45 protein-coding genes and 3 tRNA genes (2 of these 48 cut by a window edge) are annotated in these 57671 nt (G+C 72.6%); 29 read left to right on the top strand and 19 right to left on the bottom strand.

The window, feature by feature from the left end; genetic code table 11:
* From leuA to KM842_RS06385, 3 genes are all read left to right on the top strand, one after another.
* On the top strand, nt 1-655 hold the 3' end of the coding sequence (leuA, locus tag KM842_RS06395; RefSeq protein WP_216261629.1) for a 2-isopropylmalate synthase. Its footprint begins 1115 nt before the window's first position; the window shows 655 of its 1770 coding nt (coding positions 1116-1770); the start codon falls outside the window, past its left edge; it ends in the stop codon at nt 653-655.
* 493 nt (nt 656-1148) lie between these two features.
* Complete coding sequence (recO, locus tag KM842_RS06390; protein ID WP_216261628.1) at nt 1149-1985, top strand: DNA repair protein RecO; 837 nt, start codon at nt 1149-1151, stop codon at nt 1983-1985.
* Entirely contained in the window at nt 1982-2836 is an 855-nt protein-coding gene (locus KM842_RS06385) for an isoprenyl transferase (RefSeq protein ID WP_216261627.1), read from the top strand. The genes recO and KM842_RS06385 overlap by 4 nt, the downstream gene beginning before the upstream one ends.
* A gap of 103 nt (nt 2837-2939) precedes the next feature.
* Here the strand turns inward: KM842_RS06385 and KM842_RS06380 are convergent, their stop codons facing one another.
* Nucleotides 2940-3968, bottom strand: a complete 1029-nt coding sequence (locus KM842_RS06380) for a LysR family transcriptional regulator (protein WP_216261626.1) — start codon at nt 3966-3968, stop codon at nt 2940-2942.
* A 71-nt stretch (nt 3969-4039) separates the two neighbouring features.
* On the opposite strand from KM842_RS06380, the gene KM842_RS06375 reads away from it, so the two are divergent.
* The 3 genes from KM842_RS06375 (at nt 4040) to KM842_RS06365 (ending at nt 7403) form a co-directional block, all read left to right on the top strand.
* Nucleotides 4040-5095, top strand: coding sequence for an aminotransferase class V-fold PLP-dependent enzyme (locus tag KM842_RS06375; protein ID WP_216261625.1), 1056 nt, complete (start codon nt 4040-4042; stop codon nt 5093-5095).
* Between the two features lie 98 nt (nt 5096-5193).
* Nucleotides 5194-6579, top strand: a complete 1386-nt coding sequence (locus tag KM842_RS06370; protein WP_216261624.1) for a glycine--tRNA ligase — start codon at nt 5194-5196, stop codon at nt 6577-6579.
* A 104-nt stretch (nt 6580-6683) separates the two neighbouring features.
* The gene (locus KM842_RS06365; protein WP_216261623.1) at nt 6684-7403 is read left to right on the top strand and encodes a DsbA family oxidoreductase; all 720 of its coding nucleotides are present in this window, start codon (nt 6684-6686) and stop codon (nt 7401-7403) included.
* 309 nt (nt 7404-7712) lie between these two features.
* Here KM842_RS06365 and KM842_RS06360 read toward each other — a convergent pair whose 3' ends face one another.
* Nucleotides 7713-8201, bottom strand: a complete 489-nt coding sequence (locus tag KM842_RS06360; RefSeq protein WP_216261622.1) for an aminoacyl-tRNA deacylase — start codon at nt 8199-8201, stop codon at nt 7713-7715.
* 47 nt (nt 8202-8248) lie between these two features.
* Here KM842_RS06360 and dusB point away from each other — a divergent pair, with 47 nt between their 5' ends.
* The 11 genes from dusB (at nt 8249) to KM842_RS06305 (ending at nt 21399) form a co-directional block, all read left to right on the top strand.
* Nucleotides 8249-9403: a tRNA dihydrouridine synthase DusB gene (gene dusB / locus KM842_RS06355; protein WP_216261621.1), complete on the top strand. Its 1155-nt coding sequence runs from the start codon at nt 8249-8251 to the stop codon at nt 9401-9403.
* Entirely contained in the window at nt 9400-10680 is a 1281-nt protein-coding gene (locus KM842_RS06350; RefSeq protein ID WP_216261620.1) for a deoxyguanosinetriphosphate triphosphohydrolase, read from the top strand. Before dusB ends, KM842_RS06350 begins: the two co-directional genes overlap by 4 nt.
* 67 nt (nt 10681-10747) lie before the next feature.
* Entirely contained in the window at nt 10748-12682 is a 1935-nt protein-coding gene (gene dnaG, locus KM842_RS06345; protein WP_216261619.1) for a DNA primase, read from the top strand.
* A 303-nt stretch (nt 12683-12985) separates the two neighbouring features.
* Nucleotides 12986-14605: an ABC transporter substrate-binding protein gene (locus tag KM842_RS06340; RefSeq protein WP_216261618.1), complete on the top strand. Its 1620-nt coding sequence runs from the start codon at nt 12986-12988 to the stop codon at nt 14603-14605.
* A gap of 50 nt (nt 14606-14655) precedes the next feature.
* Nucleotides 14656-15771 carry an ABC transporter permease gene (locus KM842_RS06335; protein WP_216261617.1) on the top strand — a complete coding sequence of 372 codons (1116 nt, stop codon included), beginning with the start codon at nt 14656-14658 and terminating at the stop codon, nt 15769-15771.
* Between the two features lie 2 nt (nt 15772-15773).
* Nucleotides 15774-16772: an ABC transporter permease gene (locus tag KM842_RS06330; RefSeq protein WP_216261616.1), complete on the top strand. Its 999-nt coding sequence runs from the start codon at nt 15774-15776 to the stop codon at nt 16770-16772.
* Nucleotides 16769-18475, top strand: coding sequence for an ABC transporter ATP-binding protein (locus KM842_RS06325; RefSeq protein WP_216261615.1), 1707 nt, complete (start codon nt 16769-16771; stop codon nt 18473-18475). The genes KM842_RS06330 and KM842_RS06325 overlap by 4 nt, the downstream gene beginning before the upstream one ends.
* 139 nt (nt 18476-18614) lie before the next feature.
* On the top strand, nt 18615-19490 hold the full coding sequence (locus tag KM842_RS06320) for an ATP-binding cassette domain-containing protein (protein WP_216261614.1): 876 nt from the start codon (nt 18615-18617) through the stop codon (nt 19488-19490).
* The gene (locus tag KM842_RS06315) at nt 19487-20500 is read left to right on the top strand and encodes a D-isomer specific 2-hydroxyacid dehydrogenase family protein (protein WP_216261613.1); all 1014 of its coding nucleotides are present in this window, start codon (nt 19487-19489) and stop codon (nt 20498-20500) included. The genes KM842_RS06320 and KM842_RS06315 overlap by 4 nt, the downstream gene beginning before the upstream one ends.
* A 112-nt stretch (nt 20501-20612) precedes the next feature.
* Nucleotides 20613-20685: transfer RNA gene (locus KM842_RS06310), tRNA-Asn, on the top strand.
* A gap of 198 nt (nt 20686-20883) precedes the next feature.
* Entirely contained in the window at nt 20884-21399 is a 516-nt protein-coding gene (locus KM842_RS06305) for a hypothetical protein (RefSeq protein WP_216261612.1), read from the top strand.
* 187 nt (nt 21400-21586) lie between these two features.
* Here KM842_RS06305 and def read toward each other — a convergent pair whose 3' ends face one another.
* A complete protein-coding gene (gene def / locus KM842_RS06300; RefSeq protein ID WP_216261611.1) occupies nt 21587-22162 on the bottom strand; it encodes a peptide deformylase in 576 nt (191 codons plus the stop codon).
* A 39-nt stretch (nt 22163-22201) separates the two neighbouring features.
* On the opposite strand from def, the gene KM842_RS06295 reads away from it, so the two are divergent.
* From KM842_RS06295 to KM842_RS06275, 5 genes are all read left to right on the top strand, one after another.
* Entirely contained in the window at nt 22202-23116 is a 915-nt protein-coding gene (locus KM842_RS06295; RefSeq protein ID WP_216261610.1) for a multidrug DMT transporter permease, read from the top strand.
* A 261-nt stretch (nt 23117-23377) separates the two neighbouring features.
* On the top strand, nt 23378-24610 hold the full coding sequence (locus KM842_RS06290) for a glycosyltransferase (protein ID WP_216261609.1): 1233 nt from the start codon (nt 23378-23380) through the stop codon (nt 24608-24610).
* A tRNA-Ile gene (locus KM842_RS06285) sits at nt 24601-24675 on the top strand. Before KM842_RS06290 ends, KM842_RS06285 begins: the two co-directional genes overlap by 10 nt.
* Before the next feature lie 61 nt (nt 24676-24736).
* Nucleotides 24737-25810, top strand: a complete 1074-nt coding sequence (locus tag KM842_RS06280; RefSeq protein WP_253206277.1) for an AI-2E family transporter — start codon at nt 24737-24739, stop codon at nt 25808-25810.
* Nucleotides 25811-25996: 186 nt separating this feature from the next.
* Complete coding sequence (locus KM842_RS06275) at nt 25997-26530, top strand: DUF3145 domain-containing protein (RefSeq protein WP_216261608.1); 534 nt, start codon at nt 25997-25999, stop codon at nt 26528-26530.
* Between the two features lie 967 nt (nt 26531-27497).
* Here KM842_RS06275 and KM842_RS06270 read toward each other — a convergent pair.
* The 6 genes from KM842_RS06270 to aceE all read right to left on the bottom strand — a co-directional run bounded on the left by KM842_RS06270 (nt 27498) and on the right by aceE (nt 35241).
* Complete coding sequence (locus KM842_RS06270; RefSeq protein ID WP_216261607.1) at nt 27498-28742, bottom strand: beta-ketoacyl-[acyl-carrier-protein] synthase family protein; 1245 nt, start codon at nt 28740-28742, stop codon at nt 27498-27500.
* 87 nt (nt 28743-28829) lie between these two features.
* Nucleotides 28830-29078 carry an acyl carrier protein gene (locus KM842_RS06265; protein ID WP_058741348.1) on the bottom strand — a complete coding sequence of 83 codons (249 nt, stop codon included), beginning with the start codon at nt 29076-29078 and terminating at the stop codon, nt 28830-28832.
* An 83-nt stretch (nt 29079-29161) separates the two neighbouring features.
* The gene (locus tag KM842_RS06260; RefSeq protein ID WP_253206276.1) at nt 29162-30223 is read right to left on the bottom strand and encodes a beta-ketoacyl-ACP synthase III; all 1062 of its coding nucleotides are present in this window, start codon (nt 30221-30223) and stop codon (nt 29162-29164) included.
* Nucleotides 30220-31164, bottom strand: coding sequence for an ACP S-malonyltransferase (locus KM842_RS06255; RefSeq protein ID WP_216261606.1), 945 nt, complete (start codon nt 31162-31164; stop codon nt 30220-30222). Before KM842_RS06255 ends, KM842_RS06260 begins: the two co-directional genes overlap by 4 nt.
* A gap of 101 nt (nt 31165-31265) precedes the next feature.
* Nucleotides 31266-32489 carry a PucR family transcriptional regulator gene (locus KM842_RS06250; protein WP_216261605.1) on the bottom strand — a complete coding sequence of 408 codons (1224 nt, stop codon included), beginning with the start codon at nt 32487-32489 and terminating at the stop codon, nt 31266-31268.
* 7 nt (nt 32490-32496) lie between these two features.
* Nucleotides 32497-35241, bottom strand: a complete 2745-nt coding sequence (gene aceE, locus KM842_RS06245; RefSeq protein WP_216261604.1) for a pyruvate dehydrogenase (acetyl-transferring), homodimeric type — start codon at nt 35239-35241, stop codon at nt 32497-32499.
* Nucleotides 35242-35483: 242 nt separating this feature from the next.
* On the opposite strand from aceE, the gene KM842_RS06240 reads away from it, so the two are divergent.
* Both KM842_RS06240 and KM842_RS06235 read left to right on the top strand, forming a co-directional pair.
* Nucleotides 35484-35972: a peroxiredoxin gene (locus tag KM842_RS06240; protein WP_216261603.1), complete on the top strand. Its 489-nt coding sequence runs from the start codon at nt 35484-35486 to the stop codon at nt 35970-35972.
* A gap of 154 nt (nt 35973-36126) precedes the next feature.
* Nucleotides 36127-37056: an alpha/beta fold hydrolase gene (locus KM842_RS06235; protein ID WP_216261602.1), complete on the top strand. Its 930-nt coding sequence runs from the start codon at nt 36127-36129 to the stop codon at nt 37054-37056.
* On the opposite strand, the gene KM842_RS06230 is transcribed toward KM842_RS06235, so the two are convergent.
* Together KM842_RS06230 and KM842_RS06225 are read right to left on the bottom strand one after the other, a co-directional pair.
* Complete coding sequence (locus KM842_RS06230) at nt 37049-38008, bottom strand: L,D-transpeptidase family protein (protein ID WP_216261601.1); 960 nt, start codon at nt 38006-38008, stop codon at nt 37049-37051. The two genes, KM842_RS06235 and KM842_RS06230, sit on opposite strands and share 8 nt — an antisense overlap.
* A 108-nt stretch (nt 38009-38116) precedes the next feature.
* The gene (locus KM842_RS06225) at nt 38117-38680 is read right to left on the bottom strand and encodes a hypothetical protein (RefSeq protein WP_216261600.1); all 564 of its coding nucleotides are present in this window, start codon (nt 38678-38680) and stop codon (nt 38117-38119) included.
* A gap of 163 nt (nt 38681-38843) precedes the next feature.
* Here KM842_RS06225 and KM842_RS06220 point away from each other — a divergent pair, with 163 nt between their 5' ends.
* Together KM842_RS06220 and KM842_RS06215 are read left to right on the top strand one after the other, a co-directional pair.
* Nucleotides 38844-39080, top strand: coding sequence for a hypothetical protein (locus KM842_RS06220; protein WP_216261599.1), 237 nt, complete (start codon nt 38844-38846; stop codon nt 39078-39080).
* 71 nt (nt 39081-39151) lie between these two features.
* Nucleotides 39152-39224: transfer RNA gene (locus KM842_RS06215), tRNA-Val, on the top strand.
* Between the two features lie 408 nt (nt 39225-39632).
* On the opposite strand, the gene KM842_RS06210 is transcribed toward KM842_RS06215, so the two are convergent.
* From KM842_RS06210 to KM842_RS06200, 3 genes are all read right to left on the bottom strand, one after another.
* The gene (locus KM842_RS06210) at nt 39633-41300 is read right to left on the bottom strand and encodes a long-chain-fatty-acid--CoA ligase (protein ID WP_216261598.1); all 1668 of its coding nucleotides are present in this window, start codon (nt 41298-41300) and stop codon (nt 39633-39635) included.
* Nucleotides 41301-41376: 76 nt separating this feature from the next.
* Nucleotides 41377-42486, bottom strand: a complete 1110-nt coding sequence (locus KM842_RS06205) for a fatty acid desaturase family protein (protein WP_216261597.1) — start codon at nt 42484-42486, stop codon at nt 41377-41379.
* 208 nt (nt 42487-42694) lie between these two features.
* On the bottom strand, nt 42695-48226 hold the full coding sequence (locus KM842_RS06200) for a discoidin domain-containing protein (RefSeq protein WP_216261596.1): 5532 nt from the start codon (nt 48224-48226) through the stop codon (nt 42695-42697).
* Nucleotides 48227-48402: 176 nt separating this feature from the next.
* Here KM842_RS06200 and KM842_RS06195 point away from each other — a divergent pair, with 176 nt between their 5' ends.
* The gene (locus KM842_RS06195) at nt 48403-49584 is read left to right on the top strand and encodes a low temperature requirement protein A (RefSeq protein WP_253206275.1); all 1182 of its coding nucleotides are present in this window, start codon (nt 48403-48405) and stop codon (nt 49582-49584) included.
* Nucleotides 49585-49647: 63 nt separating this feature from the next.
* Here KM842_RS06195 and KM842_RS06190 read toward each other — a convergent pair whose 3' ends face one another.
* From KM842_RS06190 to KM842_RS06180, 3 genes are all read right to left on the bottom strand, one after another.
* On the bottom strand, nt 49648-50910 hold the full coding sequence (locus tag KM842_RS06190; RefSeq protein ID WP_253206274.1) for an APC family permease: 1263 nt from the start codon (nt 50908-50910) through the stop codon (nt 49648-49650).
* A 151-nt stretch (nt 50911-51061) separates the two neighbouring features.
* Nucleotides 51062-51523, bottom strand: coding sequence for a BLUF domain-containing protein (locus KM842_RS06185; RefSeq protein WP_216261595.1), 462 nt, complete (start codon nt 51521-51523; stop codon nt 51062-51064).
* Between the two features lie 96 nt (nt 51524-51619).
* A complete protein-coding gene (locus KM842_RS06180) occupies nt 51620-52774 on the bottom strand; it encodes an AI-2E family transporter (RefSeq protein WP_216261594.1) in 1155 nt (384 codons plus the stop codon).
* 185 nt (nt 52775-52959) lie between these two features.
* Here KM842_RS06180 and KM842_RS06175 point away from each other — a divergent pair, with 185 nt between their 5' ends.
* Nucleotides 52960-55029, top strand: a complete 2070-nt coding sequence (locus KM842_RS06175) for an acyltransferase family protein (RefSeq protein ID WP_216261593.1) — start codon at nt 52960-52962, stop codon at nt 55027-55029.
* 57 nt (nt 55030-55086) lie between these two features.
* On the top strand, nt 55087-56049 hold the full coding sequence (locus KM842_RS06170) for an SDR family NAD(P)-dependent oxidoreductase (RefSeq protein WP_216261592.1): 963 nt from the start codon (nt 55087-55089) through the stop codon (nt 56047-56049).
* Between the two features lie 125 nt (nt 56050-56174).
* Here the strand turns inward: KM842_RS06170 and KM842_RS06165 are convergent, their stop codons facing one another.
* Both KM842_RS06165 and KM842_RS06160 read right to left on the bottom strand, forming a co-directional pair.
* Entirely contained in the window at nt 56175-57608 is a 1434-nt protein-coding gene (locus KM842_RS06165; RefSeq protein ID WP_216261591.1) for a phytoene desaturase family protein, read from the bottom strand.
* Nucleotides 57605-57671: the 3' portion of a UbiA family prenyltransferase gene (locus KM842_RS06160; RefSeq protein ID WP_216261590.1), read on the bottom strand. The gene runs 830 nt beyond the window's last position; only the last 67 of its 897 coding nucleotides appear in the window; its start codon lies beyond the right edge, outside the window — the gene reads right to left on this strand; it ends in the stop codon at nt 57605-57607. The genes KM842_RS06165 and KM842_RS06160 overlap by 4 nt, the downstream gene beginning before the upstream one ends.

The following is a 57671-nucleotide window of genomic DNA, read 5'->3' as shown; positions in this document are numbered from 1 at the left end:
CGTCGTCTGGGCGGTGCCGTACCTGCCGGTCGACCCGAAGGACATCGGTCGCTCGTACGAGGCCGTCATCCGCGTGAACTCGCAGTCCGGCAAGGGCGGCGTTGCCTACCTGCTCAAGACCGACCACGCGCTCGACCTGCCCCGCAAGCTGCAGATCGAGTTCTCCGGGGTCGTCCAGCAGCGCACCGACGCCGAGGGTGGTGAGTTCACCTCGGAGCGGATCTGGGACCTGTTCCACGACGAGTACCTGCCCGCCCACGTCGACGACGACAAGTGGGGTCGGTACGAGATCACGAAGACCGCCACCTCGAGCGACTTCGACGGCACCACGAAGCTGTCGGTCGCCATGCGCGTCGACGAGGGCGCCGTCACCGCCGAGGCCGTCGGCACCGGTCCGATCGACGCGTTCCTCACGGTGATGCGCGAGCAGGGCGTCGACGTCACGCTGTACGACTACTCCGAGCACACGATGAGCGCCTCGGGCGACGCGCAGGCTGCCTCCTACGTCGAGCTCGACGTGGACGGGGTGCGGCTGTGGGGCGTCGGCATCGACGCCGACATCGCGACGGCGTCGCTCAAGGCGATCGTGTCGGCGGTGAACCGCGCGGTGCGCGCGGGGGCCGCGTCGGGCGCGTCGGAGCTCGTTCCGGCCTGAGCCGGTCACGGGCGGGAGGTGCGGGGCGGGCCGGCTGCGCGCCTCCCGGCCGTCCTGTCCGTCGTCGAGGTCGCATCTTCTGCCGCCGGTCGGGCGTCGGTCCGGCAGTTCCTGCGACCTGGGCGATCGGCCTGCGGCGGGTCGTGCGACCTCGGCGGGCCGCGTCGGGCGCGGCGTAGGCCGTCCCAGCCCGAGCTGTTCGCGGACGGGAGGCGCGGGGCGGGGACACCCGCGTGTCTCCCGTCCGCCCCGTCCGTCGTCGAGGTCGCGTCTTCTGCCGTCCGGGGGGCGCCGTTCCGGCAGTTCCTGCGACCTGGCGGATCGGCCTGCGGCGGGTCGTGCGACCTCGGCGGGCGGCGCGGCTCGGCTCGACCGGGCGCGGCTCCGCTCGGCGCGGCTCGGCCCGTCCCGGCCCGGCCCGGCCCGGCGCGGCGCGGCGCGGCCCGGCGCTGGCGGGGCAGGAGGCGTCGGCGGGGCGGGGGATACTGGGCACATGCCGCTGTACCGGGACGAGTGCGTCGTGTTGCGCACCCACAAGCTCGGTGAGGCCGACCGTATCGTCACGATGCTCAGCCGGCAGCACGGCAAGATCCGGGCCGTCGCGAAGGGTGTCCGGCGCACCGCCTCGAAGTTCGGCTCGCGGCTCGAACCGTTCATGGTCGTGGACGCCCAGTTCTACGAGGGCCGGTCGCTTGACATCGTCACGCAGGCGGAGTCCCTCGGTGCGTACGGTGCCCGCATCGTGGCCGACTACGGCGCGTACACGGCAGCCAGCGCGATGGTCGAGACGGCCGACCGACTGAGTGAGGCGGACGCAGGCCTCCAGCAGTACCTGCTGCTCGTCGGTGCGCTGCGCTCGCTGTCCCGCGGCGAGCACCAGCCGAGCGCGACGCTCGACTCCTACCTGCTGCGGGCGATGAGCATCGCGGGATGGGCGCCGTCGTTCAGCGACTGCGCGGTCACCGGGGAGCCCGGGCCGCACTCGGCGTTCGTCGTGCAGCTCGGTGGGGTGGTGGCGGACTCGGCCGCGCCTCCCGGCACGCCACGGCTGGACCCGGCGACGCTCGACGTCCTCGGGTCGCTGCTGGCGGGGGACTGGGGGACGGTCGACGCGACCGACGAGCGGACGAGATCACGGGCCTCCGGCGTGGTCGCGGCCTACGCACAGTGGCACCTGGAACGATCACTGCGGTCGCTGCCGCACGTCGACCGCACCGAGCACCCCTCACCCGTGGCCCCGAGCCCCGGCGGCGTGCCGGCGGCCGTCACGGCGGTCCCCGCTCCTCCCGTGCCCGCTGCAGGGCCCGACCCCGAAGGACCCCGCGCATGAGCCCTCGCCGTCCCGCCGCCGAGCCCCGGGAGTTCCTGCCGGTCGACTGGACGGGCGAGCACCCGCCGGCGATCCCGAAGCGGTTCGTCCCCGGGCACGTGGCGATCGTCATGGACGGCAACGGCCGCTGGGCCAACCAGCGTGGTCTCACGCGGATCGAGGGGCACAAGGCGGGCGAGGCCTCGCTGCTCGACGTCGTCGCGGGCGCGATCCAGATCGGCGTCACGCACGTGTCGGCGTACGCGTTCTCGACCGAGAACTGGAAACGCTCCCCGGAGGAGGTGCGCTTCCTGATGGGCTTCAACCGCGACGTCATCCGCCGCCGCCGGGACCAGCTGCACGAGTGGGGCGTCCGTGTCCGGTGGGCCGGGCGCACCCCGCGGCTCTGGCGGAGCGTCATCGACGAGCTGCAGACCGCCGAGGCGATGACGGCCGACAACGACGTCCTGACGCTGACGATGTGCGTGAACTACGGCGGTCGGAACGAGATCGCCGACGCGGTCCGGTCCATCGCCGACGACGTCGCCGCGGGCCGGTTGAAGCCGAGCCAGGTGACCGAGAAGACCCTCGCGAAGCGGCTGTACGTGCCGGAGCTGCCCGACGTGGACCTGTTCCTCCGGAGCTCGGGCGAGCAGCGGACGTCGAACTTCATGCTGTGGCAGTCCGCCTACGCCGAGATGGTGTTCCTCGACCGGCTGTGGCCCGACTTCCGGCGCACCGACCTGTGGGGCGCGATCGAGGAGTACGCCAGCCGCGACCGGCGCTACGGCGGCGCGGTGGACACGCCCACGGCCGAGGAGGCGCCCGCGGCCGAAGGCGCGCCTGCGACCGAGGGCGCGCCCGGAGCCTGAGCCGGGAGCGGCCGGGCAGCGTCCCGTCCAGCGAGGAACTGGCCGGGCGGCGCCCGTCGAGCGGGCGCGGCCGGCAACGCCCCGCCGAGCGGGTAGCACAGCGTCACCCGGGGAGCGGCCCGTCGAGCAGGTGCGCCGCCGCCCGGACGGCCTCGAGCGTCGCCCGCACGCTCGGCACACGTTCGGCGCCCCGGGCCACGACGACCTCCACCCGTCGCGCCAGGTCGTCGTCGGCCGGCGCGACCTCGACCTGAGGCGGGAGCACCGTCGTCACGAGTGCCAGCCGGGGGAGCAGCGCCACCCCGAGTCCCGCGGCGACGAGTCCGACCACGGCCGCGGCGTTGTCGGTCTCGAGGACGATGTCCGGCGTGAAGCCCGAGGCGGCGCACGACGCGAGCAGGTGGCCCCGGCAGCGCGGGCACCCGCCGATCCAGCGCGCGTGGCGGAGCGCCGCCAGGTCGACCGGGCCCGCCGTGGCAGACGTCGGCGCACCGGTCGGCCCGGCGCCACTCGCCGGCCCGGCACCGCGCGCCGCGCCGGGTCCACTCGCCGCCTCGGCTCCGCTCGCCGTCCGCGCGCCGCTCGCCGCCCCGGTCCGCGGGGTGACCAGTGCGAGCGGGTCCCGTCCGAGCGGTCGGGAGAGCAGCGCCGCATCGACGCCCGTGTCGTCCCCGACGTGCGTGAAGGTCAGGGCGACGTCGACCTCGCCGCTCCGCACCAGGTCGAGGGCCTCGGGCGGTTCGACCTCGACGTACGAGGTCGCCACGCTCGGCGCGGTCGACGCCAGCCGGGCCAGGACCGCCGGCACGAGGGTGGACGACGCGCTCGGGAAGCCCGCGAGCCGGACCCGGCCGCGAGTGAGACCGCCGACCGCGTCGAGGTCCTCGCGCGCCGCCGTCAGCGCCGCCTGCACGTGCAGGGCGTGGTCCGCGAGCACCTGACCGGCGTGGGTGAGCGTCGCCCCACGTCCGCCGCGGAGGACGAGCGCGTGCCCGAGACGCTGCTCGGCCCGGGTGAGCAGTTGGCTGACCGCCGGCTGGCTCGACCCGAGCGCAGTCGCTGCCCGGGTGATCGACCCGCCGTCGGCGACCGCGCGCAGGACCCGGAGCAGCTGCGGATCGATGTCGTCCATCACACGATGTTACCGACGGCACAACCAAACGCCCCTGGTGTGATGCCCCCGCGCGGAGGAACCTGTCCGGCATGGACTCCTTCCCCGACGGTCACGGTTACCTGGCGGCGTGCACGGCCGGGCTGCCCACGCTCGGCACCCTCGCCGCGCAGCGCGCCGACCTCGACGCGTGGTCGCGTGCCGAGACCTCGCCGGCACGGTACGGCGCCCTCGTCGAGGAGGGGCGCGCCCTGTTCGCCGACCTCGTCGGGGTTCCGGCAGCGCGGGTCGCGACGGGCTCGCAGACCTCGGTGATGGCCGCCGTCGTCGCCGCCGCCCTGCCCGACGGGGCCGAGGTCGTTGTCCCCGACGCGGACTTCAGCTCGGTCGTGTTCCCCTTCACCGTGCAGGCGCACCGCGGGGTGCGGGTCCGGAGTGTCCCCCTCGACCGCCTCGCCGCCTCCGTCGGCCCGGACACCGCCCTCGTCGTCTGGTCCGCCGTCCAGTCCGCCACCGGAACCGTCACCGACCCCGAGCCGGTCCTCGCCGCCGCCCGTCAGGTCGGCGCGCTCACGCTCTGCGACCTCACCCAGGCGGCCGGCGTGCTCCCCGTCTCGGCGGCACCCTTCGACGTCACCATCACCCACGCCTACAAGTGGCTCTGCGCACCGCGCGGCGTCGTCTTCACGACGTTCTCCGACGCCGCGCTCGAGCGGCTCCGCCCCGTCCACGCCGGGTGGTACGCGGGCGAGGACGTCTGGTCCTCCTGCTACGGACCGATCATGCACCTGGCCGCCGACGCCCGCCGCTTCGACGTGTCCCCGGCGTGGCAGGCGTGGCCCGGCGCCGTCGCCGCCCTCCGGCACGCGGTCGCGCTGGCTCCGGGATCGGCCTGGAGGCACGCCACCGGTCTCGCGGACCGGCTGTGCGACGCGCTCGGCTCGCCCCGGCAAGGGGACGGACAGGCGATCGTCACCTTCCCCGACGCCGACGGGGCGGCACTCCGGGCCCTCACCGCGGCGGGGCTGACCGCCTCGGGGCGGGCCGGGCGGCTCCGCATCGCGTTCCACCACTGGAACGACGAGCGGGACGTGCGCGACGTGGCGGCGGCGTTGGCGGGGGTGGACGCGACCGCGTCGGCACGGTGAGCGTGGTCGACGGAGCCGAGCCGGGCCTCCCGGGCCGCTAGCATTGCCGGGTCCGCCCGCACACCGAGCACCCAGCTCGGCGAACACAGGAGCCCCTCTTGGCACAGCCCTCCCGTCTCGACAGCGTCATCGCCCTGGCCAAGCGCCGTGGCTTCGTCTTCCAGTCGGGGGAGATCTACGGCGGATCCCGCTCCGCGTGGGACTACGGGCCCCTCGGCGTCGAGCTCAAGGAGAACATCAAGCGCCAGTGGTGGCAGCGGTTCGTCCGCGGCCGCGGCGACATGGTCGGCCTGGACTCGGCCGTCATCCTGCCCCGCAAGGTGTGGGAGGCCTCGGGGCACGTCGCGACCTTCACCGACCCGCTCGTCGAGTGCCTGCACTGCCACCACCGCTTCCGCGAGGACCACCTGCTCGAGGCGTTCACGGCGAAGAAGGGCCGCGCTCCCGAGGGCGGCATGGCGGAGGTCGCGTGCCCGAACTGCGGCACCCGCGGCGAGTGGACCGAGCCCCGCGAGTTCTCCGGCATGCTCAAGACCTACCTCGGCCCGGTCGAGTCCGAGGAGGGGCTGAACTTCCTCCGTCCCGAGACCGCGCAGGGCATCTTCGTCGACTTCGCCCAGGTCGTCACGACCAGCCGCATGAAGCCTCCGTTCGGCATCGGTCAGGTCGGCAAGGCGTTCCGCAACGAGATCACGCCGGGCAACTTCATCTTCCGCACGCGTGAGTTCGAGCAGATGGAGATCGAGTACTTCGTGCCGCCGGCCTCGGCCGAGGAGCACTACGAGCAGTGGATCGCCGACGCCGTCGCGTTCTACACCGACCTCGGCATCGACCCGGAGAACCTGCGTCGCTTCGACGTGCCGGACGGCGAGCGGGCGCACTACTCGGACGCCACCGCCGACATCGAGTACCGCTTCGGGTTCGCGGGCACCGAGTGGGGCGAGCTCATGGGTGTCGCGAACCGCACGGACTTCGACCTCAAGAACCACATCGAGGCGTCCGGGCAGGACCTCCGGTACTTCGACCAGGCCGCGAACGAGAAGTACGTCCCGTACGTCATCGAGCCGTCGTTCGGTCTGACCCGCGCCCTCATGGCGTTCCTGCTCGACTCGTACCACGAGGACGAGGCCCCGAACGCGAAGGGCGGCGTCGACAAGCGCACGGTGCTACGCCTCGACCCGCGTCTGGCACCGGTCAAGGCCGCGGTCCTCCCGCTGTCGCGCAACGAGCAGCTCTCCCCGGTCGCCCGCGGCCTGGCCGACGACCTGCGCCGCAACTGGAACGTCGACTTCGACGACGCCGGTGCGATCGGTCGGCGCTACCGTCGCCACGACGAGATCGGCACCCCGTTCTGCATCACGGTCGACTTCGACACGCTCGACGACAAGGCCGTCACGGTGCGCGAGCGCGACACGATGGGCCAGGAGCGCGTGTCGCTCGACCGTCTGCAGGGGTACCTGGCCGAGCGACTGCTCGGCGCGTAGCGTCGGCCGGTGCCGGTGCCGGTGCCGGTGCCGGTGCCGGTGCCGCGGACGCCTCGCGCCCGCGGCACCGGGAATGCCCGCACCGCACGGGCGTTGGGACCAGCATGAACGACTCCGTGAAGGTCGATGTCTGGTCGGACATCGCCTGCCCCTGGTGCTACATCGGCAAGCGCAAGTTCGAGGCGGGCGTCTCCGCGTTCGGCGGCCCGGTCGAGGTCGAGTACCACTCCTTCGAGCTGAGCCCGGACACCCCCGTCGACTTCGAGGGCACCGAGGCCGAGTTCCTCTCGCAGCACAAGGGCCTCCCGGTGGCGCAGGCGCAGCAGATGATCGACCAGGTCGCCGGCATCGCCGCCCAGGTCGACCTGCACTACGACTACGACGCCCTCCGGCACACGAACACCGTCAAGGCGCACCAGGTGATCCACGTCGCCAAGCAGCACGGCAAGCAGCGCGAGATGGTCGAGCGGCTCTTCACCGCCTACTTCGAGCGGGGCGAGCACGTCGGGCAGGACGAGTCGCTCGCCGACCTCGCCGCCGAGGTCGGACTCGACCGCGACGAGGTCCTCACCACTCTCCGCGACGACAGCCAGCTCCCGGCGGTCCGCGCCGACCAGGCCCAGGCGCAGGCGTACGGCATCAACGGCGTCCCGTTCTTCGTCATCGACGGCAAGTACGGCGTCTCGGGTGCGCAGGACCCGGCCGCGTTCGAGCAGGTCCTCCGCCAGGTGGTCGCACTCCGCGACGCCACCCCCGAGGACGTGGCCGCGTCGGCGCAGCGCGCCGCCGAGGACGCGGCAGCGGATGCGGGCGTGACCCGGTGACGGGCGCGACGGCTTCCGTGGTCGGTGGGACGGGCCTCCCGGCCGGTCCGGAGGCGCGACCGGCCCTCCTGACGCTCGTCACCCCCGGCGGTGCCCCCGTCTGCGAGGGCGACTCGTGCTTCGTGCCGGGCGCCGAGGGGGACTGGTCCGAGGTCCCCGACTGACGGCGCCCGCGGCGTCGCGCCCCGGTTCGCACTCGGCGTTTGCGGCGTCACGCCCGTTTCCGCACATCGCGCCCTGTTCCGACGGGGCGCGACGTGCGGAGCGGGGCGCGACCGGCGCGACGTGCGCGACGGGGCGCGACGCTCCTTAGGGGCGGGCCGGCTCCTCGTCGGTGATGTCGGCGACGGTCGCGCCGTACGCCGCGACGAGCGCGTCGGCCTCGACGAAGGCGCTCGCGCCGTGCCGGCCGGCTCCGAGGGCGACCCGACGCCCGAGCACCCGCTCGTCGGCGTACACCGGCAGATCACCCGTCGCGCCGATCGGGGTGATGGTGCCGCGTTCGTATCCGCTGGCCTCGAGCGCGGTGGCCGCGTCGGGCATCGACAGCTTGTTGACGCCGACGACGGTCCGGAGCTTCTTCCACGCGATGCTCCGGCCGCCGGGGACGAGTGCCAGCAGGAACCCGCCGTCGTGCCGCTTCACGACGAGTGTCTTCACGACGTCACCGCGGTCGATGCCGAGCAGGGCCGCGGCGCCCTCGAGCGAGTCGGCGGCGGGACGTTCGACCACCTGCACGTCGAGTCCCCGTGCAGCGGCGTCGGCGTCGAAGCGGGAGACGGCATCCGGATCGGTCATGTGGAGAACGCTACCCGCGGGCGACGACGTGGGAGGATGAGGACGGTATGACGATGACACAAGCTGCAGCAGCACCACTGCGCATCGGCCCGATCCAGGTCGATGCGCCCGTCGTGCTCGCCCCGATGGCCGGCATCACGAACATGGCGTACCGCCGGCTCTGCCGTGAGTACGGCGCCGGCCTGTACGTGTGCGAGATGATCACCTCCCGGGCCCTGGTGGAGCGCACGCCGGAGTCCATGCGGCTCATCCGGCACCACGAGTCCGAGACCCCGCGGTCGATCCAGCTGTACGGCGTCGAGCCGAACACCGTCGCCGAGGCCGCCACGATCCTGGTGGGTGAGGACCGCGCCGACCACATCGACCTCAACTTCGGGTGCCCGGTGCCCAAGGTCACCCGGAAGGGCGGCGGCGCGGCCCTGCCCTGGAAGCTCGACCTGTTCCGCGACCTCGTCACGAAGACCGTCGCGGCCGCCGGCGACGTCCCGGTCACCGTCAAGATGCGCAAGGGCATCGACGGCGACCACCTGACGTACCTCGACGCGGCGAAGATCGCCCGGGACGCCGGCGTCGCGAGCGTCGCACTGCACGCCCGCACCGCGAACGAGCACTACTCGGGCCAGGCGGACTGGTCGGCGATCGCGACGCTCAAGGAGACCGTCACCGACATCCCGGTCCTCGGCAACGGCGACATCTGGTCCGCCGCCGACGCCCTGCGCATGGTCGACGAGACCGGCTGCGACGGGGTCGTCGTCGGGCGCGGCTGCCTCGGTCGGCCGTGGCTCTTCGGCGACCTGGCCGCGGCGTTCCGGGGCGAGGACCTCCGCGCTGCCCCGAGCCTCGGCGACGTCGCGGTGGCGTTCCGTCGGCATGCCGAACTGCTCGTCGAGTTCTTCGAGTCCGAGGAGCACGGCTGCCGGGACGTCCGGAAGCACGTGGCCTGGTACTTCAAGGGGTACCCGATCGGTGGCGAGGTCCGGTCCGGGCTCGCGATGGCGTCCAGCCTGCAGGAGATCGACGACCTGCTCGGCAAGCTCGACTGGAGCGCACCGTACCCGGGCGCCGACGTCGAGGGCCCCCGTGGTCGTGCCGGACACGCGAAGCGCACCGCCCTGCCCGACCGCTGGCTCGAGAGTCGCGACGTCGACGCCGAGTTCCGCAAGGTCCTGGCGGCCGCCGAGATGCACCACAGCGGCGGATGAGCGCCACCTCGTCGTACGGGCCGGCCGACGCCGACCGGTGGTTCCCCGAGCAGCACGGCAACCGGCGCAGCGACTTCGCCCGTGACCGCGCCCGACTGCTGCACTCGAGCGCGCTGCGACGCCTGGCCGCCAAGACCCAGGTCCTCAGCCCGACGACGGGGCTCGACTTCGCCCGGAACCGGCTGACGCACTCGCTCGAGGTCGCGCAGGTCGGCCGCGAGCTCGCCGACAGCCTGGGCCTCGACCCGGACGTCGTCGACACCGCGTGCCTGGCGCACGACATCGGGCACCCGCCGTTCGGCCACAACGGCGAGACCGCGGTCAACGCCTGGGCCGCGGGCATCGGCGGGTTCGAGGGCAACGCGCAGACCCTCCGACTGCTCACCCGCCTCGAGCCGAAGGTGTACGGCGACGACGGCCGGGCGTACGGGCTCAACCTGACCCGCGCCTCCCTCGACGCCAGCTGCAAGTACCCGTGGCCGGCGTCGCAGGGCGTGGGCGAGGCGTCGTCCGGGCGCACGAAGTTCGGCTTCTACGACGACGACCACGAGGCCTTCGCCTGGCTCCGCGCCGGCGCTCCCCGTCGGCAGCGCTGCATCGAGGCGCAGGTCATGGACCTGTCCGACGACATCGCGTACTCGGTGCACGACTTCGAGGACGCCGTCGTCGCGGGCTTCATCGACGTCGCCGCCCTGGGGGACCGCGTCGGCGAGAACGACATCGTCTCCGCCATGCACGCCTGGGTCGGCGACGACCTGAGCCGTGACGAGCTGCTGGACGCGTTCGACCGCCTGCGTGGGATGTCGCTCTGGATGACCTCGTACGACGGCTCCCGGCAGGACCAGGCACGCCTGAAGAACCTGACGAGCCAGCTCATCGGCCGGTTCGCCCGTACCGCGACGACCGCGACACGCGAGTCGTACGCTTCGGGCTCCCTCGTCCGGTTCGCCGCGAGCGTCGTGACCCCGCCCGAGATCATCGGCGAGATCGCGGTCCTCAAGGGCATCGTCGCCGCCTTCGTCATGACGCAGGGCGACCGGCAGCCCGTCTACGAGGACCAGCGCCGCGTGCTGACCGAGCTGCTCGACACGCTGGCCGCCCGCGAGGACTCGGCGCTCGAGCCCGGTTTCGCCGCCGACTGGCGCGCCGCGACCGACGACCAGGGACGCCTGCGTGCCGTGGTCGACCAGGTCGCGAGCCTCACCGACCAGGGCGCGATCGCCTGGCACAAGCGGCTGGTCGTCGGGGAGCGCGAACCCGTCCACGTCGCCGTCTGACCGCTCCGACGGGTCGGCTCGTCCACACCGGTCGATCGGCGTCGGCCCGCCGAACTAGAATCGTCGGGTGGCAGGCCTGATCGCGCGGAACGACATCGACGAGGTCCGCGCGCGCGTGAACATCGCCGACGTGGTCGGCGACTACGTCACCCTGAAGTCGGCCGGCGTCGGGTCGCTCAAGGGCCTCTGCCCCTTCCACGACGAGCGCACCCCGTCGTTCCACGTCCGCCCCCAGGTCGGTCGGTACCACTGCTTCGGCTGCGGCGAGGACGGCGACGTCTTCAGCTTCCTCATGTCGCAGGACCACACGACCTTCCAGGAAGCCGTCGAGCGGATGGCCGCGAAGATCGGCTTCACGCTCCACTACGAGGAGGGCGACGGGCCGCGCACCGACTACAACGCCCGCGCCCGGCTCATCGCCGCGAACGAGGCGGCGCAGTCGTTCTTCACGGCGCAGCTCACCACGGCTGCCGCCGAGCCAGCGCGCCGGTTCCTGGGGGAGCGGGGCTTCGACCCGGCCGCGGCCCAGCACTTCGGCGTCGGCTTCGCCCCGAAGTCGTTCGACGCCCTCAAGGACCACCTGCGGGGCCGCGGCTTCAGCGTCGACGAGATCGTCGCAGCCGGGCTCGTCAGCCAGGGTGACCGGTCCCCGTACGACCGGTTCCGCGGACGACTCATGTGGCCCATCCGCGACGTCACCGGGGCGACGATCGGGTTCGGTGCCCGCCGCCTGCTCGAGGACGACAAGGGCCCGAAGTACCTGAACACCCCCGAGACGCCCATCTACCACAAGAGCCAGGTGCTCTACGGGATCGACCTCGCCCGCAAGGAGATCGCCAAGGGCAAGCAGGTCGTCATCGTCGAGGGCTACACCGACGTCATGGCGTGCCACCTCGCCGGCATCACGACTGCGGTGGCCACGTGCGGCACGTCCTTCGGTGTCGACCACATCAAGGTCCTGCGTCCGATGCTCGGCGACTCGGCCGCGCAGCACGTGTCCCAGCTCGGCCAGATCGTCTTCACCTTCGACCCCGACGAAGCCGGGCAGCGGGCCGCCTCCCGTGCCTTCACCGAGGAGCAGCGCTTCGCCTCCCAGACCTACGTCGCGGTCGCGCCGGGCGGACTCGACCCGTGCGACCTGCGCCTGGCCCGTGGTGACGACGCGATCCGGCGCCTGGTCGAGAACCGGCGCCCGATGTTCGAGTTCATGATCCGTCGGCGGCTCGACGGGCACGACCTCGACACCGTGGAGGGCCGCGTCGCCGGGCTGCGCGAGTCCGCACCGGTCATCTCGGAGATCCGCGACCGCGCACTCGCCGACGGGTACATCCGCAACACGGCGGGCTGGCTCGGCATGGACATCGAGGACGTCCGTCGCGCGGTCGCCGCAGCGCGTCGGCGTTCCACGGACGCCGGGCACGACGGTCGGTCCGGAGGCTCGTCCAGCGGTGGCCACGCCGGTCCCGGTGGCGGGCACACCGGCCAGGGCGACGGGCCGAGCGTGCCCGAGGAGCCGCAGGCGAGCCTCCGCTCGCTGCCCGACGACCCGATCGCCCGGATGGAGCGCGACGCCGTGATGGCGATGGTCCAGCAGCCGCAGTCGGTCGGCGTGCCGCTGCTCGGCCTCGCCGCGTCGGCGACGTTCTCGGCGCGGATGCTGTCGGTCGTGCGGGACGCCGTCGTGGCGAACATCGACGCGGTCGGCGACCGGGCGTGGCTCGACAAGCTGCTCGGCGACGTCCCCGCGCCGTTCCGGTCCCTCGTGCAGGAGCTCGCGCTGGCACCGATCCCGGCCCGTTCCGACGAGGACCTCGCGATCTACTGCCGCGGCATCGTCGTGGCCCTGGTCGAGCGCGACCTGCTCGCCCGCAAGGCGTCCCTCCTCGGGCAGCTGCAGCGCACCGACCCGTCCGACCAGGAGCGCCGGGCAGATGTGCAGCGGCAGCTGGTCGACCTCGACGGGCAGCGGATGCGCCTCCGCGCGGACACCCCCGGCGCCTGACGACCGACCCGCCACCGGCGCTCGACGCCGGTGCTCCAGCCTGCCGGGATGCCCCGTACGACGCGGAGTTGCCGCACGCAACATCCCGCCGCGGGCGCAACGAAGCTGCGCGCCGCGCCGGGCACACTGCCCCCGATGCTGCCCCGTGCGACGCGATCGTGCGTTACAGCGGTGTAAACAATCCGCTCCCGGAGCCGTCCGTTGTCTGGCAGGGTGTGACCATTGAACGTCCCTGCGACCGGTCACAGCCCGTTCCACCTCGGTCCCAGGACTCCTGCAACCACATCAGAGAGGCAATCGGACATGGCATCCGTTCCCACATGGGGCAAGCGCACCCTCGCGCTGGGCGCCGGCGCGGCAGTGACCGCGCTCGTGCTCACCGGCTGCGCAGGCGGCACCAGCGGCGGCTCCGGCGACCTGGACGGCCTGATCATCGGCACGACCGACAAGATCACGTCGCTGGACCCGGCCGGCTCGTACGACAACGGCTCGTTCGCCGTGCAGAACCAGGTCTTCCCGTTCCTCATGAACACCCCGACGGGCAGCCCGGACGTCGAGCCGGACATCGCCACGAAGGGCGAGTTCACGGACCCGACCACGTACGAGGTGACGCTCAAGAAGGGCCTCGAGTTCGCGAACGGCAACGCGCTGACCTCGAGCGACGTCAAGTTCTCGTTCGAGCGTGACCTGAAGATCAAGAACGACAACGGCCCGTGGTCGCTGCTCGCGAACCTCAAGAGCATCGACACCCCGGACGACACCACCGTCGTGTTCCACCTCGACCACGCCGACCAGACCTGGCCGCAGGTGCTCTCGAGCCCCGCCGGTCCGATCGTCGACGAGGACGTCTTCTCGGCCACCGAGCTCACCAGCGCCGACGACATCGTCAAGGGCAAGGCGTTCGCCGGCCAGTACACGATCACCTCCTACAAGGAGAACGACCTCATCGCCTACCAGGCGAACTCGAAGTACGACGGCGTCCTCGAGAAGGCGAAGACCAAGGACGTCACCGCCCAGTACTTCACCAAGGAGACCGACCTCAAGCTCGCGGTGCAGCAGGGCGACGTCGACGTGGCGTACCGCTCGCTGACCCCGACCGACATCTCGTCGCTCCGCAAGGACGACAAGCTGCAGGTCATCGACGGCCCCGGTGGTGAAATCCGCTACGTGGTCTTCAACTTCAAGACGCAGCCCTTCGGCACCGGCCAGGACGACGCCGACGAGGCCAAGGCCCTCGCCGTGCGCCAGGCCGTCGCGGACGTCGTCGACCGCGACGAGCTCGCCAAGGAGGTCTACAACGACACCTACACGCCGGTCTACTCGATGGTGCCGGACGGCCTGACGGGTGCCGCGACGCCGTTCAAGTCGCTCTACGGTGACGGCAACGGCGCCCCGGACGTCGACAAGGCGAAGAAGACCCTGGCCGACGCCGGTGTCTCGGGCAAGATCGAGCTCGACATCCAGTACTCGCCGGACCACTACGGCTCGGCCTCGGACGACGAGTACGCCACCCTGAAGACGCAGCTCGAGGACTCGGGCCTGTTCACCGTCAACATCCAGTCGACGGTCTACACGACCTACGCGGTCGAGCGCACCAAGGACGCCTACCCGCTGTACCAGCTCGGTTGGTTCCCGGACTTCTCGGACGCCGACAACTACCTCTCGCCGTTCTTCACGAAGGACAACTTCGTGCAGAACCACTACGACGACCCGACCATCCAGGGTCTGATCGCCGACGAGCAGGAGGAGTCGGACGCCGACAAGCGCGCCGAGATCATCGAGAAGGCCCAGCAGCGTGAGGCCGAGCAGATCTCGACCCTCCCGCTCCTGCAGGGCAAGTCGGTGGCCGTCGCCGGCAAGGACGTCAAGGGTGTCACCCTCGACGCCTCGTTCAAGTTCCGCTACGGGACCATCACCAAGTAACCAGACGGACGACCGGGGGTGCTCCCACCAGGGGCACCCCCGGTCGCGTCATGCGAAAGGCACCCACCCCCGTGACCCTCACGAACCCAGAGGCGATCGACACGGAGCCCACGAAGCCACAGGCACAGCGACGTGCCAGTGGCGGCGGCGGACTCGGTCGGTACGTCCTCGTCCGCTTCCTCCTCATCTTCCCGACGGTGTTCATCCTGGTGACGCTCGTCTTCTTCCTGATGCGCGTCGTCGGGAACCCGATTACCGCCTCGGTCGGCGGCCGGCTCACCCCGACGCAGCTGCAGGAACGCCTGCACGCCGCCGGGTACGACCGGCCGGTCATCGTGCAGTACCTCGAGTACCTCGGCCAGATCGTCCGCGGGGACTTCGGCACGACGTCGACCGACAACCGGCCCGTCACCGAGATCATCCTGCAGTACGGCGGCGCCACCGCTGAGCTCGTCTTCTACGCGCTCATCGTCGCCCTCGTGCTCGGCATCCCGCTCGGCATGCTCGCCGCCTACCTGCGCGACAAGTGGCCCGACGTGCTCCTCCGCGCGCTCGCGATCCTGACCTACGCGACCCCGGTGTTCTTCGGCGGTCTGCTCCTCAAGCTCGTGTTCTCCGTCTGGCTCGGCTGGCTGCCCCTCGGCGACCGCGCGTCGACCCGTGCGCAGCTCATCCTCGACCGCATCGAGAACCCCACCGGCATCTACCTCATCGACGCGATCCGGACCGGCAACGGGCAGATCATCAGCGACGTGCTCCAGCACGCCGTGCTCCCGGCGCTGACGCTCGGCCTGCTCACCGCGGGCATCTTCCTCCGCCTGGTCCGCGCGAACATGATCGGCTCGCTCGGCTCCGAGTACGTCGACGCGGCACGCTCCCGCGGCGTGCGCGAGTCCCGCCTGGTCCGGACGCACGCGTTCCGGCCGGCGCTGGTCCCGATCATCACCGTCATGGGGCTGCAGATCGCGATGCTGCTCGGCGGCTCGGTGCTCACCGAGACGACGTTCGGCTGGCGCGGCCTGGGCTTCGAGCTCAACCAGTACCTGTCCGCCCGTGACTTCGTCGCGGTGCAGGGCATCGTCGCGATGCTGGCGGTGATCGTCGCCGTCACGAACTTCGTCGTCGACGTCATCGCGGCGCTCATCGACCCGAGAGTGAGGTTCTGACGATGTCCGACATCACCCTCGTCGACCGCCACGAGCCACTGTGGAAGCGGTTGCCCGTCGTCGTCCAGCTCCGTCGCAGCACGGGCTGGCAGCGCGCCATGCTCATCGTGGGCGTGGTCATCTGCGCCCTGTTCCTGCTCGTCGCGGTGTTCGCCCCGCTCCTCGCCCCGTACGGCTTCGGCCAGCAGCAGGGCGCCGACGGCACGAACTTCCCCCGCACCGCGGCACCGAGCGCCGAGCACATCTGGGGCACGACCGTCGGTGGGCTCGACGTGTTCAGCCGCGTGCTCTTCGGGACCCGGACCGCCGTGCTCGTCGTCATCGTCGCGGTCATCGTGTCGATCACGATCGGCGTCCTGCTCGGCATGGTCTCCGGCTACGTCGGCGGCTGGCTCGACCGGATCCTCGTCGTGATCGCGGACGCGATCTACGCGTTCCCCTCGCTCCTGCTCGCGATCGTCGTCTCGATCGTCGTCTCCGGTGGTCGATCGACCTACTGGGGCGGCATCATCGCGGCGGCCATCTCGATCACGGTCGTCTACATCCCGCAGTACTTCCGCGTGGTCCGCGCCGAGGCCGTGCGGCTGAAGAACGACGCGTTCGTCGAGTCCGCGCGGGTCATCGGCACGAACCCGTGGCGCATCATGACCCGGCACGTGCTCCGGAACTCCACCCGGTCGCTGCCGCTCATCCTCACGCTCAACGCCAGCGATGCCGTCCTGACCCTGGCCGGCCTCGGCTTCCTCGGGTTCGGAATCGGCCCGACCCAGGGTGCGGAGTGGGGCTACGACCTGAGCCGCGCGCTGTCCGACGTCGCGAGCGGCGTCTGGTGGACGGGCGTCTTCCCGGGCGTCGCGATCGTGCTGCTCGTCCTCGGCGTGACGTTCATCGGCGAGAGCCTCAACGACATCTCCGACCCGCGTCTCCGTGCGCGTCGTCGGCTGAAGCAGCTGGTCTCCACGCGGCGCGCGGCGGCCACGACGGAAGGAGCGGGCTCATGAGCGGCGTCCCCTCGGGCCTCCAGTCCGGCACCGGCCGCACGGCGGCCGACCCGGTGGTCGTCGTCGACGACCTGACCGTCACCTTCGCGACCGACGGCGGCGCCGTCGACGCGGTGAAGGGCGTCAGCCTCGACGTCCGCCCGGGCGAGGTGCTCGCCCTGGTCGGCGAGTCCGGGTCCGGCAAGTCCGTGACGGCGCGGAGCATGCTCCGGCTCATGCCGGAGACCGCGACCCTCGGCGGCGCGGTGCTGCTCGACGGCACCGACGTCGTGTCGGTGGGCTCGCAGAAGCTCCGTGACCTGCGGGGCACGGCCGGCGCGATGGTCTTCCAGGAGCCGTCGACGGCCCTCAACCCGGTCTTCACGGTGGGGTGGCAGATCGCCGAGGGCCTCCGGGCGCACGGCGGCATGTCGAAGAAGGAGGCGCGCGCCAAGGCGATCGACTACCTCGGCCGCGTCGGCATCCCCGCCCCCGAGACCCGCGTCGACCACTACCCGCACCAGTTCTCCGGCGGGCAGAAGCAGCGCGTCGTCATCGCGAGCGCGCTGGCCCTCGAGCCGAGCGTCATCATCGCGGACGAGCCGACCACCGCGCTCGACGTCACCGTGCAGGCCGAGATCCTCGACCTGCTCCGCCGGTGCCGCGACGAGTTCGGTGCGGCGATCGTCGTCATCACGCACAACATGGGCGTCGTGGCCGACCTCGCCGACCGGGTCGCGGTGATGTACCAGGGCGAGATCGTCGAGGAAGCGCCGGTGCACCAGCTCTTCGCGGCGCCGCAGGCCGACTACACGAAGCGGCTGCTCGCCGCGGTGCCCCGACTCGAGGCGTCGACCGGTGACGCCCGACGCGCGGCCATCACACAGGACGTCGCGCCCGTCGTCGAGGCCCGCGGCCTCGAGATCGAGTACCCGGGACGCCTCGGCTCGCCCGCCTTCCGTGCGGTGAAGGGCGTCGACCTGGCGATCCGGCCGGGCGAGGTCCTCGGCCTGGTGGGGGAGTCCGGCTCCGGCAAGACCACCATCGGTCGCGCGATCGCCGGCCTGACGAAGATCACCGGCGGATCGCTGAACGTGCTCGGCACCGAGATGCTCGGCTACAAGGAGCGTGACTTCAAGCGGCTCCGGAAGGACATCGGGTTCGTCTTCCAGGACCCGGCGACCTCGTTCAACCCGCTGCTGACCATCGCCGAGTGCGTCGCTGAGCCGCTCGTCGTGCACGGGGTGGCCTCGTCGCCGCGAGCGGCCCGCAAGCAGGTGGACGAGCTCATGGAGGCCGTGCAGCTCCCCGCCGCCTACGGCGACCGCTACCCGCACGAGCTCTCCGGCGGGCAGCGGCAGCGTGCCTCGCTCGCCCGGTCGCTCGCGCTCCGGCCGAAGCTGCTCATCGCGGACGAGCCGACCAGTGCGCTCGACGTGTCGGTGCAGGCCCGCGTGCTGGAGCTCTTCCTCGAGCTGCAGCAGGACTTCGGCTTCGCGTCGCTGTTCATCAGCCACGACCTGGCCGTCGTCGGTGCGCTGTCCGACCGGATCGCGGTGCTGTACCGCGGCGACCTGGTCGAGACCGGCACCACCGCGCAGGTCCTCGGGGCGCCGCAGCACCCGTACACGCAGCGGCTGCTGGCCTCGCTGCCGGTGCCCGACCCGGAGGAGCAGGCCGAGCGACGGCGTACGCTGGAGCGACTGGAGCAGGCCGGGTCCTGACCCGACGGTCACGACCGTCGGCAGGCCCGACCAGCCAGGAGGCCCGGCCCCCGTCCGCGACGCACGTCGCGCGGACGAGGTGGCCGGGCCTCCTTCCAGGTGACCGCGGCAGGGCGCACGCGGCAGGAGAAGGGGTTCCATGACCGGGGAGAACGGTCCGGCCGTCGTCGCGGACGACGTCAGCATCGAGTACCGGGGCGGCGCCGTCAGCAGCCCCGTCCGCGCCGTCGACGGCGTGAGCCTGACGCTCGGCTGGGGGGAGATCCTCGCCGTGCTCGGTGAGTCCGGCTCCGGCAAGTCGACGTTCGCGGCCGCGATCGCCGGGCAGCTCGGCACCCACGGCGAGGGCGAGGGTGCGCACCGTCGCCGCATCGTCGGCGGCGAGCTCACCGTGCTCGGCCAACCGGTCCGTCGCATCCGACCGTCCTCGCGGCGGTACGCGCGGCTCACCGGCCAGATCGGGTACCTGCCGCAGGACGGGGCCGACCGCCTCCGACCCGACCTGCTCGTCGGCGAGGCCATCGCCGAACCCATCTACGCGCGCGACCGCCGGTTCGACCGCAAGGAGGCCGGGCTGATCGTCGCGCGCCTCGTCGACGCGGTGCACCTGCCCCTCGGCATCCTCCGGCTGAACACGTGGGAGCTCTCGAGCGGGCAGCGGCAGCGCGTCGCACTGGCCCGGGCGCTCGTCCTCGAGCCGCGCCTGCTCGTGGCCGACGAACCGGCGCGCGGCGTCGACGTGCTCGTCCGACAGTCCGTGCTCGAGGCCCTGGCCGGACTGCAGCGGCACCGGCAGTTCTCGGCCGTCGTCGTCTCCAGCGACCTGCGCGAGGCACGCGCCCTGGCGGACCGCGTCGCCGTGATGAGCGAGGGACGGCTCGTCGGCCTCGGGACGTTCGACGAGGTGCTCGACAACCCGGTCGACCCGTACGTCCGGACCCTCGCGGCGACGGCGTCGCGCCCGGTGAAGCGCAAGCCGGTGGCCGCCGGCCGAGGAGGAGTGCGACAAGCATGACCACGAACGACCAGCAGCAGCCCCGCGGACACCGAGCGGTCGTCACCGACGCGGGCCGACCCCTGCCCGTCGACGCCCCGGCTGCCGGCGCGGTGACGATCCTGCCGACGCCCACCGCCCTGCACGAGGACGCGGTCCGCTCGGCCGGGGGGACCCTCGCCCCGCTCGGCGAGGACACGCGTGGCATCGTCTGGCTCGACGCGAGCGACCCGGACGGCCTGCAGGAGGCGCTGCGGACGGCCCCGACGGTGAGCTGGGTGCAGCTGCCGTTCGCCGGCGTCGACGCGTTCGCCCACCTCATCGCCGAGCACGGGGACCGGGTGCTGTTCACCTCGGCGAAGGGCGCCTACGCCGAACCCGTCGCCGAGCACGCGCTCGCCCTCACCCTGGCGACCCTCCGCGTGCTGCAGAAGCGAGCTCGCACCACGACGTGGTCCCGCGAGCCGGAGGGCGTGTCGCTCTACGGGCGGCACATCGTCCTCATCGGTGCGGGCGGCATCGCCCTCGAGTACCTGCGGCTCGTCGCCCCGTTCGACGTCCGGGTGACCGTCGTGCGCCGGTCCGCCGAGGCCGTCACGGGAGCCGAGCGCACCGTCACGACCGACCGGCTCGACGAGGTCCTGGCGGACGCGGACGTCGTCGTCGTGGCCGCGGCCATGACCACGGGGACGTCGGGGCTGCTCGGCGCCCGTCAGTTCGCGATCATGCCCGACCACGCCCGGCTCGTGAACATCGCCCGCGGGGGGCTCGTCGACACGGGCGCGCTGCTCGAGGCGCTGCGCTCCGGGGCGATCGCCGCGGCGGGGCTCGACGTTACCGACCCCGAGCCGCTGCCGGACGGGCACCCGCTGTGGGACGAGCCGGGCGTGCTCGTCACGCCGCACCAGGCCGACACCCCCGAGATGGTCGCGCCGCTGCTGGCGGAGCGGGTGGGCGCGAACGTGCGGGCCTTCCTGCGCGGCAACGGCACCGGCTTCGTCGGGGTCGTCGACCCGGCGGCGGGGTACTGATTCACGCCTGCGGGGTGGTGCCCGAGGGCGGCACGCCCGGGATGCACGGCCGATGTCCGGCAGTCGTGCAGGGGTCTGCTACAGTTTCACCTGCTGTTCAAGCGGACAGTGATCCTCGATAGCTCAATTGGCAGAGCAGCCGGCTGTTAACCGGCAGGTTGTTGGTTCGAGTCCAACTCGGGGAGCGACAGGCCCTCACCCTTCGGGGTGGGGGCCTCTTGCGTTGTGGGGCAGCTCGGGTCGTGGGCCAGCTCGGGCCGGGCAGGCTCGCGTCGTGGGGCCCCGCGCCACGCGGTGCACGGCGACGCGCGTCGCTGCGGTTCGTGGGCTCCGTGGTGCGCTTCCACAGGCGGGGACCCGCCGGAAGCTGTTAACGTCCACAGGTGCCTCGTCGTCCCCGCCGCTCCGCGACCATCGTCGCCGCGCTGGCGTCCGCGGTGGCCCTGACCGTGCTCACCGGCTGCTCGTCCTTCGCGGACCCGGCCGACCGTGCCGAGGCGGACGAGCCCACAGGGGGCGCAGGCGTCTCCGAGTCGTCGGGGCCGTCCGGGTCGTCGCCCGTCGTCTTCACCTTCACCTGCTCGGTCGGCGACGGGTCCGCGACCGAGACGTACACGACCTCCGCCGCGGTGTGGGAGGACGGCCGCACCTCGTGCACGGCGGCGCCCATCACCGGCACGCAGCCGTCACGGCAGCAGCAGTCCGCCCTCGACGCCGCCGCCGGCGACGCGACCCTCGCGGAACTGGCGGAGGGGTGCGCCGTCAGCGGGACCGCACCGTGGACGACGCCGGTGCGGAGCCGGGAGCAGGCGAACGTCGCCGCCGGGCTCGAGCGGTACTGCCCGGGACACCCGGAGATCGACCGGCTCCGCGACGCGTTGACGGTCTACCGGCGCTGACCAGCGACTCGCGCTCGTCCGTACGCTGCGCACCCGCTGGCGCGCAGCAGCAGCCCTCCGGCGCGCAGCAGCAGCCCTCCGGCGCGCAGCAGCCACCCGGGGGGGGTGGGCGCTAGCCACCACGGGGTGGGTCGGCGCCAGCCACCACGGGATGGGCGGGCGCCAGCCACCACGGGATGGGCGGGCGTCAGCCCTCGGGGTGGTCGCGGCCCGGCAGCCAGGACTTGCCCGGTCCGCCCCAGCTGTTCTTCCGCACGGCCTTGAGCGCCTGCTTCGCGTAGGGGTGCACGAGCCGGTCGACGTAGAGCAACCCGTCCAGGTGGTCGTACTCGTGCTGGAAGACCCGGGCGAGCCAGCCGTGCGCCTCGATCTCGAACGGCTCGCCGTGCTCGTCCACCGCGCGGAGCAGGACGCCCTCGGAGCGACGGAGCGGGTAGCGCTCGCCCGGCACGGAGAGGCAGCCCTCGGACTCGTCGTCCTCGTCGAGCTCCTCGACGGACTCGGGCAGTGGGGGAGTGGCCCAGAGCACCGGGTTGACCGCGACACCTCGCCACAGGACGTCGTCGTCGTCCGTCCACGAGTAGACGAACAGGCGCTTGTCGACGCCGACCTGCGGACCCGCGAGGCCGACCCCGGGAGCGAGGTCCATCGTCTCGTACATGTCGGCGACGAGCGAGCGGAGGGCGTCGTCGAAGACGGTCACCTCGGTCGCGGGGGTGTGCAGGACGGGTTCACCGGTGATCCGGATCGGCAGGACGGGCATGTTCCCAGGGTATCCGCGCGGGTCGGATAGCCTCGACGCGTGACACCGGACCTGCCGATCCCCGACGCGGTGCAGAACCTGACCCCGTTCGCGGCGCTGATGATCCCCGTGGCCCTCATCGGCGCGGTGTTCCTCTCGCTCGGTGCGCAGTTCCAGAGCCGGGGGGTCCAGCGCGTCGAGGCCCGACTCGGACAGCAGTCGACCGGCCTGTCCGTGCGGCACGTCCTCGCCCTGCTCGGCAGCGGCAACTGGGTGCTCGGCACGCTCATGCTCGGCGCCGCGATCGTCCTGCAGCTGGTCAGCATCACCTACGCGCCGCTCATCGTCGTCCAGCCCCTCGGCGCCGTCGCCCTCGTCGTCACGACGTGGTTCTCGTCGCGGAGCAGCGGCGTCCCGCTCGGCGCCCAGGCCAGACGGGCGGTCTGGACGTGCATCGGCGGTGTCGGCCTCTTCGTCCTCATCGCCGCGCTGTACGGGCGCGAGAGCGCGATCGGCCGCGGACAGCTCATCACCGTCCTGGTCGTGCTCGCGGTCGTCCTGGCGCTCGTCGCGGTGTCGTTCCGGATCGTCGCGAAGCACCGGAACGCCCTGTACTACATCATCGGCGCCGGCGTGCTCTACGGGTTCGTCGCGACGCTCGCGAAGGTCACGCTCAACCGGATCGTGAACGGCACCTTCGACTGGGTGACGGTGTTCGCCATCGTCGGCGTCGTCGTCGCGTCGGCCGTCGGCGCGTACTTCGTGCAGAACGCCTACTCGAGCGGGTCCGCCGACCTGGTCATCGCGGGTCTCACCGTCGTCGACCCGATCGTCGCGGTCGGCATCGGCGTGGTCGTCCTCGACGAGGCTGCCGGGGCGCCCGTCGGCGCCGGCGTCGGCTTCCTCGTCGCCGGCGCGATCGCCGTGACCGGCGTCTTCCTGCTCGCGAAGCACCACCCCGACACGCGACGCTGACGACGGACGGGAGGCGCGCCTCCCGTCCGGCACGTCGCGAACGTCCGTCCACACGGGGAGGCGACCGGTGCGGCCCGGCGCCGCCGATCCTGCCGATCCCGCCGATCCCGCCGGTCATGCCGGGCCGTCCCACAGGATGACCGGGGTCCGCCGCGCGGCGGAGGCGGGCGGCCGGAGGGGTGCGGTAGCGTTCCGAACCGACCAGGCCGACGCGCGACGCGTGCGCGTGCCGGCCACCACGACGAGAGGACGACACCCGCCGTGTCAGCAGACGCCACGACCGAGACGACCGACACCACGGCCGCCACCGGAGGGCGACGGCCGCTGCGGGTGCTCATCGCCGCCGACACCTTCGCCCCCGACGTCAACGGAGCCGCGACCTTCACCGAGGAGCTCGCGGTCGGGCTCGCCGAGCGCGGGCACGAGGTCCACGTCATCGCACCGTCCTGGAACCGGACGCACCACGGGTCCTTCGACGAGGAGTACCGGGGCGTCACCCTCACGGTGCACCGCCTGGCCTCGTACCGCTGGCCGGCGCACGCCTGGTACCGGTTCGCGTGGCCGTGGACCGTCCGCAAGCACACCGCGCCCGTCATCGACGCGCTGCAGCCCGACGTGGTGCACATCCAGTCGCACATCGTCGTCGGTCGCGGCGTCGCCCGCGAGGCGCACGACCGTGGCATCCGGATCATCGGTACGAACCACTTCATGCCCGAGAACCTGCTCGAGTACACACCCTTCGGCAAGCGCACGACGCCCATTGCGCTCAAGGTCGCCTGGCGGGACGCGGCGAAGACCTACCGGCTCGCCGAGGCGATCACCACGCCGACCGAGCTCGCTGCCGACTACCTCCGCGACGCGATCGCCGGGCAGCCCGTGCTCGCGATCTCGTGCGGCGTCGACGCCTCCCGCTACACGGCGGCGAGCGGTCGTCCGACCGGCAACGAGATCGTCTTCGTCGGCCGGGTCGCGCCCGAGAAGAACCTCGACGTCGTCATCCGGGCGCTGCCGCTCCTACCGGCCTCGCTCGACGCCCGCTTCACGGTGGTCGGCGACGGCGACATGATCCCGAAGCTCACCGCGCTCGCCCAGGAACTCGGGGTCGAGGACCGGGTGCGCTTCCTCGGGTTCGTGTCCGACGAGGTCAAGCTGCGCACGCTCACCGAGGGCACCGTCTTCGTGATGCCGTCGACCGCCGAACTGCAGAGCATCTCCTCGCTCGAGGCGATGGCATCCGGTCTGCCCGTCGTCGCCGCCGACGCGATGGCGTTGCCGCACCTGATCGACGGCAACGGGGCACTGTTCACGCCCGGGAACGAGCACGATCTCGCGGCCAAGCTGACCACGGTGCTCACCGCCCCGGACGACGAGTACATGGCGATGCGGGAGCGCAGCCTGACGATGATCGAGGCACACGACATCAACCGCACGCTCTCCACGTTCGAGGCGTTGTATCGTGGGGAACCGGTGGCCGCTGGCCCCGAGGGGCGGTAGCCAAGCTGGTCAAGGCAGTCGGCTCATAACCGAACGATTCGCGGGTTCAAGTCCCGCCCGCCCTACGTGCACCTGCCGTCGAAGAAGCGCCCTCCCGAGCACCACAGCCCCGGGCCGACCCCGAACGTGACGTTCGAGGTCAGCCGAGCGGGCACCGGGGTGCGCGTCAACGCGTTCCGCCTCGGGTTCATGGGCGCGATCGGAGTGCTCGTCGCACTGCTCGCCGGTTCGCTCGTCCGCGAACTGAGCACGGTCCTCGTCTACATCGGCGTCGCCCTGTTCATCGCGCTGGGCCTCGACCCGCTCGTGAACCTGCTCGAGCGCTACATCCCGCGGTGGTCGGCCATCCTGATCGTCGTCGTGGCCGTGCTCGGGGCGTTCGTCGGTGTCGTGTTCGCGATCGTGCCGATCCTGGTCGAGCAGGCGACGAACCTGGTGCAGAACTTCCCGGAGATCGTCGGTGACATCTCCCGGCAGAGGTGGGTGCAGGACCTCTCGCGTCAGTTCGAGGGGTCGTTCGACGTCGACCACGCGCTCGAGTCGGTGCAGACCTTCGTCGAGAACCCGGGCAACCTGCTTTCGCTCGGGGGCGGGATCCTGGCGGTCGGCAGCGGCATCCTGTCCGGCCTGACCGGGGCGCTCATCGTCATCATCCTGATGCTGTACTTCCTCGCGTCGATGCGTGGGCTGAAGACCATGGCGTACCGGTTCGTGCCGGCGTCCCGTCGCGAGAACTTCGTCGAGGTCAGCGAACAGGTCACCTCCTCGGTCGGCCGGTACGTCGTCGGGCAGATCACCCAGGCCGGCATCAACGGCGTGCTCAGCATTATCTGGCTGCTCGTCATCGGCGCGCCGCTGCCCGTGCTGCTCGCGTCGTTCGCGTTCCTCGGGTCGCTCATCCCGCTCGTCGGCACGCTCGGCGCCGCGGTCCTGATCTCGCTGCTCTGCCTGTTCGCCTCGCCGGCGACCGCCCTCGCCGCGGCCGTCTACTACCTCGTGTACATGCAGGTCGAGGCGTACGTCATCTCGCCCCGCATCATGTCGCGTGCCGTGCAGGTGCCCGGTGCCCTCGTGGTGATCGCCGCAGTCGCGGGTGCGACGATCGGCGGAGTGCTCGGTGCGCTCGTGGCCGTGCCGGCAGCGGCATCGGTCATCATCATCGTGCAGAAGGTGATCTACCCGCGCCAGGAGCTCGCGTAGTCGACGGCGCGCCTGGGTGCCTGGAGGTCGGGGCCTCCGGCCTCTGGCTGCTGGTACTCCGCTCCGTGCGCGAGTCGCTGCGGGGTGCTTGCCGTTCCCAGTGCGCACTGGCATGATGGGCCTGTCCTGCGGGACATCACAATCGCATACCGATGACCCGGAACGGGTCCTCCGCTGTACAGGTCGATGGGGAAGTCGCACCTGACGATCGGAGGAATCGTGACTGGGACAACGTCAGGAGTGCTCTACGTGCACTCCTCACCACGCGCGCTCTGCCCGCACGTCGAATGGGCGGCAGGTCGCGCGATGAGTCGTGCCGTGAACTTCTCGTGGCTCGACCAGCCCGCGCTGGACGGATCGCGGCGCACCGAGTTCACGTGGTCCGGGCCCGTCGGCTCCGGGGCGGCGATCGCCTCCGCGCTGCGTGGGTGGGAGCACCTCCGCTTCGAGGTCACCGAGGACGCCACCGGCGAGTCCGATGGCGGCCGGTGGATGCACACGCCCGACCTCGGCGTCTTCTACGCGCAGACCGACGTCACGGGCAACATGGTCGTGCCCGAGGACCGCATCCGCTACGCCATGGAGCTCGCGGGCAGCAACGCGCTCGAACTGCACCGCGAACTGCGTCTCGCGCTCGGGCAGGCGTGGGACGACGAGCTCGAGCCCTTCCGTCAGGCGGCCGAGGGCAACCCGGTCGTCTGGCTCCACCGCGTGGGCTGACGCTCCCGACACTCCGATCCGCACGAAGCGCCGTCCTCCGGGGCGGCGCTTCGTCGTGCGTGCGGCGTGCGCGCGCGCGGGTGTGGGTCGGCGCACCCGGCGGGGTCGCCGCGCCCAGCGGGGCTCGCCGAGGTCGCACGTCCTGCCGGGCCCGGGCCTCCTGGGCCACAGTTCGTGTCACGTCGGCGGACGCGAGCGGCGGGTCGTGGGACCTATGCGCCTCCGATCCGGGCCGCACGCCCCGCGTGCCCGGGAGACGGAGCGCCCGGGATACGACGGCGAGGTCGCGCGTTCTGTCGGGTGCGGGCCTCCCGGGCGGCGGTTTCTGTGAGGTCGGCGGACGGGAGCGGCGGGTCGTGCGACCTCGGCGCCTCCGGTCCGACCCGAACGCCGCGGGCGCCCAGCCGCCGACGCGCCCGCGCTCGATCCGCGAGGTCGCACGTCCTGCCGCGGCCGGGCCCCCGGGCGGCGGTTTCTGTCACGTCTGCGGACGGGAGCGGCAAGTCGTGCGACCTCGGCGCCTCCGGTCCGGGCGGTACGCCCCGCGCACCCGGGAGACGGAGCGCCCGGGATACGACGGCGAGGTCGCGCGTTCGGTCTGGTGCGGGCTTCCCGGGCGGCGGTTTCTGTCACGTCGGCGGACGGGAGCGGCAAGTCGTGCGACCTCGGCGCCTGCGGTCCGGGCGGTACGCCCCGAGCGCCCGGGAGACGGAGCGCCCGGGATACGACGGCGAGGTCGCGCGTTCGGTCGGGTGCCGGCGTCCTGGGCGGCCGTTCGTGTCACCTCGGCGGACGTGAGCGGCAGATTGTGCGACCTCGGCTTTGCTCTCGGCACGCCAACCGTCGCCCGCCCGCCAACCGTCGCCCGCCCGCCAGCCGCCGCCCGCCCGGCGGCCAGCGGGACGAGCCCCAGACGGAACGGAGGCCCGCCCCGCGACGCGGGACGGGCCTCCGGACGGAGCGTGGATCAGACCGAGCGGAACGCCACCACGGCGTTGTGCCCGCCGAAGCCGAACGAGTTGCTCACCGCGAGCAGGTCGCCCTGCGGCAGGTCGCGGGGCGCCGTCGCGACGTCCATGACGATCTCCGGGTCCTGCTCGGTGAGGTTGATCGTCGGCGGAGCGACGCGGTTCTCGAGCGCGAGGACGGTGAAGACCGCCTCGATCGCGCCGGCGCCGCCGAGCAGGTGCCCGGTGGACGCCTTGGTGGCCGAGACGACCACCGAGTCGAGGTGGTCGCCGAAGACGCGGCGCATGGCGTGGTACTCGGCCACGTCGCCGACCGGCGTCGAGGTCGCGTGGGCGTTGACGTGGGCGACGTCCTCGCGGCTGGCGTCCGCGTGCTCGAGCGCCATGATGACGGCACGGGCAGCAGCGGAGCCCTCCGGGTCCGGAGCGGTGATGTGGAACGCGTCCGAGGTGATGCCGGAGCCTGCGACCTCGGCGTAGATGTGCGCTCCGCGGGCCTCGGCGTGCTCCTTGGTCTCGAGGATCAGCGCGGCGGCACCGTCGGCGAGCACGAAGCCGTCGCGGGTGACGTCGTACGGACGCGAGGCTGTCTCGGGGGAGTCGTTGCGGCGCGACAGGGCCTGCATCGCGGCGAAGGACGCGAGGGGCAGCGGGTGCAGTGCGGCCTCGGCGCCACCGGCGATGACGATGTCGGCGTCGCCGAACGCGACGTGCCGGTACGCCTCGGCCAGGGACTCGGTCGAGGAGGCGCAGGCGGAGAGGTAGGTGCGGGCGCCACCGCGGGCGCCGAACTCCATCTCGATGGCGGCGGCGGGGCCGTTCGCCATGAGCATCGGGACCGTCATCGGCATGACGCGACGCGGGCCTTTCTCGCGCAGGGTGTCCCAGGCGTCGAGGAGGGTGTTCACGCCGCCGATGCCGGTCGCCCAGTCGACGATGAGGCGCTCGGGCACGACGGACTCGGCGTCGATGCCGGCGTCGGCCCAGGCCTCTCGGGCCGCGATGAGCGACAGCTGCGAGGAGGGGTCGAGCCGCTTCGACTCGGGGCGGGTGAGCTGGTCGGTGACGAAGCGACGGGCCTGACCGGCGAACTCGACGGGGAGCTCGAGGTCGGCGTAGCGCGGGTCCTCGATGCGGCTGATGCCGGACTCACCGGCGAGCAGGGCCGCCCAGGATTCCTTGGCGGTCGCAGCGAGGGGACTGATCGCACCGATACCGGTGACGACGACGGTTCTCTTGGTCATGAACGACGTTCTTTCTGCGAGGGACAAGACGAGCGCCGCGGGCCACGACTCGAGGGTCAGCGGCCCGCGGCGCTCAGGAAGCTCGACTCAGGCCTGGGCCTTGACGATGAAGTCGACGGCGTCGCCGACGGTCTTGAGGTTCTTGACCTCTTCGTCGGGGATCTTGACGTCGAACTTCTCTTCGGCGTTCACGACGATGGTCATCATCGAGATGGAGTCGATGTCGAGGTCGTCGGTGAACGACTTGTCGGCGGCGACGGTGTCGGTCGCGATGCCGGTCTCGTCGTTGATCAGCTCGGCCAGGCCGGCGAGGACTTCTTCGTTGGACAGGGCCATGGGGGTTCTCCTTGAGGGGGGTGTCGTTTGACCGTGGGACAGCCTAGGGCACGGGCACCGCCCGCGCCCGGAGGCGCGAGGGACTAGGGGAGGACGACGACCTGCGCGCCGAAGACGAGTCCGGCGCCGAACCCGATCTGCAGTGCGAGACCGCCGGACAGCTCGGGCTGCTCGGTGAGCAGGCGGTGCGTGGCGAGCGGGATGCTCGCCGCGGAGGTGTTGCCGGTCGTGGTGATGTCGCGGGCGATGGCGACCGTGTCCGGGATGCCGAGCTGCTTCGCGAACTCGTCGATGATCCGGATGTTCGCCTGGTGCGGCACGAACGCGGCGAGCTGGTCGGCGCGGACGCCGGCGGCCTCGAGTGCCTCGCGCGCGACCTTGACCATCTCCCAGACCGCCCAGCGGAAGACCGTCTGGCCGGCCTGGCGCATGGTCGGCCGGGGTGCGCCGGCCTCCCACTCGTTGTAGGTCGCGGTCATGCCGATCGCGTCCCACTTCGAGCCGTCGGACCCCCAGATGCTCGGCCCGATGCCGGCGAAGTCGCTCGGGCCGACGACGGCTGCGCCCGCTCCGTCACCGAGGAGGAACGAGATCGACCGGTCGGTCGGGTCGACGACGTCGCTGAGCTTCTCGGCCCCGATCACGAGGACGTGCTCGGCGATGCCGGACTTGATGAACGAGTCCGCCTGGGCGATCCCGTACGCGTACCCGGCACAGGCGGCGCTGATGTCGTAGGCGGCGGCGGGCGTGGCGCCGATGCGCTCCGCGAGCAGCGAGGCCATCGACGGCGTCGCCACCGTGTGCGTGACGGTCGCGACGAGGACGACACCGATCTGCTCGGGTACGATGCCCGCCTTTTCGATCGCTTCGCGAGCGGCCGCCTCGGCGAGGTCGACGGCCTCGACGTCGCGCCCGGCACGCTTGCGCGTGACGATGCCGGTGCGCTGACGGATCCACTCGTCCGACGAGTCGATCGGACCGACCAGGTCGTCGTTCGGCACGACGTTCTCGCCGCGGGCGGCACCGAAGGCGAGGATGCGGGTGAACTCGTGGCCGCGTCGCTGGGACAGCAGCGGGCGGGCGCCGGCCTGGAGGCCCGTGGCCGCGTCCGGCGCGTCGGTGGCGGGGGTGCGGTCGTCGGTCATCGTGCGGCCTCGGTGGTCTCGTCGTCGGCCTGCTGGAGCAGGGCGATCGCGGCGGGCAGGTCGTCGGGTGTCTTGATCGCGACCGTCGGGGTGCCGCGCAGTCCGCGCTTGGCGAGCCCGACGAGGGCGCCCGCGGGCGCGAGCTCGATGATCCCGGTGACACCGGCCTCCTGGAAGGACGTCATCACGGCGTCCCAGTGCACGGGGCTGGCGATCTGCCGGACCATGAGGTCGACGAAGTGCCGGCCGTCGTCGACGCGGGAACCGTCGGCGTTCGTCCAGAGCGGCAGGGTGGGGTCCTGCACGGCCGTGGCGGCGGCGACGGGGGCGACCCGGTCGACGGCGGGCGCCATGAAGCGGGTGTGGAAGGCGCCGGCGACGGCCAGCGGCACGATGCGGGCCTTCGCGGGCGGCTGCTCGGCGAGCCGGGCGATCGCGTCGACGGGGCCGGCGACGACGGTCTGGCCGCCACCGTTGTGGTTCGCGGCGGTGAGGCCGAGCGACTCGAGCGTGGCGGCCAGCTCGTCGGCGTCGCCACCGAGCACCGCGGCCATCGAGGTCGGCTCGAGGGCGGCGGCGTCGGCCATGGCACGGCCGCGCTCGGCGACCAGCGCCACGGCGTCGGTCGGGGTGAGGACGCCGGCCACCGCGGCGGCGGTGAACTCGCCCACGGAGTGGCCCGCGACGCCGCCGACGAGGGCACGGCGACCCTCGGCGAGCAGGGCGTCCGCGGTGACGAGTCCGGCGGCCACGATGAGCGGCTGCGCGAGCGCGGTGTCCTTGATGGTGTCGGCGTCCGAGTTCGTGCCGTGCTCGGCGAGGTCCACGCCGATGGCTTCGGACCACTGTCCGACACGTTCACGCACGGCGGCGTCCTCGAGCCAGGGGGCGAGGAAGCCGGGGGTCTGGGAGCCCTGTCCGGGCGCGACGACGACGATCACCGGTCAATCCTCGTCGTCCGCTCCGATCCGACCCGTGTGGACATCCCACACGGATTCGGACCGGACATCGTCGACTTCCTACAGACCGGTCGCCATGAAGGTCAGCGACGCGGCGGTCGGCGGCGGGTCGAGGCGGACTCGGACATCGCCCCGAGGATGAGCGCCGACTGCACGATGAGGGCGTCACGGGCGTGCGTGGCGTCCCACCCGATGATGTCCGCGACGCGGCGCAGCCGGTACCGGACGGTGTTCGGGTGCACGAACAGCTCGCGCGCCGTCGCCTCGAGCGAACGACCGGTGTCGAGGTAGCACCACAGCGTCTGCAGCAGCTCGGTCGACTGGTCCTTCAGTGGCGTGTAGATGCGCTGCACGAGAGCGGACCGGGCGAGCGGGTCGCCGGCCAGTGCCCGTTCGGGCAGCAGGTCGTCGGCCAGTGCCGGACGGGGTGCACCGCGCCAGGCCCGGGCCACGGCGAACCCGGCCAGGGCTGCCTTCGCGCTGGTCGACGCGTCGACGACCCCCGGGACTTCGTTGCCGAGCACCAGGTGGCCCTCACCGAACAGCGGTTCGAGCGCCTGCGCGATCGACATGAACGACACGGGCTCCTCGCCCTCGGGCACGTCGTCCCGTGGGGTGGCCCGCCCGATCACGACGACCAGGCGGGAGCCCTGCACGCCGATGAGCACGTCGGCGTCCTGGTGCCGCGCCGTCCGCCGGACCTGGTCGACCTCGAGCTGCTTCGGCGCCGTGCCCACGAGCACCGCGACCTCGCCGTGACCGTGCCAGCCGAGGGCCGCGATCCGCGAGGGCAACTCGTCGTCGTACTCGCCGGACAGGATCGAGTCGACCACGAGCGCCTCGAGCCGGGCGTCCCAGAGCCCGCGGGCCTCGGCCGCACGGGCGTAGACGTCGGCGGCGGCGAACGCGATGTCCCGCGAGTAGACGAGGATCGCCTCCTGCAGCATCGCGTCGTCCTTCGCGCGCTCCTCGACCACGGTCACCACGACCCGGATCAGCTGCAGCGTCTGCTGCAGGCTCACCGAGCGCAGGAGCTCCCGCGGCGCGGAGCCGAACACGTCGGCAGCCGCGATCCACGGCGTCGAGAGCGTGCCGTCGAACCACGACACGAACGACGAGATGCCCGCCTGGGCGACCATGCCGACGGCCGAGCGCCGGCCCGGCGGCATCTCGCTGTACCAGGGGAGGGTGTCCTCGAGCCGCTTGACGGTGGCGGTCGAGAGTTCCCCGGAGACCTGCCGGAGCCAGGAGAGCGTGCGTTCCCGCTCGCGCTCCCGGCCCGCGGCGTCAGGTCGGACGGTCGTCACGAGGAGATCAGCTCTCGCCGCCCGCGCTGCCGGTCGTGCCGGCGGTCACGTCGTGCAGACGGTACTTGTCGATCGCCTGCTGCAGGACCGAGGCGTCGAGCTTGCCCTGGCGGACCAGCTGCTGCAGCGTCCGCACGACGACCGAGGGGCCGTCGATGTGGAAGAAGCGGCGTGCTGCCGGACGGGTGTCCGAGAAGCCGAAGCCGTCGGCGCCGAGCGTGGCGTAGTCGGAGGGGACGAACGGACGGATCTGCTCCTGCACGGCGTGCATGAAGTCGCTCACCGCCACGACGGGTCCTTCGGTGCCGAGCAGGCGCTCGGTGACGAACGGGGTGCGGGGCTCCTCGTTCGGGTTGAGGAACGCGTGCTGCTCCGCGGCGAGACCGTCACGGGTGAGCTCGCCCCAGCTCGTGACGCTCCAGACGTCCGCCGACACGCCCCAGTCCTCGGCGAGGAGCTGCTGCGCCTCGAGGATCCACGGCACGGCGACACCGGACGCGAGCAGCTGGGCCTTCGGGCCGTCGTGCTCGCTGCGCTTGAGCAGGTACATGCCCTTGACGATGCCCTCGACGTCGACGCCCTCGGGCTCGGCCGGCTGCACGAGCGGCTCGTTGTAGACCGTCAGGTAGTACATGACGTTCGGGTCCTGGTGGGCGGGCGTGCCGTCCTCGTTCGTGCCGTACATCCGCTCGAGGCCGGACCGGACGATGTGCCCGATCTCGTACCCGTAGGCGGGGTCGTACGAGACGACCGCGGGGTTCGTCGCCGCCAGGAGCGGGGAGTGGCCGTCGGCGTGCTGCAGGCCCTCACCGGTCAGGGTGGTGCGACCGGCCGTGGCGCCGATCATGAAGCCACGGGTCATCTGGTCACCGGCGGCCCAGATGGCGTCACCGGTGCGCTGGAACCCGAACTGCGAGTAGAAGACGTAGACCGGGATGAGCGGCTCGCCCTGCGTCGAGTACGAGGTGCCGACGGCGGTGAACGCGGCCAGTGCCCCGGCCTCGTTGATGCCCACGTGGATGATCTGGCCCTGCGGGCTCTCCTTGTACGCCAGGAGGAGCTCGCGGTCGACCGACGTGTAGTGCTGGCCGTTCGGGTTGTAGATCTTCGCCGTCGGGAAGTAGGCGTCCATGCCGAACGTGCGCGCTTCGTCCGGGATGATCGGGACGACGCGGTTGCCGAAGTCCGGCGCGCGGAGCAGGTCCTTGAGCAGGCGGGCGAACGCCATCGTCGTGGCGACCTCCTGCTTGCCGGAGCCCTTCTTCACGATCTGGTACTTCGACTCGTCGGGCAGGTTCACCTGCGTGTACTTCGTGCGACGCTCCGGCACGTAGCCGCCGAGTTCACGGCGACGCTCGTGCATGTACTGGATCGCCTCGTCGTCGTTGCCCGGGTGGTAGTACGGCGGCGTGTAGGGGTTCTCGTCGAGCTGCGCGTCGGTGATCGGGATGCGCATCTCGTCACGGAACTGCTTGAGGTTGTCGAGCGTCAGCTTCTTCATCTGGTGGGTCGCGTTGCGGCCCTCGAAGCTCGGGCCGAGGCCGTAGCCCTTGACGGTCTTCGCCAGGATGACGGTCGGCTGGCCCTTGTGCTCGGTCGCCGCCTTGAAGGCCGCGTAGACCTTGCGGTAGTCGTGCCCGCCGCGCTTGAGGTTCCAGATCTGGTCGTCCGAGTAGTCCTTGACCAGCTCGAGCGCCTTCGGGTCGCGCCCGAAGAAGTTCTCGCGGACGTAGGCACCGTTCTCGGCCTTGTACGTCTGGTAGTCGCCGTCCGGCGTGGCGTTCATCAGGTTGAGGAGCGCGCCGTCGGTGTCCCGCTTGAGCAGGTCGTCCCACTCGCGGCCCCAGACGACCTTGATGACGTTCCAGCCCGCACCGCGGAAGAACGCTTCGAGCTCCTGGATGATCTTGCCGTTGCCGCGCACCGGGCCGTCGAGCCGCTGCAGGTTGCAGTTGATGACGAAGTTCAGGTTGTCGAGGCCGTCGTTCGCCGCGACCTGGAGCTGCCCGCGGGACTCGACCTCGTCCATCTCGCCGTCGCCGAGGAACGCCCAGACCTGCTGGTCGGCGGCGTCCTTGATCCCACGGTTGGACAGGTACTTGGCCTGCTGCGCCTGGTAGATCGCGTTGATCGGGCCGATGCCCATCGACACGGTCGGGAACTGCCAGAAGTGCGGCATGAGGCGCGGGTGCGGGTAGGACGACAGTCCGCCGCCGGCGTGGGACTGCTCCTGGCGGAAGCCGTCGAGCTGGTCCTCGCTGAGGCGCCCTTCCATGTAGGCGCGGGCGTACATGCCGGGGGAGGCGTGGCCCTGGAAGAACACCTGGTCGCCGCCGGACGGGTGGTCCTGCGCGCGGAAGAAGTGGTTGTAGCCGACCTCGTACATGGCGGCGCTCGACGCGTAGGTCGAGATGTGGCCGCCGACGGCGATGCCGGGGCGCTGCGCGCGGTGCACCGTGATGGCCGCGTTCCAACGGATCCACCGGCGGTAGCGACGCTCGAGCTCTTCGTCCCCGGGGAACTCGGGCTCGTCCTCGGGCGCGATGGTGTTCACGTAGTCGGTCGTCGGGACCATCGGCACACCGAGGTGCAGCTCGTTCGAGCGCTTCAGCAGGCTCTGCATGATCTCGCGGGCCCGCTGGTGGCCGTGCGTCGCGACGAGGCCGTCGAGGGACTCACGCCACTCGGCGGTCTCCTCGGGGTCCTGGTCCTGCCCTGCGGTGCTGCGCGGGTCCTGGTCGTTCACCGTCACCGTTGACCTCGTTCGTTCTCGTGGTGGTGGACATGTCGAGCCGTCGGTGGTCGGGTCGCGACCGGGGACGGGCCGCGTCCACTCTAGGCCCCCGCACCGACGCCGATGCTGATGACGACGTGGCGTGGACGGCACTTGCGTTCGCGTGGCGTCGGCGTAGCATGGCCGATCGTGCGTCGCGCGACCTGCGGACGTGTGGAACCGACGGGCACACCCAACGCCCGGGGAGAGAAGCACCACCGATGGCACTGGAGATCGGCTCACTCGCGCCGGACTTCGAGCTCCCGAACCAGTTCGGTGAGCACGTCCGACTCAGCGACCACCGCGGCCGACGCCCGGTCGCCCTCGTCTTCTTCCCCCTCGCGTTCTCGTCCACCTGCACGGACGAGCTCTGCACGCTCCAGGACAACATCGCGATGTTCCAGGACCAGCGCATCGAGCTCATCGGCATCTCGGTCGACTCCAAGGCCACGCTCCGCTCGTTCGCCCAGACCAACGGTTACGACTTCGAGCTCCTCGCCGACTTCTGGCCGCACGGAGCGGTGTCGAAGGAGTACGGCGTCTTCCTCGAGAAGAAGGGCTTCGCCACCCGGGCGACCTTCGTGATCGACGTGCAGGGCCGGATCAAGGCCTCGATCATCAGCGAGCCCGGCGTCGCCCGCGACGTCACCGAGTACCGCGCGGCCCTCGACCGCCTCGCCTCCTGCACCGCACCCGTCCCCGTCGGCTGACCGAGACCTGCCGACCGCTCTCGCGTCCGCGCAGGCTGGCCGTCCGCGCACGCCGCCCCGCGCCTCCCGGCACGCTGTGACCCACCGGGCACTCCGTCCCGACGTCCGCTCCGAACCCTCGGGGGTGCGGTCGACGCACCGGACTGGAGGCACGGTGACCGTCACCGAGACCGGCGCGGCCCCGCAGGGCCCGGCGTCGGAGCGAGGGCGCTACGCGCCCCACCCCGTGGTCGACGACCCGGCGCGCTGGGGCCTCACGACGGTGACCGTCACGACGAGCGCCGGCCCGACCGTCGTGCGGCACCGTCCCGGCGTGCGTCCCGTGCTGTTCCTGCACGGCGTCGCCGGGTCGTGGACGACGTGGACGCCCGTCCTCACCGCGGCGGCGGGTCTCCCCGGTCGAGGTCTGGTGCTCGTGGATCTGCCCGGGTGGGGCTCCTCACCGGCACCGGCACGGCCGCTCGACGTCGACGGGTCGGCCGCGGTGCTCGGTGAGGTGCTCGAGGCCCTCGGCACCGGACCGGTCGACGTGGTCGGGCACTCGATGGGTGCCTTCGTCGGCCTGCACCTGGCCGTGACCGACCCGGCGCGGGTGCGGTCGCTCGGGCTCGTGTCCGGCACCACCGTGGCGACGACCGACGCTGCCCGCCACCCGGTGCGTGCGCTGCGGACGCTGCCCGCGTTCACCCTGCTCCGGGCCGGGATCGCGGTCACGCGGGGTGCTGCACACGGCCTCCTCCGAGGTGCGGCGGGCACCGGGGTGCTCCCACTGCTCGCCGCGCCGGTCTTCGCCGCCGTCCGTCGGCTGGACCGCAGTGTCCTGGACGCCTTCGTCGACGAGTTCCGGCCCGCCGGGTTCCTCGGGGCCGCCCGGTCGGCCGCCCGCTACGACACCCGTCGCTGGGCGGCCGTCACGTGTCCGGTCGTCGCGATCGCGGGACGACAGGACGTGTTCGCGCGGGTCGAGGACCTGGACGCACTGCGCAGCACACTGCCGGACGTGCGGACCGTGCTGCTCGAGGCCTGCGGGCACTTCGCCCACGTCGAACGTCCGGACGCGGTGGTGCAGGAGCTCTTCAGCTGAACTCGATCGGCGTCCCGATCGGCAGTCGTGCGAGGGCCTGGGTCATCTCCGCCGAGATCCGCACGCAGCCGTGCGAGGAACCCGTCGGGTCCGGGTAGTAGTGCAGGGCGGTGAGGGCCGCGTTCCCGCCGTACCCGGCGAGCGTGGCCGAGTGCGCCCCGGTCAGGGAGATCGGGTGGCCCTGCGTGTACGTCACCTGCGGGTCGACGTAGTTCGCCTCCATGTACGTCTTCGTGTCCACGGGCGTCGGGTCCTGCGGGGTGCCGAGCCGCGCGGTCTCGCTCGTCTCGGTCGACCCGTCACGACGGACGATCGCGATCGTCGAGTCCGCGTTGTCGATCCGGACGACCCGGTCGACACCCGTCAGCGTGAAGTCCGCGGCGCGGGCCCACGCGAACGTGGCACTCGGCGCGGTGGCCCCGTCGCCGTCGCCGGGCGTCCGGTTCCGGGACGGCGTCGACACGAGCACCATGCCGCCGTCCCGTCCCGGGGACCGGTCCCAGACGGCGGTCACGGTCGGGGTGTTCAGCGTGGACACCGACGACGACAGGGTCGCGACCGGGTCGGCGTCGGCGTCGGGAGCGGCGTAGAGCGGCACCAGGGGCACCTTGGGGGTCGCCGTCGTCCAGGCGTTCCGGGCGTCGACCTGGGTGCCGTCGAGGAGACCGCCGATGACGGCGTCGTGGAACGCGAGGGGGAGCGCGGCGAGGGCCTCGTCCGAGGGGCGGTCCGGGACGTCCGGCAACGGCGTCCGCGAGGGGGTGGGCGTGGGCGGGGCGGAGGTGACGGCCGCGACGGGGGTGGGGCGGGCCTCCTGGCCGGACCGGTGCAGCGACCAACCGACGGTCGCGGCGGCGACCACGACGGCCAGCGCGCCGGACCCGACGATCCACCAGCGCCGTGCGCCGGTCGGCGGCCCGTCCTGCTCCGGTGCTCCCGACGGTTGCGTCATGGCTGCATCATCCCCTGTCCCCAGCGTGCGACCCCTGCAGGACAGCATCCCAGACCGAGCCTGCGAGCGGTCGAGGGACGGTGCCCCGTCCGCGAGCGCCCGGCGGTCTCAGCGGTACTGCGGCGGCCAGTCGAACGCCGCCGGGCGGTGCGGCACCTCACCGATCGTCGTGACGGCCAGGTCGATCTGACGGCGGTTCGTCAGCTCGATCGACCGCGGGTTGCCCAGGGAGCGCTTCCCGTCGACCCACACGGTCAGTTCGCCCCGGAGGCCGCCGACGTGCGCCGGACCGAGGGAGACGCCCCACTCGTCGAAGAACTGCCCGAGGGTGAACCGCTCGCGCGTCGGCGACTCGACGTGCAAGATGCCCGAGGTGTCGTGCGTGTGCAGCTGTGCGGCGAAGCGCTCGCTCGCGGAGTGCCCGACGTCGCCCGGCACCACGACAGGGGTGTCGCCGTCCGTGATGGTCAGGTGGGTGTGCACGTGCTCCGCCAGGCGCTGGCCCCAGACGTTCTCGAGCCCGGCCTCGTCGGCACGGTGCTGCAGGTCGGTCGGGCGCGGCCACGGCGGCGTCGTGCTGCTCGTGTCCGCGCCGGGGGTCGAGCAGCCGGTCAGGACGGTGCCGAGCAGGGTGACGAGCACCGCGGCGACGACGGCGGGGGAACGGCGCATGCGGCCGAGCGTAGTCAGGGCGGAGGCGGGGCGCACGGCGCGCCCGGAGGACGGGGGACGGGCGCCGCCCACGACGGCGGAGCGCGGCGGACCTGACGGCGGGCGGGCGGACTGGTTATGGTGGCCGGACCGGGTGCACCACCCGGTGCAGAGGGGGAACACCATGATCATCGTCGTCACCGTCATCGCCGTGGTCGTCGCCATCGCGGCCGTGCTCGTCGTCGTGGAGGTGCAGAACCGCCGCCGACGCCGTGCGCTCGCCCACCTCGAGCCCACCGACCCGGCGATCGGGGCCCGCGCCGTGGCCGACGCCGAGCACGCACGGTCGACCGCCGAGGGCCTGTCGAAGTCGGCGCACCCCGGCCTGACCGGTGGCGCCGGCATGACGCCCGGCGCCTGACCCGGTCGGTCGGCGGGTGTGCCCGCCCGCCGACCGGCACCACTCCCGCGTCCCTCTAGGATCGGGAGGAGGGGCTCTTAGCTCAGTTGGTAGAGCGCTTCCTTTACACGGAAGATGTCGTCGGTTCGAGCCCGGCAGAGCCCACCGCACACGGCCCCCACAGCGCGGCACCACCGCAGGCGTCCCTTCCGTGCCGTCCCTAGCGGCGCCGGGCGCGCGCGAGCACGGCGACGACGACGAGCCCCGCGGCGACCGCGGCCAGCCAGACGAGTGCAGTCATGGTGTCCCCCTTCCCTGTCGTCCCGAACCTACCGGTCGCTCGTCACCGGGTCGAGGACCGCGGCCAGCTCGCCCCAGCCGTCCCAGACCGCCGCGCCGAGGTCGAGCGGCGTCGACCTGGCCGGTGCCAGGTGGGTCGTGAGGGCGGACAGCAGCGACGGGTCGAGGCGTCCCTCCTCGGGTCGGACGACGTGCCCCTCGCCGACCAGCAGGTCGTCGTCGTGGCTAGCCAGTCGGACCGGCTCCGGTCGGTGAGCAGCTCCACGCCGGCGCTCAGCCGGCCGTGGTCGGCTCGGCGTCCGCCACCGCCCCGGAGAAGCGGTCGACGAGTTCGCGCTTGAGCACCTTGCCGCTCGGTCCGAGGGGCAGCGCGTCGAGCACGTGCACGACGCGCGGGTACTTGTAGGCGGCGATCGCGTCGGCGACGAAGTGGACGAGTTCGTCGGACGTCGTCGTGGCCCCGTCGCCGAGGACCACGGCCGCGGCGATCTCCTGGCCGTGCAGGTCGTGCGGAACGCCGAAGACCGCGGCCATCGTGACGTCGGGGTGGGTCGCGAGGACCTCTTCGACCTCCCGGGGGTACACGTTGTAGCCGTTCCGGATGATCATGTCCTTCGTCCGGTCGACGATGGTCAGGAAGCCCTGGTCGTCCTTCGTGCCGAGGTCACCGGTGCGGAACCAGCCGTCGACGATCGCCGCAGCGGTGTCCCCGGGCCGGTTCAGGTACCCGTTCATGAGGTTGTGGCCGCGGATGACGAGCTCGCCGATCTCGCCGCGGGGGAGCAGCACGACCGCGTCCGTCGTGCCCGGGTCAGCGATCTCGACCTCGATGCCCCAGATCGGCGTGCCGATGGTGCCGGGTCGCGGCGTCCGGCCGACGTGGTTGAAGCTCGCGACCGGGGAGGTCTCGGTCAGCCCGTAGCCCTCGTGGATCGGGGCGCCGAACACCGTCTGGAAGCGCTCGAGCACGGCGAGCGGCAGGGAGGCGCCGCCGGAGATCGCGTACCGCAGGGTCGGCCGCTCCTCGGAGCGCAAGGCGGCGTCGAGCAGCGCCATGTACATCGTCGGCACACCCATGAAGATCCCGCAGTGGTGCTCGACCATCGCCGTGAGGGCGGTCGCCCCGTCGAACTTCGGCAGCATGACGATCGTCGCGCCGGTGCGGAAGCCGGTGTTCATCGTGCAGGTCTGCCCGAAGGTGTGGAACAGGGGGAGCGCGCCGAGCAGCACGTCGCCGCGGTGCATGTCGAACGTGCTCATCAGGAGCGTGTTCACCTGTTCGAGCAGGGCGAAGTGGGAGCCCTCTGCCCCCTTCGGCTGCCCGGTCGTGCCGCTCGTGTACAGGATGGTCGCGGTGTCGAACGGGTCGCGGGGCGTGTAGGTGGTGAGGGGTGCGCTCGACGCGGCCAGGGCCTCCAGGCGGGGCGGTGTCGCGGCGTCGTCACCGGGCGCGAGGACCGTGACGACGTCGACGCCGGCCAGCGCGGCACCGGCAGCGCCCTCGGCGAGGAGCGGTGCGGCGCAGACGAGCAGCGCGGCGCCGCTGTCCCGGAGCACGTACTCGATCTCGTGCCGCTTGAGGAGCGCGTGCACGGGGACGACGACGGCCCCGAGTGCCAGCGTGGCGTAGTAGACGCGCGGGAAGTCGGGGACGTTCGGGACGAGCATCGCGACGCGGCTGCCCTCGGTGACGCCCTGGGCGCGGAGGGCGCCGGCGTAGGCGAGGGTCTGGTCCCACAGTTCCGCGTAGGTGATCCGCTGCTCACCGACGATGATCGCGACGTCGTCCGGGTAGCGGTCCGCGGACTCGGCCAGGATCGCGGCGACGGACGCGGTGGCGTGGTGCGGCCGGTCCGTGCCGGAGCCCGTCACGGGACCGGCGGCCTGTGTGCCGGAGCCGGCTCGGGCCTCCGTCGTTTCCGCGGGGTGGGTGGGTGCCATGCCGGGCTCCGTCTCCTCTGACGATGGGGTCTCCCCGATCGTACGTGGCGGAGCGCGGCACGGCCCGCGGGACGCGTCAGTGGATCCGGAGCTGCGCGACCATCGGGCAGGTGAACGGGTCGCGGGCGGCGATCCCGACCTTGTTCAGGTGGGCGACGACCAGACCGTACGAGCGGAGGAGGCTCGTCTCGGTGTAGGGGACGTCGAGGGTGTCGCAGTGTTGCTTGACGAGCAGGCGTGCCCGCTTGAGGGCGGGGCGGGGCATGGAGGGGAAGAGGTGGTGTTCGACCTGGTGGTTGAGTCCGCCCATGAGGAAGGAGACGAACCAGCCGCCGCGGATGTTGCGGGAGGTGCGGACCTGGCGGCTGAAGAAGTCGACCTTGGCGTCGTGGGCGATGGTGGGCATGCCCTTGTGGTTGGGAGCGAACGAGGCGCCCATCATGACGCCGAACACGGCGAGCTGGACGCCGAGGAACGCACACGCCATCCCGAACGGCAGGAACCAGAACACCGCGGTCAGGTAGATGCCGAAGCGTGCGACCAGGAGGGCGGCCTCGACCATGCGGTGGCGGAGGTCGGCCTTGGTGTCGGTGCCGCTCATGACCGCACGGACGGCGGACCAGTGCAGGTTCACGCCCTCGAGGGTGAGGAGCGGGAAGAACAGCCAGCCCTGGAAGCGGGTGAACACGCTGCGCGCGCCGGAGGTGGCGGCCGCGTCCTCCGGGGTGAAGCGGATGACGCCCGGCGCGATGTCCGGGTCCTTGCCGATGGTGTTCGGGTTGCCGTGGTGACGGGTGTGCTTGTTCATCCACCACGAGTAGCTCAGGCCGACCAGGAACGTGCCGACGTACCGGCCCGCTCGGTCGTTCCAGCGCTGCGACGCGAACACCTGGCGGTGCGCGGCCTCGTGGGACAGGAAGGCGAACTGCGTGAACAGCACGCCGAGGGCGCCGGCGACGATGAGCTGGAACCAGGAGTCACCGAGGAGCGCGAACACCACCCAGGCGATGACGAGCGTCCCGACGAGGGAGCCGAAGAGGGTCCAGTAGAAGCCGGTCCTGCGGCGGAGCAGGTCCTGTTGCTTGACCTGGGCGAGGACCGCCGAGTAGGTCGACGTGCTCGAGCCCCGGGTGCCGGTGCTCGGACGGGTGCGGGTGAAGCCCGCCTGGATCGGGGTGGTGGTCACGGTCGGGACCGACCTTCCATCGTCATCGGCCCTTCGGCCGGTGAGGGAGTTCGTGCTCGTGCACTTGCCGTCACCATAGGGCGACGAGATGCGAATGCATCGGTGCTCCGCGCTTCCTGTCCCGGGTCGGCCCGCGCTTCCGGTCCCGCCCGCGCTCCGGTGCGCTCGGGCGCCGCCCCGTGTCGGAGCGGCGCCCGGTGCACCGGTGTCAGCGGATCTCGAGGTCGTACAGCGAGTAGCCGTACGGGGTCGCCCGTTCCACGCCGTGCAGGCGCACGTACCGCCACGAGCCGTCCAGGTCCTGGGTGTCCGTACCGCCGTCGCCGGCGGTCTCGGTGGCGAGCGTCGTCCACGCGTCGTCGTCCGCGTTCCGCGCCTCGATCCGGTAGGCACGACCGGAGGCGTCCTCCCACCGGAGCACCGCGCCGTGGAGCCGGTGCCGTGCGCCCAGGTCGACGGCGAGCCACTGGTCGTCGGTGTGCCCGCTCGCCCAGCGCGACCCGGAGTCACCGTCGACGGCGTTCCGCGCCGGGACGCCGTGGCCCTCGTCGGACGAGGACGACACGGCGGCTCCGCGTGCGAGGTCGGGGGTCGGGGCACCCGCCGTCGAGAGCACCCGGAACGCCCAGAGCGACACGCCGTACGCGGTGTGCCGACGGTCCGCCACGATGCGGACGTACCGGGCCCGGACGTCGTCGAGCGGGTGCACCGCTCCACCGCCGGCGCCGTGCGTCTCCGTCGCGACCGTGCGCCAGTCGTCGTCGGCGGTGTCGCGGACCTGGAGCCGGTAGGCCTCGGCCGAGGCGGCCTCCCAGTCGACCTCGACCCGGTCGACGGGCAGGACGGCACCGAGGTCGACGGCCAGCCACTCGCCGTCGCGGGCTGCGCTCGACCACCGGGTCCGGCCGTCGGCGTCGACCGCGTTGCGGCCAGCCAGGTCGCCGCGTTCGTCGGACGAGGTGGTGACGGGCTTGCCGACGGCCACGTCCCGCGGCGCGCTCGGCAGGGTCCCGTCGTCGCCGGCCCCGCCGGCACCGGTCCCGTCGTCGCCGGCCCCGCCGGCACCGGTCCCGTCGTCGCCGGTCGGCTCGGCGAGCGTGGTCACGGTCGCCCGACCGGAGGCCCGTCCCACGCTGGCCGTGACGGTGGTCGTCACGTCGCCGGTCGCGGCCGCGGTGACGGTGCCCTGGCGGTCGACGCTGCCGCCGCCGGTCGCGGACCAGTCCGGCTGTGCCGCGTCGAGCCGCCCGCCGTACCCGTCGCGGTCGAAGCCGTACGCGGCGAGCGCCGCCGTGGCGGACGGTCGCACCGTGGAGGCCCGTGGTGCGACGAGCAGGTCGGTCACGTCGACGGTCGCCGCGGACGGGGTGCCGAGCACCCGGACGTCCCAGATCGAGTACCCGTAGCCGGTCAGCCGCCGCTCGAGGTGCAGGCGGACGTACCGGGCGGTCGTGTCGACGGCGACGGTGTCCGCGCTCGGCGTGGTCTTCTCGACCCGGCGGACGTCCCGCCACGTGTCGTCGGCGGTGTCCTTCACCTGGACGACGTACTGCTGCGCGGCGGCGTTCTCCCAGTCGACCTCGACGTCGGTGACGTCGGTCCGGCGGCCGAGGTCGATCGTGTAGTCGACGTCGTCGATCCCGTGGGCGCTCTCCCAGCGCGTGCCGCGGTCGCCGTCGACGGCCCGGTCGGCGGTGTTGGCGCCGTCCGACGAGGAGGCGACGGGGGAGGTGCCGGCCGCGGCGTCGGGGATCGTCATCACGGAGGCGACGACCGCCGTCCCCTCGACCCCGCCGGCGGTCGCGACGACGTACCCGGAGCCCGCCGCGGTGGTGGTGAGGGTGCCGTCGGCGTCGATCGCGCCGGGTGCGGTGGTCGACCAGGTGAGGTCGTCGGGCAGGTCGGCGCGGTCGCCGTACTGGTCGTGGCCGGCGGCGTGGAAGTGCTGCGGGCTGCCGACGACGAGCCGGTCGGCGCCGGGCGAGACGTCGATGCCGGTGAGGACCGGCGCGGGGGCGATGCGGAAGCGGTACGACCCCGAGACGCCGCCGACGGTCGCGGTGACCGTGGCGTGCTCGGCCGGTCCGGAGGCGCGGTGGACGCCCGTGGCGCTGATCGTGCCGGCGTCGGTGGACCAGCGCACGTCGTCGAGGTCCGTCGTCGCGCCGTACTGGTCGCAGCCGGTCACGGTGAACGTGGTGGTGGCACCGGGGACGATCGTCCTCGGGGAGCCGTCGGTGCTGACCACGACCTCGGCGAGGTGCGCGTCGAGGTGCGAGGTGATCTGCGTCTGCGCCGGCACCGCGATCCGACCGATGACCTCGGAGCCCTCGTACACGTCGTAGGTGTGCTGAACGGTGTCGGGGTTGTCGAGGACGTAGCTGATCGTGCCGTCGGCGGCGCGGAACACCTGGCTGAGCGGGTCGGAGGTGTGCCGGTCGGTGACCTCGGTGCCGACCGTCCGGTTCGACATCGCCTGGTGGTAGACCAGGCCGGCCATCGACTGCCCGGTGACGGCCGGGTCGGCGGCCTGCCACAGGGCGGCATGCACGTCGGCGTACGTGTCGGGGTCGTACTGGCCGAGGAAGCCGAGCACGACGTTGCCGAGGGCGTCGCCCATGCCGCTGAACACCCGCGCGGCGTGGGCGGTGTCCCGTCCCGGGGTGTGGTCGGTCAGGTCGACGCCGTAGAGCCCGTCGATGGTGGCGGTGTCTGCCCGGAAGTCGTCCACCAGGAAGGGCATGAGCGGGGACGGGATCGGCCAGTCCTCCGGCAGCCGGTCCGCCGTCGGTCCGTCGAGCTCGGCGGGGACGAGTGCCGCGGGCAGGGTCTCCGGGGTCCAGTACCGCTCGGGGAACACCACGCGGCCGTCGTCGTCCACGGAGACGGACAGGGTGTCGGTCGCGCGGTCCCAGAGCGGGTTGGCGGTGGTGCGTCGGGTGACGTACCCGGGGTGGTTCGTCTCGACGGCGCGGATCGCGTCCTGCAGCTCGCCGATGGCGGCCTGGCGGTCGCGGGTGATCCTCGTGTCGCCGTAGGTGCCGACACCCCACCACTTCTTCGTGAGCATCTGGATGCGGCCGGCGTTGCCGTCGGTGGTGCCGGCCTGGCCGAGCGCTGCGGGGCGGGCCGCCATCATCTCGCGCATGAGGGCCTTCGAGAAGTCCGGGTCCCACCCGAAGTAGTCGAACCAGGGCGCGGTCGGCATCCACTGGATGCCGGAGATCCACGCGGGGTCGCCGGAGAAGTAGGTGGCGTGGGCCTGGCCGGAGTCGAAGAGGATGCCGGCCTGCCCGTGCCGGTACGCGTCGGGGAACGCGCCGTTGCCGTCGTACGACGCCGAGGCCGGGTTGCCGCGGACGTTCTGCCAGTAGTCGCGGACGGCTGCCCGTTCGGTGACGTACTGCACGGCGCCGGCGGCCTGCATGTCCGTGTCGCCCAGGACGGTGCCGAGCAGGAACAGGCCCGCCTCGGACTGGATCGCCTCGGACGAGGACTCCTGGTTGTTGCCGCCGGGGGAGGAGACACCACCGGCGTTCGAGCGGCCCTCCCAGACGCCGAAGGTGCGCATGTGCGGGAAGCGGGCGTCGTCGCGGTCCCAGTTCGCGTACTGCTTGACGACGAGGGTCGCCATGCCCTCGTAGCGGTCGGCCCAGGCGTGGTCGACCCGGCCGAGCAGGGCCGTCGCGACGGCGAAGTACCCGTAGTGGAAGTGGTTGTCGTTGAACTGCGCGGAGCCGTACGAGTCGGCGAACCCGACGAGCGCCTTCCACGTCGGGTACATGGCGAAGAAGTGCTCCCGCTCGCCGTCGGTGTAGGTGTACCAGTCGGTCAGGGCCGTCTCGAGCGTCTCCTGCAGTCTGCGGGCGTCCTCGGTGTCCCCGATCTGCCGGGCGATGGTCATGTACTCCGCCAGTTGCAGCACGTCCTTGCCGCCCCAGTAAGTGTCGCCGCCGTACGTGGTCTTCGCCGCGTAGTCGTGCAGGTACTCGCGCATGACCTGCTCGGAGTACGGGGAGTCGCCGACGGCCTGCGGGGTCGCGCCGATCGGGGTGGTGCCCGTGAAGGCGTAGTCGAGCGTCCACCCGCCGTGGCCGACCGTGGTCCTCATGGTGCCGCGGGGCGTCGCGTAGGTGGCGCCGGTGAAGCGGAGGTTCGTGGTGGCGTCGGCGTACTGGTGCTGCAGCCAGCCCTGCACGGTGTCGTGGTCGTCGCCCTGCAGCGGGTCCGTCCGGATCGACCACTGCTGCCGCACGTTCGCGGCCGCGGGGTCGTAGGAGTACTCCATCCGGGTGTCGCGCGGGACGGCGAAGGCGGTGCGGTGCAGGTCGTCCAACGACATCCCGTGGTCCGGGACGGCACTGAGGACGAGGTACGGCGTGCCCGACGACGTCTCGAGGGCGTTGCCGACGCGGGTGAAGGTGGTGCGGTCCGGGGCGTGCACGCCGAACACGTGGCCGTCCTGCCGGATCTCGAACCGGTCGGTCGTGACTGGCAGCGTCAGCGCCCGCCCGTCGCCGTCGGTGACCTCGGCGCCGTCCTGCAGGGTGATGCGGGGTGTCATGCCGTGGAACTCGAACCACTCGTAGGGCGAGCCCTGCATGCTCGTCACGTCCATGTACTGTCCACCGGGGCCGTCCTGCGGCATCCGCCAGCTGACGTTCCAGTCGCCCCACCGCAGGGCGTCGGCCTGCTTCGCGGTGAACGTGGTCGAGGAGCGCTCCGCGAGTCCGTCCGGGGCGTCGGTGAGGAGCACCTGGTCGACCATGACGTGCGCCCACCCGGCCCGGAGGTCGTCGACGACCCGGAACGTGGCGGTCCGCCCGCGGAGGGCCGAGACGTCCCAGCTGTCCCACCGCAGCCGTTCGCTGTCGGTGCCGGTGCTGCTGGCCACGACCTTGCCGTCGACGACGAGCTGCACGGCCTCGTGGTCGGGGTGGTGGCCGCCGCCGACGAGGAAGGCGAGGGTCGACCGGTCGATCGTGAACGACGGCGACGTCAGGGTGCCGGTCGCGCCGTCCCCGCCGTCGTCGGTGAACGAGTCGAGGAAGCGGCTGCCGAGCCAGCCGGAGACCTCGCTCTGGCCGGTGCTCGTGCCCGTCGCGGTCCGGTCGAACGCGTCCCCGGTCGCGACCCAGCCGTCGGGGACGCCGTCCTCGAAGTCGGCCAGTACCCGGTCGGAGGCGTCCGGCGTCGGGTCGACGGTCCCGCCGACGGTGACCGGGGCCTCCAGGCGCATGGCCGTGCCGTCGCTGTTCCACCGCGTCGGGATGGTGACCTTCGTGCCGGCGGCGCTGTTCGACGAGACGAAGGGGTACGCCCACATGTCGCCGGAGTACCGGCTGACGAGCAGGTCCGTCCACCACTGGTTCGTCGGCACGGGCTTCCCGGCCTGCGACGGGTCGACGTACAGGTGCTGGTCGAGGGTCTTCCGCACGTCACCGATGTCGGTGATGGTCGCCGGCGGGGTCGGCGCGTAGGAGCCGTCGCCGACCCGCACGCCGTCGGCCGTCGGTCCGCCGGACGGCTGCCCGGCCGCCGGTACGGCTGCGTCCCGCTCCGTGCCCGCCGCCGCGACGGGGTCGAGGGAGCTCGTCGGACCCGCGGGTGACCGAGGATCGTCGACGGTCGCGGCCGACGCGGGCGTGACGACGAAGGCGAGCAGGGTCGCTGCCGTGAGGGCCGTGGCGGTGACGGCGAGGACGGACCTCGATCGGACGGCGGGGCGCGGTGCGGTCACCGTGGACTCCTGTCGTGGGGTGGTCCGGACGCGGCGGAATGGGCTGCGCCCGGACGGGTCCGGTGGTGCCGGACCTGTACTCGGACAGATCGGCAGGGAACGACACTTCGTCAGTGATCGCCCGACCTCGCTCCGGCGCACTGGTGGGCGGACCGGCAGCGCCGTAGCGTTCCCTGGTGACCACTCTCGGACTGCGGCGGATGGTGCCCCGCGACCCGACCCAACGACACCGGGCCGCGAGCCCCCTGGAACTGCTCTTCGACCTGGTGTTCGTCGTGGCGGTCGGGCTCGCGGCGACGAACCTGCACGAGATCGAGGCCGAGGGCGCGGTGACGTCCGCGGTGCTGTCGTACGCGCTGGTGTTCTTCTCGATCTGGTGGGCCTGGATGAACTTCACCTGGTTCGCCACGTCGTTCGACACCGACGACTGGCTCTACCGCGTCACGACCGTCGTGCAGATGGCCGGCGTCCTCGTCCTGGCCGCGGGGGTGCACGCCGTGATGGTCGACGGCGACTTCACGGTCGGGATCACCGGGTACGTCGTCATGCGGCTGGCGCTCGTCGCGCAGTGGGTCCGGGCCGCGGTCTCGTCGGCCCGGTACCGCCCGAGCGCGATCCGGTACGCCGTGGGCGTCACGGTCGTGCAGGTCCTGTGGGTGGCGTCGCTCGCCCTGCCGCACGAGGCGCGTCCGTTCGCCGCGCCGCTCCTGATCCTCGGCGAGCTGCTCGTGCCGGTGTGGGTGGAGTCCCGGGCGGAGACGACCCCGTGGCACACCCACCACCTGGCGGAGCGGTACTCGCTGTTCACCCTCATCGTCCTGGGCGAGGGGCTGCTCGCGTCGGCGAACGCCGTGATCGACGCCCTCGAGCACACCGAGCACCTCGGCTCCCTGCTCACCCTCGCCGCCTGCGGGCTCGTCGTGACCGTGGGCATGTGGTGGATCTACTTCTCCCGGGAGCAACACGACCACATCCGCGACCTGCGCTCGGCGCTCGTCTTCGGGTACGGCCACTACGTCGTCTTCGCGGTGGCCGGTGCGCTGCCGGCGGGCATCGAGGTGGCGGTCCGCGCCGATGCCGGCCACGTCGACCTGTCGTCCTCGGCCGTCGCGGCGACCGTCGCCGTGCCGGTCGCGCTGTTCGTGCTGTCGATCTGGGCGCTCGCGATCCGACCGTCCCTGTCACTGCGCGCGAACGCGGTCGTCGTGGCGCTGGCGCTCGCGGTCCTCGCCTCGGTCGCGGTGCCGACGCTGTCGTTGCCGGCGACCGCGCTGCTCGTCGTGGCGGTGGTCGTGACGCTCGAGGTGGCCTCCCCTCGCGGCGCCCGCGCGCCGAGCGTCCCGGTGACCGCCCGGTGACGCTGCCCGACCGGGCCAGCGTCCCCGTGACCACCCGGTGACGCAGCTTCACCGGGCCGCCCCTCAGCGCGCGGCCCGACGCTCCAGTGCGAGCCGCGCGCCCCGGTACCCGAGTCCCACGGCGGTGACGACGAGCCCGCCCACGATCGAGACGACCGGCAGCGCCGCGACCAGGACGACGCACCCGACCGCGCCGACCACGGCCAGGAGGCGCGGGTACCGCCGGTCGCGTCGCTCCTGCGTCAGGGCGGCCACGTTCGCGATGAAGTAGTAGAGCAGTACCCCGAAGGACGAGAACCCGATCGCTCCGCGCAGGTCTGCGACCGCGACCAGGACGCAGACCGCGAGCCCGAGGGCGAGTTCGGCCCGTGCGGGCACCTGCCAGCGGGGGTGCACGGCGGCGAACCACCCGGGCAGGTCCCGGTTCCGCGCCATGGCCAGGCTCGTCCGGCCGACCCCGGCGATCATCGCGAGCAGTGCGCCGAGCGACGCTGCGGCTGCGCCGACCTGCACGACGACGCCGGGCCAGGCGAGCCCGGCTGTGGCGACGACGGACCGGAGGGGGGCGGGGGAGGCGGCCGTGCCTCCCGGACCGAGCGCGTGCACCGCGGCGAGCGCGACGAGCGCGTAGACGACGAGCGTGACGGTGAGCGCCGTCGTGACGGCGCGGGGGATGGTCCGGGCGGGGTCGACGACCTCCTCGCCGAGGGTGGCGATGCGGGCGTACCCGGCGAAGGCGAAGAACAGGAAGCCCGCGGCCTGCAGGACGCCGAGCGGTGTCGCCGGGGTGCCAGGATCGGCGGCGGTCGGTCCGCTGTGGGTGGTGCCGATGACGACGACGACGGCCAGCGCGAGCAGCGACACGACGACGAGCACCCGGGTGAGGAGCGCCGTCCGGGTGATGCCGACCGTGTTCACCGCCGTGAGTGCCACGACCGCGGCGATCGCGACGGGCTTCTGCCACGGCTCCGGGACGACGTAGGCGGCGAACGTGATCGCCATCGCCGCCGAACTGGCGGTCTTGCCGATGACGAACCCCCAGCCGGCCGCGAAGCCCGCCCACGGGCCGAGGCGCTCGCGGCCGGAGACGTACGCGCCTCCGGAGGTGGGGTACTGCGCGGCGAGCTGCGCCGACGAGGTGGCGTTGCAGAAGGCGACGACCCCGGCCAGGACGAGGGCGACGAACAGGCCGCCGCCCGCCGCTGCGGCCGCGGGGGCGAAGGCGGCGAAGACCCCGGCGCCGATCATCGACCCGAGGCCGATGACGACGGCGTCGGACAGTCGGAGGCGTCGGGCGAGGGGACCGGTCACGGGCGGGGACTGCACCCCGACACGATGCCGGACGGAGGTGAACACCGGGTACCGCGGCCACCCGGGCGGCCGGCGTCGGTGCGATCGGTGACCAGGACCGCCACGGTCGGGAACCGGGCCACAGGCACCGGGGCCGCCGGGACCGTCGCTGCGGGGGCCGGTGGCGTCAGGCGGCGTGCCTGCCGAGCGAGACGGCCTCGAGGGGCGTCTCCTGCAGCTGTCGGCCGCGGAACCAGCGGAGGAGCCAGTCGGCGGGCGAGCCGGCCAGCCCCGCGGGCAGCCCGCCGCGGCGCTGCAGGAAGTCGCTGAAGCCGGGCTCGTCGCGGAGGGCCGCGTCCGAGGGCGTGCCGAACGCCATCGACCAGCCGTCGAACCGGCGGGCGTCGACGTCCTCGCGGCTGAGGGACCGGACGTCGGTGTGCCGCGGGTCGTGCTGGATCGCGGCGAAGCGGTCCTCGACGCTCCAGGCCGGACCCTCGAGGACCTGCATGAAGCGGCCCTCCTTCGCGACGAGCAGGCCGGACACGCCGAGTGCGTCGTTCTTCAGGCGGGCGTCCCGCAGCAGGTCGACGAGCTGGGCGTCGGTGAGGTCGTCGACGGCGACGGACATGTAGACGAGGGAGAGCATCGATCCACGATCGCTCGCACCCGGGGGACGGGTCAACCCGGCCGGGCCCCAGAGGCCGGATCCCGCACTCCGGCCGGATCCCGCGCCTCCCGTCGGTCAGTCGGACCCGACCGTCACCGTCTCCCGACGCTTCTGCCGCCACGGCCGGGCCGGACGGTCCTCGCCGTCCCACACCTGCACGACACCCCACACCGCCGCGACGAGCGGCACCGCGACGATCGCGCCGATGATGCCCGCCACGACCGTGCCCGCGGTCAGGGCGACCAGGATGACCAGGCCGTGCAGCTGCAGCGTCCTGCCCATGAGCACCGGCTGCAGGAAGTTCCCCTCGATCTGGTTCACGACCACCACGATGACCACGACGACCACCGCCTGCCAGGGGCCCAGGGCGACGAGCGTCACGAGTGCGGCCAGGGTGCCCGCGATCGGTGCGCCGATCATCGGGATGAACGACGTCACGAACGCCACCACCGCGAGCGGCACCGCCAACGGCACCCCGAGCAGGACGAGTCCCGTCCCGATCGCGACGCCGTCGAACGCGGCGACCGCTGCCGTGCCACGCACGTAGCCCCCGAGGGTCGACACCACGCGGTCGCCGATCCGGCGCGCCCGGTCGTACGAGGCGCCGGTGAACGGACGGAGCAGGAACTCCCAGAGCGCCGGACCGTCCTTGACGAAGAAGAACAGGATCACCGCGGTGAGGACCGCGCCGGTGACGAAGCTCGTCACGGCGGAGATGCCCGCCAGCGCACTCGACCCGAACCGGGCACTCGTGACGAAGCCGACGACGGTGTCCACCGCGTCGTCGATCTGCTGGTCGGTGATGGTCACCGGCAGGTGCCGCGCCAGGTCCTGCAGCTGCTGGAGCCCGTCGACCGCCGACTCGCGCAGCGCCGGCAGCTGCTGCGAGACCGCCGTGACGAGCAACCACCCGATCGCCCCGAGCACCGCGAGGACCGACACGAAGCAGATGATCGTCGCGAGCACCGACGGCACCCCGTGCCGCCGGAGCCAGCCGGCCAGCGGGTGCATGGCCGACGCGATGATGAGCGCCAGCAGCACGGGGATCGTGACGACGCCGACCTGGCCCAGCGCGGACACCACGCCGGCCAGGATGACGGCGACCCCGATCACCTGGAAGCAGCGGACCGCGAGACGACCGAAGCCGTCGGACCAGGGCGAGCGGCGGCTCGGCTCGGTGTCGGGGGTCGTCGTGGACGACGACGAGGAGCCGGGACGGAAGAAGGGCATGGCGCTCCGAGCGGTCAGCGCGGCACGACGACGTGGCCGGGCCGCTGCGGGGGACGGGTCACGGCAGCGACGACCCGCCACGACGGTACCCGGTCGGCGGCGCGCGGGGCCCGCGGAGCACGCCTGGTGCCCGAGAGCCGGTGGCGTCCCCTGCCGTTCACCCACCGTGCCTACCGTCACCCCTGATGGCACCGCAGCACGGCCCCTTCCGCACCGACGTCCACGCGATCCGCGCCGTGGCCGTCGTGCTCGTGCTCGTCTACCACCTCGACGTCGGCTGGCTGCGCGGCGGCTTCGTCGGCGTGGACGCGTTCTTCGTCGTCTCCGGGTACCTCATCACCGGCCAGCTCCTCCGCGGGCTGCGGCACGACGGACGCATCGACCTCGCCGGGTTCTGGGCACGCCGGGCACGCCGACTCGCCCCAGGGGCGCTGCTCGTCCTCGCCGTGACCGCCGTCGCCGCCGTCCTGCTGTCCCCCCGCGAGGACTGGCCCACCCTCGGCACGCACCTCGCCGCGAGTGCGCTGTCCGTCGAGAACTGGGCGCTCGCCGCATCGAGCACCGACTACCTCGCCGCCGGGGACCCGTCCACCCCGTTCGAGCACTTCTGGTCCCTCGGCGTCGAGGAGCAGTCCTACCTGGTGTGGCCGCTCCTGCTCCTGGCCGTGTGGCGAGTGAGCGGCGGGCGCCGGACGGCACCGTCCGGCACCGGCACCGGCACCGGCCCCGGGACGGTCGCGGTCGGCCTCGCCATCGTCGCCGTCGTGGTCGCGTCGCTCGCCTGCTCGGTGGTCCTCACCGCCACGGACCCGGCGCCGGCCTACTTCTGGCCGCACACCCGGGCGTGGGAGTTCGGCGTCGGCGGCCTCCTCGCGGTCCTGCCCACCGGCACCGGGCAGCGCCCGCGGGTCCGGACCGCCGTCGCGCTCGTCGGCTGGGCCGGCCTCGTCGCCTGCGGGGTGCTCTTCACCCCCGCGGTCCCGTACCCCGGGTCCGCCGCCGTCCTCCCCGTCGTCGCCACCGCCCTCGTCGTCGCCGCCCGCGCCGAGCACGGTCCGCTCGCCCGCGCCACGACCCTCCGGCCGGTCCGCTGGCTCGGGGACGTCTCCTACCCGCTGTACCTCTGGCACTGGCCGGTCGCGCTCCTGCTCCCGCGCGCCGTCGACCTGCCGACCCCGGCCCGCGTCGCCGCCACGGTCCTCCTGTCCGCCGTCCTCGCGCACCTCACCGCGGTCCTCGTCGAGCGTCGCGTCACGGCCGGGAGGCTCGCCCGCCTCCGCCCGCGCGTCACCTTCGCCGTCGTGGCGGCCGGCACCGCCCTGGTGCTCCTCGCCCCGACGGCCGGGTGGGCGGCCCTGACCGGCCAGCTCCGCGAGGACCGGGCGCTCGCCGCCGAGCTCCGCACCGACGGCGACCGGTGCTGGGGCGCGGCGGCCATCGCTCCGGGCAGCGGCTGCGACGTCGCCGGACTGCCCGGGCGCGGGACCACGCCGTCGACGATGACCGCCGCGTACGACGTCGACCCGACGTGGGACGACTGCCAGGCCGAGGCGACCGCGGCCCGCAGCTGCGTCGTCGGCGTCCGGGGCGGCACACGGGTCGCCCTGGTCGGGGACTCGCACGCGCACCAGTGGTCGTCGGCGCTCGGCGCACTCGCCCGCCAGCGCGGGTGGGAGCTGCACCTCGTCGTGAAGGGCGGGTGCGAGTTCTCCCACGTCGCGTGGTCCGACGTGTCCGCCGCCGACCGGGGCCGGTGCGGTTCCTGGAACCGGGCGGTCGACCGCTCCTTCGCGGCCCAGGCGCCGTTCGACCTCGTCTTCACGGCCGCGCGGGCGGACCTCCGCGGCACCCCGGTGGGGGCGGACCCGGCGAGCAGCGCGCGTGACGGGTACCGGGCCTCCTGGCAGCCCCTGGTCGACCGGGGCGCGACGATCGTCGCGATCCGGGACACGCCCGCGGTCGGCAGCGGCGTGCAGCGCTGCGTCGACCGGCACCCGGAGGCGCCGGGGGCCTGCCGGATCGGCACCGACCGGGCCTTCGCGTCCGGGGACCGGCTCGTGGACGCCGCCCGCGCGACGCCCGGCGCCGTCGTGGTGGACATGACGTCCTCGTTCTGCACCGCGGGGTCCTGCCCGGCGGTCATCGGCAACGTGCTCGTCTACCGGGACTCGCACCACCTGACCCGCACGTACGTGACGACCCTCGTGGGGCCCCTCGGCCGCCGGACCGACGCGGCGCTGCGCACGGCCCGCTGACCCGGGGGACAGTCGCGCTGTGCCCGCGACCAGCGGCGAGCGGGTAGCCAGGGGAGCATGGGTTCACGTTTCCGCGGCAAGGTCGTCGTCATCACCGGAGCATCGAGCGGCATCGGCCGAGCGGCTGCGCACGAGTTCGCGAAGCAGGGCGCCACGCTCGTCCTCGCCGCACGCGGGGTCGAGAGCCTCGAGGCCGCCGCCGCCGAGTGCCGGGAGCTCGGCGCCGAGGCGACCGCGATCCCCACCGACGTCGCCGACGAGCGCCAGGTGAACGACCTGGTCGGCACCGTGACCAGCCGCTACGGACGCATCGACGTCTTCGTCGGCAACGCGGCGCTCTTCGTCTACGGGCTGTTCGAGCAGACCCCGACCGAGGCCTTCAAGCGCGTCGTCGACACGAACCTGCACGGCCACGTCCACGCGGTGAAGGCACTCCTGCCGCACTGGAAGCAGCGCGGCGAGGGCACGTACGTCCTCGTCGGCTCGATCCAGTCGCTGCTCTCAGCGCCGTACCAGTCGGCCTACGTGACGAGCAAGCACGCGGCCCTCGGCCTGATGGACGTCCTCGCCGACGAGCACATCGGCACGCGCATCCGCTTCGGCGCCGTGCTGCCGTCGACGATCGACACCCCGATCTACCAGAACGGCGCCAACTACACCGAGAAGGCCTCGCACCCGCTGCCGCCGACCGTGTCCGTGCAGCGCGCGGCGAAGGCCGTCGTCGCCGAGGCCCGGCACCCGAAGCGCAACCGCTACGTCGGCCGCATCCAGGCGTCGCTCGTCCCGGCCGAGTTCATCGTGCCGTGGCTGTTCCACCGCATCACGCGCCCGGCCGTCGAGGTCTTCGCGCTGCGCGGGCAGCAGGCGCCCACGGACGGCAACCTCTACGCCCCCGCCGACCAGGGCAACGCTACCGACGGCGGCTGGGTCGCGAAGCGCCGGCGCGTCACGCGTCCGCTGGTCTGGCTCGGCCTCGCCGGTGCGGCGCTGCTGGTCGTGCGCGGCGGCTCGCGCCGCTGACGCGACGCCCTGTCGGACGTGAGGCCCGGGACCAGCTGGTCCCGGGCCTCCCGTCCGTCACCGGTCGTGTCCGACGGTGCGTCGGTCGCGTCCGAATGCTCGACGGTGCCGCCGGCGCCGCGGTGTCAGGCCGGGGTCGACTTCAGCAGGCGGGTCACCGCGATCATCGCGCCGCCCACGACGGCCGGGATGCCGCCGCCGGGGTGCACGGACGCACCGACCCGCCACAGCCAGGGCCGCCAGGGGTCGTTGTACGAGGGGCGGTGGAACGGCCCGCTCAGCCACGGTGGTCGCGCCGCGCCGTACAGCGCGCCGTGCGGTTCGCCGCCCCCGCCGTAGTACTGCGGATCGAGCACGACCTGCTCGTCGAGGAGGTCGGTGAGCGGCCCGTCGAGTCCCATCGCGCGCGAGACGCGGTCGACCTCGCGCCGCACGAACGGGTGCTCGACCGAGTAGTGACCGCCGTCGGCGGGCGCGGTGAGCAGGATGCCGAGGGTGCTGTGCGGGTTCGGGTACACCTCGCCGGCGCGGTACTGGTTGACGAACACCATGGTGTCCGCCGGCTCGTCACCCGCCTCGAGGCTGCGGTGCAGCGCAGCAGGCTTCGTCGGCAGCACCACGCTGTGCGTCGCGAGGTCCGCGGGCAGCTCCTCCCGCAGCACGCCGTAGACCGCGATCGCCGAGCAGGAGAGGGTGCGGGGGCGCAGCCGGGGGAGCGTCGGGAGCCGCGACGGTGCCGTCAGCGTGGCGAGCCGGTCTGCGTCCAGGGCGCTCACGACGAGGTCGGCGGGGTGGTGGCCGGCGTCGGTGGTGACCGACCCGCGCTCGATCCGGGTGACGGCCTCGCCGGTGCGCACCTCGACCCCGGCCGCCTCGGACAGCCGGCCCAGCGCGAGCACGATCTCGTGGACGCCTCCGCGAGGCACCCAGGCCCCGGTCTCGGCCATGATCGCCGGCATGCTCGCGTAGAGGGCCGGGGTGCGGGCGGGCGAGACGCCGGCGTTGAGGGTGTGGATCGCGATGACCTCGCGCAGGCCGTCCGGCAGCCACGGCAGGCTGTCGAGGTACGCGCGGGTGGTGAGGCGGGAGCCGTACACCGCGAGCAACCGTCGGAGCGCCGGGAGGGCGGCCCGGTCGAGCGGGTCGGCGAGCAGCAGTTCGGTCACGTCGTCGGCGAGGGGCGCGTGCAGGTCGGAGAAGCGGCGCCACGCGGGGTACCAGGGGTGGTCCGGTGCCACCGGCAGCGAGGTCTCCTCGCCGTCGTGGTAGTAGCGGCCCACCTCGGGCATGCGCACCAGGTCGAGGTGGCCGTCGTCACGGGTGCGGTCGGCGTCGCGTCCACCGTCGCCGAGCCGTCGCAGCAGTTCGTCCCACACCGCCGGGAACGTCACGAGCGACGGACCGGTGTCGATGCGGTCCTCGCCCAGCTGGATGCGTCGGCTCTTGCCGCCGAGCTCGGTGGAGGCCTCGAACAGGGTGACCCGGTGTCCGGCGTGTGCGAGCAGTGCGGCGGCGGTGAGGCCACCGATCCCGCCACCGACGACGACGATGCGCTTCACGAGGCGCCTCCCAGCACGATCCAGACCATGAGCAGGACCCCGGCGAACGACCCCGCGATGTAC

The sequence above is a fragment of the Curtobacterium sp. L6-1 genome (assembly GCF_018885305.1).
GTDB classification, from domain to species: domain Bacteria; phylum Actinomycetota; class Actinomycetes; order Actinomycetales; family Microbacteriaceae; genus Curtobacterium; species Curtobacterium aetherium.
Note: the sequence above shows the minus strand (reverse complement) of the source record. Positions and strands in the feature narration are given on the sequence as shown.

Coding starts and splice junctions, on each gene's coding strand:
- recO (WP_216261628.1), top strand. CDS start 1,149: ATGCCGCTGTACCGGGACGAGTGCGTCGTGTTGCGCACCCACAAGCTC.
- KM842_RS06385 (WP_216261627.1), top strand. CDS start 1,982: ATGAGCCCTCGCCGTCCCGCCGCCGAGCCCCGGGAGTTCCTGCCGGTC.
- KM842_RS06380 (WP_216261626.1), bottom strand. CDS start 3,968: ATGGACGACATCGATCCGCAGCTGCTCCGGGTCCTGCGCGCGGTCGCC.
- KM842_RS06375 (WP_216261625.1), top strand. CDS start 4,040: ATGGACTCCTTCCCCGACGGTCACGGTTACCTGGCGGCGTGCACGGCC.
- KM842_RS06365 (WP_216261623.1), top strand. CDS start 6,684: ATGAACGACTCCGTGAAGGTCGATGTCTGGTCGGACATCGCCTGCCCC.
- KM842_RS06360 (WP_216261622.1), bottom strand. CDS start 8,201: ATGACCGATCCGGATGCCGTCTCCCGCTTCGACGCCGACGCCGCTGCA.
- dusB (WP_216261621.1), top strand. CDS start 8,249: ATGACGATGACACAAGCTGCAGCAGCACCACTGCGCATCGGCCCGATC.
- KM842_RS06350 (WP_216261620.1), top strand. CDS start 9,400: ATGAGCGCCACCTCGTCGTACGGGCCGGCCGACGCCGACCGGTGGTTC.
- KM842_RS06340 (WP_216261618.1), top strand. CDS start 12,986: ATGGCATCCGTTCCCACATGGGGCAAGCGCACCCTCGCGCTGGGCGCC.
- KM842_RS06335 (WP_216261617.1), top strand. CDS start 14,656: ATGCGAAAGGCACCCACCCCCGTGACCCTCACGAACCCAGAGGCGATC.
- KM842_RS06330 (WP_216261616.1), top strand. CDS start 15,774: ATGTCCGACATCACCCTCGTCGACCGCCACGAGCCACTGTGGAAGCGG.
- KM842_RS06325 (WP_216261615.1), top strand. CDS start 16,769: ATGAGCGGCGTCCCCTCGGGCCTCCAGTCCGGCACCGGCCGCACGGCG.
- KM842_RS06320 (WP_216261614.1), top strand. CDS start 18,615: ATGACCGGGGAGAACGGTCCGGCCGTCGTCGCGGACGACGTCAGCATC.
- KM842_RS06315 (WP_216261613.1), top strand. CDS start 19,487: ATGACCACGAACGACCAGCAGCAGCCCCGCGGACACCGAGCGGTCGTC.
- def (WP_216261611.1), bottom strand. CDS start 22,162: ATGCCCGTCCTGCCGATCCGGATCACCGGTGAACCCGTCCTGCACACC.
- KM842_RS06275 (WP_216261608.1), top strand. CDS start 25,997: ATGGGGAAGTCGCACCTGACGATCGGAGGAATCGTGACTGGGACAACG.
- KM842_RS06270 (WP_216261607.1), bottom strand. CDS start 28,742: ATGACCAAGAGAACCGTCGTCGTCACCGGTATCGGTGCGATCAGTCCC.
- KM842_RS06265 (WP_058741348.1), bottom strand. CDS start 29,078: ATGGCCCTGTCCAACGAAGAAGTCCTCGCCGGCCTGGCCGAGCTGATC.
- KM842_RS06260 (WP_253206276.1), bottom strand. CDS start 30,223: ATGACCGACGACCGCACCCCCGCCACCGACGCGCCGGACGCGGCCACG.
- KM842_RS06240 (WP_216261603.1), top strand. CDS start 35,484: ATGGCACTGGAGATCGGCTCACTCGCGCCGGACTTCGAGCTCCCGAAC.
- KM842_RS06230 (WP_216261601.1), bottom strand. CDS start 38,008: ATGACGCAACCGTCGGGAGCACCGGAGCAGGACGGGCCGCCGACCGGC.
- KM842_RS06225 (WP_216261600.1), bottom strand. CDS start 38,680: ATGCGCCGTTCCCCCGCCGTCGTCGCCGCGGTGCTCGTCACCCTGCTC.
- KM842_RS06220 (WP_216261599.1), top strand. CDS start 38,844: ATGATCATCGTCGTCACCGTCATCGCCGTGGTCGTCGCCATCGCGGCC.
- KM842_RS06210 (WP_216261598.1), bottom strand. CDS start 41,300: ATGGCACCCACCCACCCCGCGGAAACGACGGAGGCCCGAGCCGGCTCC.
- KM842_RS06185 (WP_216261595.1), bottom strand. CDS start 51,523: ATGCTCTCCCTCGTCTACATGTCCGTCGCCGTCGACGACCTCACCGAC.
- KM842_RS06180 (WP_216261594.1), bottom strand. CDS start 52,774: ATGCCCTTCTTCCGTCCCGGCTCCTCGTCGTCGTCCACGACGACCCCC.
- KM842_RS06175 (WP_216261593.1), top strand. CDS start 52,960: ATGGCACCGCAGCACGGCCCCTTCCGCACCGACGTCCACGCGATCCGC.
- KM842_RS06170 (WP_216261592.1), top strand. CDS start 55,087: ATGGGTTCACGTTTCCGCGGCAAGGTCGTCGTCATCACCGGAGCATCG.